The organism is Belnapia sp. F-4-1 (assembly GCF_000802185.1).
GTDB lineage: Bacteria > Pseudomonadota > Alphaproteobacteria > Acetobacterales > Acetobacteraceae > Belnapia.
In genome coordinates this window covers 107,576-163,707 of the sequence record NZ_KN676113.1, presented here as the reverse complement: position 1 = coordinate 163,707, position 56,132 = coordinate 107,576, and the positions used below count along the sequence as shown (strand labels likewise).

50 protein-coding genes (2 of these 50 running past the window's edge) are annotated in these 56,132 nt (G+C 72.7%); 20 read left to right on the top strand and 30 right to left on the bottom strand.

Annotation, left to right across the window (positions count from 1 at the left end):
- From trxA to tsaE, 6 genes are all read right to left on the bottom strand, one after another.
- Positions 1-168, bottom strand: the 5' portion of a protein-coding gene (trxA, locus tag LH62_RS01045; protein ID WP_043358710.1) for a thioredoxin TrxA. It extends 162 nt beyond the left edge of the window; 168 of the gene's 330 nt are visible here — the first part of the coding sequence; it begins with the start codon at positions 166-168; the stop codon falls past the left edge of the window.
- A gap of 99 nt (positions 169-267) precedes the next feature.
- A complete protein-coding gene (gene addA, locus LH62_RS01040) occupies positions 268-3,789 on the bottom strand; it encodes a double-strand break repair helicase AddA (protein WP_043358708.1) in 3,522 nt (1,173 codons plus the stop codon).
- On the bottom strand, positions 3,786-6,869 hold the full coding sequence (addB, locus tag LH62_RS01035; protein ID WP_043358707.1) for a double-strand break repair protein AddB: 3,084 nt from the start codon (positions 6,867-6,869) through the stop codon (positions 3,786-3,788). Before addB ends, addA begins: the two co-directional genes overlap by 4 nt.
- Positions 6,870-6,896: 27 nt before the next feature.
- Positions 6,897-7,625, bottom strand: coding sequence for a nucleotidyltransferase family protein (locus tag LH62_RS01030; RefSeq protein WP_236552433.1), 729 nt, complete (start codon positions 7,623-7,625; stop codon positions 6,897-6,899).
- Positions 7,622-8,602, bottom strand: coding sequence for an aminoglycoside phosphotransferase family protein (locus LH62_RS01025; RefSeq protein WP_043358705.1), 981 nt, complete (start codon positions 8,600-8,602; stop codon positions 7,622-7,624). Before LH62_RS01025 ends, LH62_RS01030 begins: the two co-directional genes overlap by 4 nt.
- Entirely contained in the window at positions 8,599-9,054 is a 456-nt protein-coding gene (gene tsaE / locus LH62_RS01020; RefSeq protein ID WP_201445586.1) for a tRNA (adenosine(37)-N6)-threonylcarbamoyltransferase complex ATPase subunit type 1 TsaE, read from the bottom strand. The genes LH62_RS01025 and tsaE overlap by 4 nt, the downstream gene beginning before the upstream one ends.
- 62 nt (positions 9,055-9,116) lie before the next feature.
- On the opposite strand from tsaE, the gene LH62_RS01015 reads away from it, so the two are divergent.
- The gene (locus LH62_RS01015) at positions 9,117-10,130 is read left to right on the top strand and encodes an NAD(P)/FAD-dependent oxidoreductase (protein WP_043358703.1); all 1,014 of its coding nucleotides are present in this window, start codon (positions 9,117-9,119) and stop codon (positions 10,128-10,130) included.
- Between the two features lie 7 nt (positions 10,131-10,137).
- Here the strand turns inward: LH62_RS01015 and LH62_RS27895 are convergent, their stop codons facing one another.
- The 5 genes from LH62_RS27895 to gtdA all read right to left on the bottom strand — a co-directional run bounded on the left by LH62_RS27895 (position 10,138) and on the right by gtdA (position 14,559).
- Positions 10,138-11,094: a peptidoglycan-binding protein gene (locus LH62_RS27895; RefSeq protein ID WP_052213558.1), complete on the bottom strand. Its 957-nt coding sequence runs from the start codon at positions 11,092-11,094 to the stop codon at positions 10,138-10,140.
- Complete coding sequence (locus tag LH62_RS30035) at positions 11,091-11,618, bottom strand: hypothetical protein (protein ID WP_052213557.1); 528 nt, start codon at positions 11,616-11,618, stop codon at positions 11,091-11,093. The genes LH62_RS27895 and LH62_RS30035 overlap by 4 nt, the downstream gene beginning before the upstream one ends.
- On the bottom strand, positions 11,615-12,925 hold the full coding sequence (locus LH62_RS01000) for a hypothetical protein (protein ID WP_043358701.1): 1,311 nt from the start codon (positions 12,923-12,925) through the stop codon (positions 11,615-11,617). The genes LH62_RS30035 and LH62_RS01000 overlap by 4 nt, the downstream gene beginning before the upstream one ends.
- 66 nt (positions 12,926-12,991) lie before the next feature.
- Complete coding sequence (locus LH62_RS00995; RefSeq protein ID WP_043358699.1) at positions 12,992-13,366, bottom strand: hypothetical protein; 375 nt, start codon at positions 13,364-13,366, stop codon at positions 12,992-12,994.
- Positions 13,367-13,428: 62 nt separating this feature from the next.
- Positions 13,429-14,559: a gentisate 1,2-dioxygenase gene (gtdA, locus tag LH62_RS00990; RefSeq protein WP_236552432.1), complete on the bottom strand. Its 1,131-nt coding sequence runs from the start codon at positions 14,557-14,559 to the stop codon at positions 13,429-13,431.
- A 47-nt stretch (positions 14,560-14,606) separates the two neighbouring features.
- Here gtdA and LH62_RS00985 point away from each other — a divergent pair, with 47 nt between their 5' ends.
- Both LH62_RS00985 and LH62_RS00980 read left to right on the top strand, forming a co-directional pair.
- A complete protein-coding gene (locus LH62_RS00985) occupies positions 14,607-15,734 on the top strand; it encodes a patatin-like phospholipase family protein (protein WP_052213556.1) in 1,128 nt (375 codons plus the stop codon).
- A gap of 81 nt (positions 15,735-15,815) precedes the next feature.
- A complete protein-coding gene (locus LH62_RS00980; protein ID WP_043358697.1) occupies positions 15,816-16,769 on the top strand; it encodes a cyclase family protein in 954 nt (317 codons plus the stop codon).
- Between the two features lie 5 nt (positions 16,770-16,774).
- On the opposite strand, the gene LH62_RS00975 is transcribed toward LH62_RS00980, so the two are convergent.
- Both LH62_RS00975 and LH62_RS00970 read right to left on the bottom strand, forming a co-directional pair.
- Positions 16,775-17,374, bottom strand: a complete 600-nt coding sequence (locus LH62_RS00975; protein ID WP_052213555.1) for a DedA family protein — start codon at positions 17,372-17,374, stop codon at positions 16,775-16,777.
- A complete protein-coding gene (locus LH62_RS00970) occupies positions 17,371-19,059 on the bottom strand; it encodes a glycosyltransferase family 39 protein (RefSeq protein WP_052213554.1) in 1,689 nt (562 codons plus the stop codon). Before LH62_RS00970 ends, LH62_RS00975 begins: the two co-directional genes overlap by 4 nt.
- Before the next feature lie 107 nt (positions 19,060-19,166).
- On the opposite strand from LH62_RS00970, the gene LH62_RS00965 reads away from it, so the two are divergent.
- The 8 genes from LH62_RS00965 (at position 19,167) to LH62_RS00930 (ending at position 26,491) form a co-directional block, all read left to right on the top strand.
- Positions 19,167-20,351, top strand: coding sequence for an RsmB/NOP family class I SAM-dependent RNA methyltransferase (locus tag LH62_RS00965; protein WP_236552431.1), 1,185 nt, complete (start codon positions 19,167-19,169; stop codon positions 20,349-20,351).
- A 120-nt stretch (positions 20,352-20,471) separates the two neighbouring features.
- Complete coding sequence (gene rpe / locus LH62_RS00960) at positions 20,472-21,152, top strand: ribulose-phosphate 3-epimerase (protein WP_043358694.1); 681 nt, start codon at positions 20,472-20,474, stop codon at positions 21,150-21,152.
- On the top strand, positions 21,152-22,813 hold the full coding sequence (locus LH62_RS00955) for a heparinase II/III family protein (RefSeq protein ID WP_201445400.1): 1,662 nt from the start codon (positions 21,152-21,154) through the stop codon (positions 22,811-22,813). Before rpe ends, LH62_RS00955 begins: the two co-directional genes overlap by 1 nt.
- Before the next feature lie 7 nt (positions 22,814-22,820).
- Positions 22,821-23,930, top strand: coding sequence for a glycosyltransferase family 4 protein (locus LH62_RS00950; RefSeq protein WP_043358692.1), 1,110 nt, complete (start codon positions 22,821-22,823; stop codon positions 23,928-23,930).
- 15 nt (positions 23,931-23,945) lie between these two features.
- Entirely contained in the window at positions 23,946-24,434 is a 489-nt protein-coding gene (locus tag LH62_RS00945) for a YcgN family cysteine cluster protein (protein ID WP_043358691.1), read from the top strand.
- A complete protein-coding gene (locus LH62_RS00940) occupies positions 24,431-25,369 on the top strand; it encodes a dihydrodipicolinate synthase family protein (protein WP_043358690.1) in 939 nt (312 codons plus the stop codon). Before LH62_RS00945 ends, LH62_RS00940 begins: the two co-directional genes overlap by 4 nt.
- Positions 25,370-25,439: 70 nt before the next feature.
- Positions 25,440-25,760, top strand: coding sequence for a cupin domain-containing protein (locus LH62_RS00935; RefSeq protein ID WP_052213553.1), 321 nt, complete (start codon positions 25,440-25,442; stop codon positions 25,758-25,760).
- A gap of 71 nt (positions 25,761-25,831) precedes the next feature.
- Complete coding sequence (locus LH62_RS00930; protein WP_201445399.1) at positions 25,832-26,491, top strand: M48 family metallopeptidase; 660 nt, start codon at positions 25,832-25,834, stop codon at positions 26,489-26,491.
- Here LH62_RS00930 and LH62_RS00925 read toward each other — a convergent pair.
- Complete coding sequence (locus LH62_RS00925; RefSeq protein ID WP_043358687.1) at positions 26,488-26,925, bottom strand: CBS domain-containing protein; 438 nt, start codon at positions 26,923-26,925, stop codon at positions 26,488-26,490. The two genes, LH62_RS00930 and LH62_RS00925, sit on opposite strands and share 4 nt — an antisense overlap.
- 86 nt (positions 26,926-27,011) lie before the next feature.
- On the opposite strand from LH62_RS00925, the gene LH62_RS00920 reads away from it, so the two are divergent.
- From LH62_RS00920 to LH62_RS00900, 5 genes are read left to right on the top strand one after another with little or no spacing between them, the layout of a single operon-like run.
- Positions 27,012-28,700, top strand: coding sequence for an acyl-CoA dehydrogenase family protein (locus LH62_RS00920; RefSeq protein ID WP_052213552.1), 1,689 nt, complete (start codon positions 27,012-27,014; stop codon positions 28,698-28,700).
- Entirely contained in the window at positions 28,700-29,323 is a 624-nt protein-coding gene (locus LH62_RS00915; RefSeq protein ID WP_043358686.1) for a TetR family transcriptional regulator, read from the top strand. Before LH62_RS00920 ends, LH62_RS00915 begins: the two co-directional genes overlap by 1 nt.
- Before the next feature lie 48 nt (positions 29,324-29,371).
- On the top strand, positions 29,372-30,526 hold the full coding sequence (locus tag LH62_RS00910) for a Gfo/Idh/MocA family protein (protein WP_043358684.1): 1,155 nt from the start codon (positions 29,372-29,374) through the stop codon (positions 30,524-30,526).
- Positions 30,527-30,529: 3 nt separating this feature from the next.
- Positions 30,530-31,687 (top strand): dihydrodipicolinate synthase family protein, encoded by a 1,158-nt coding sequence (locus LH62_RS00905; protein ID WP_043358675.1) that lies wholly within the window; start codon positions 30,530-30,532, stop codon positions 31,685-31,687.
- Positions 31,687-32,493: a sugar phosphate isomerase/epimerase gene (locus tag LH62_RS00900; RefSeq protein WP_043358673.1), complete on the top strand. Its 807-nt coding sequence runs from the start codon at positions 31,687-31,689 to the stop codon at positions 32,491-32,493. The genes LH62_RS00905 and LH62_RS00900 overlap by 1 nt, the downstream gene beginning before the upstream one ends.
- Before the next feature lie 100 nt (positions 32,494-32,593).
- Here LH62_RS00900 and LH62_RS00895 read toward each other — a convergent pair whose 3' ends face one another.
- The 16 genes from LH62_RS00895 to LH62_RS00820 all read right to left on the bottom strand — a co-directional run bounded on the left by LH62_RS00895 (position 32,594) and on the right by LH62_RS00820 (position 52,255).
- A complete protein-coding gene (locus LH62_RS00895) occupies positions 32,594-33,859 on the bottom strand; it encodes a hypothetical protein (protein WP_043358670.1) in 1,266 nt (421 codons plus the stop codon).
- 23 nt (positions 33,860-33,882) lie between these two features.
- Positions 33,883-35,571 (bottom strand): glucans biosynthesis glucosyltransferase MdoH, encoded by a 1,689-nt coding sequence (gene mdoH, locus LH62_RS00890; RefSeq protein WP_144404321.1) that lies wholly within the window; start codon positions 35,569-35,571, stop codon positions 33,883-33,885.
- Positions 35,523-36,536, bottom strand: coding sequence for a UDP-glucose 4-epimerase GalE (gene galE, locus LH62_RS00885; protein WP_043358668.1), 1,014 nt, complete (start codon positions 36,534-36,536; stop codon positions 35,523-35,525). Before galE ends, mdoH begins: the two co-directional genes overlap by 49 nt.
- Complete coding sequence (locus LH62_RS00880; RefSeq protein WP_043358667.1) at positions 36,533-37,273, bottom strand: PIG-L deacetylase family protein; 741 nt, start codon at positions 37,271-37,273, stop codon at positions 36,533-36,535. The genes galE and LH62_RS00880 overlap by 4 nt, the downstream gene beginning before the upstream one ends.
- Positions 37,273-38,514, bottom strand: coding sequence for a glycosyltransferase family 4 protein (locus LH62_RS00875; RefSeq protein WP_043358666.1), 1,242 nt, complete (start codon positions 38,512-38,514; stop codon positions 37,273-37,275). The genes LH62_RS00880 and LH62_RS00875 overlap by 1 nt, the downstream gene beginning before the upstream one ends.
- Entirely contained in the window at positions 38,511-39,353 is an 843-nt protein-coding gene (locus LH62_RS00870; protein WP_043358665.1) for a sugar phosphate isomerase/epimerase, read from the bottom strand. Before LH62_RS00870 ends, LH62_RS00875 begins: the two co-directional genes overlap by 4 nt.
- A gap of 2 nt (positions 39,354-39,355) precedes the next feature.
- Positions 39,356-40,834: a YcaO-like family protein gene (locus LH62_RS00865; RefSeq protein ID WP_052213550.1), complete on the bottom strand. Its 1,479-nt coding sequence runs from the start codon at positions 40,832-40,834 to the stop codon at positions 39,356-39,358.
- A complete protein-coding gene (locus LH62_RS00860) occupies positions 40,831-41,676 on the bottom strand; it encodes an MBL fold metallo-hydrolase (RefSeq protein ID WP_043358664.1) in 846 nt (281 codons plus the stop codon). The genes LH62_RS00865 and LH62_RS00860 overlap by 4 nt, the downstream gene beginning before the upstream one ends.
- Positions 41,667-42,710: a Gfo/Idh/MocA family protein gene (locus tag LH62_RS00855; protein ID WP_052213549.1), complete on the bottom strand. Its 1,044-nt coding sequence runs from the start codon at positions 42,708-42,710 to the stop codon at positions 41,667-41,669. Before LH62_RS00855 ends, LH62_RS00860 begins: the two co-directional genes overlap by 10 nt.
- Positions 42,711-42,712: 2 nt before the next feature.
- Positions 42,713-43,819: a bifunctional 2-polyprenyl-6-hydroxyphenol methylase/3-demethylubiquinol 3-O-methyltransferase UbiG gene (locus LH62_RS00850; RefSeq protein ID WP_052213548.1), complete on the bottom strand. Its 1,107-nt coding sequence runs from the start codon at positions 43,817-43,819 to the stop codon at positions 42,713-42,715.
- Entirely contained in the window at positions 43,816-44,727 is a 912-nt protein-coding gene (locus LH62_RS00845; protein ID WP_043358662.1) for a hypothetical protein, read from the bottom strand. Before LH62_RS00845 ends, LH62_RS00850 begins: the two co-directional genes overlap by 4 nt.
- Positions 44,724-45,881 (bottom strand): inositol-3-phosphate synthase, encoded by a 1,158-nt coding sequence (locus LH62_RS00840; protein WP_201445397.1) that lies wholly within the window; start codon positions 45,879-45,881, stop codon positions 44,724-44,726. The genes LH62_RS00845 and LH62_RS00840 overlap by 4 nt, the downstream gene beginning before the upstream one ends.
- Positions 45,882-46,040: 159 nt before the next feature.
- A complete protein-coding gene (locus tag LH62_RS00835; RefSeq protein ID WP_052213547.1) occupies positions 46,041-47,324 on the bottom strand; it encodes an MFS transporter in 1,284 nt (427 codons plus the stop codon).
- Positions 47,325-47,403: 79 nt separating this feature from the next.
- Positions 47,404-48,660 (bottom strand): alpha/beta fold hydrolase, encoded by a 1,257-nt coding sequence (locus LH62_RS00830; protein ID WP_201445396.1) that lies wholly within the window; start codon positions 48,658-48,660, stop codon positions 47,404-47,406.
- Between the two features lie 26 nt (positions 48,661-48,686).
- Positions 48,687-50,264 carry a hydantoinase B/oxoprolinase family protein gene (locus LH62_RS00825; RefSeq protein ID WP_043358658.1) on the bottom strand — a complete coding sequence of 526 codons (1,578 nt, stop codon included), beginning with the start codon at positions 50,262-50,264 and terminating at the stop codon, positions 48,687-48,689.
- Positions 50,261-52,255: a hydantoinase/oxoprolinase family protein gene (locus tag LH62_RS00820; protein WP_043358656.1), complete on the bottom strand. Its 1,995-nt coding sequence runs from the start codon at positions 52,253-52,255 to the stop codon at positions 50,261-50,263. Before LH62_RS00820 ends, LH62_RS00825 begins: the two co-directional genes overlap by 4 nt.
- Positions 52,256-52,349: 94 nt before the next feature.
- On the opposite strand from LH62_RS00820, the gene LH62_RS00815 reads away from it, so the two are divergent.
- The 4 genes in view from LH62_RS00815 to LH62_RS00800 are tightly spaced (at most 52 nt apart) and all read left to right on the top strand, a layout consistent with a single transcriptional unit that may run on beyond the window.
- Complete coding sequence (locus LH62_RS00815; protein ID WP_043358653.1) at positions 52,350-53,111, top strand: SDR family oxidoreductase; 762 nt, start codon at positions 52,350-52,352, stop codon at positions 53,109-53,111.
- 52 nt (positions 53,112-53,163) lie between these two features.
- Positions 53,164-54,759, top strand: coding sequence for an ABC transporter substrate-binding protein (locus LH62_RS00810; protein WP_043358651.1), 1,596 nt, complete (start codon positions 53,164-53,166; stop codon positions 54,757-54,759).
- Positions 54,759-55,781, top strand: a complete 1,023-nt coding sequence (locus LH62_RS00805) for an ABC transporter permease (RefSeq protein ID WP_144404320.1) — start codon at positions 54,759-54,761, stop codon at positions 55,779-55,781. Before LH62_RS00810 ends, LH62_RS00805 begins: the two co-directional genes overlap by 1 nt.
- Positions 55,778-56,132, top strand: partial view of an ABC transporter permease gene (locus LH62_RS00800; RefSeq protein ID WP_043358647.1) — the beginning only. It continues 491 nt past the right edge of the window; 355 of the gene's 846 nt are visible here — the first part of the coding sequence; it begins with the start codon at positions 55,778-55,780; the stop codon falls past the right edge of the window. The genes LH62_RS00805 and LH62_RS00800 overlap by 4 nt, the downstream gene beginning before the upstream one ends.

The window sequence follows — 56,132 nt, the reverse complement described above, 5'->3', positions numbered from 1 at the left end:
GATGGTCAGCTTGCCGTCATACTCGCGGGCGATGTCGTCGAGGATCGGGCCGACCATCCGGCAGGGGCCGCACCACTCGGCCCAGAAATCAACCAGCACGGGGCCGGAGGCTTCCAGCACGTCCTGCTTGAAACTGTCATCGGTCACGGCCTTGGTGAGTTCGCTCATCGTTTTGCGCCTCGCTCCTGGAGCCGGAAAGGCCCCATCGTGAGGTGAGAGTTCGTCACACCGAGGGCTGGGGTCAAGTCCGGCACCGGCGCGGGGCCGCTATGCTCCGGGGGCGGGGAGGTGCCCGTCCAGCAATGCCGCCGGCAGCGGCATCAGCCGCGCGCCATAGGTCCAGACCAGGGCGCAATCGACCGCCCGCCCGGGGAAGGCCTGGCGCAGCACCGCACGGTAGGCCGCCATCTGCCGCAGGTAGAGCGGCGCCACCGCCTCCGCCGTGGCGGGAGGCGGGCGGTTGGTCTTGTAGTCGAGCACCAGCACGCGGTCCGGCCCGACCACCAGCCGATCCACCTGCCCGGTCACCAGCTGCCCGCCGATCCGGCCGGCGATCGGCGCCTCGGCGAGACTTCCCGGCCCGAAGGCCGCGGCGATGGCGGGCGCGGCGAGCAGGGCCAGCACCTCCTCCAGCATCTCCGCCTGCTCGGCCGGCTCCAGCCCGTGGCCCGGCCGGGCGAGGAAGCGTGCCGCCGCCTCCCGCTGCTCCGCCGCCGCCCGCTCCGGCAGGTGCTGGAGCAGCGCGTGCATCACCCGCCCGCGGCGGAAGCGCCGCCCGCCGGGGTCGGCCTCTCCATGCGGGGCGGCGGCCGGCGTCTCCTGCTCGCCGGGCAGGGCTGAGGGGCTGAGCGCCGCCTCCACCGCCTCGGCCGGCGCCGGGCGGGTCGCCCAATCCGGCAGCGGCCCCGCCTCGGCGGCGGCGGAATGGAGGCTGTCCGGCACAGCCGCCTCCTGCTGCCCGCACTCAAGCCGCCAGTGGGTGCAATCGCCGAAGTCGCAGGCCGCGGGCGCGCCGAAGCCGAGATGGTCGAAGCGATGCTCGGCCGCGCCCGGCATCCGCCGGAAGCCGGCCGCGACATGCAGGTACCACTCGCCCGGCTCCTTGCCCCAGCCGCAGACCACCAGCCGGTCCTCGGCGCGGGTCAGGGCGACGTAGAGCAGCCGGTTCTCCTCCTCCTGCCGCCTGGCTTCGTCGGCCGCCTTGGCCGCGAGGAAGGCGGGCGCGTGGAAGCTCTTGTTCGGCGCCCAGAGCGGCAGGGTGATCCCATCTCCCTCCAGCCAGCGGATGGCCTCGCTGCCCGTGCCGCTGCCGACATCGGGGAGGATGACGATCGGCGCTTGCAATCCCTTGGCATTGTGGACGGTCATGATGCGGACGGCATCGCCCGCCGCCTCCGCCTCCCGCTTCACCTCGGCGCCGCCCTGGCGCAGCCAGTGGAGGAAGCCCTGCAGGCTCGGCGGGTGGCGCCGCTCATGGGTCAGCGCCGCGTTCAGCAGCTCATCCAGCACATCGGCCGCCTCGGGGCCCAGCCGGGCCAGCAGCCGCGCCCGCCCGCGCGTGCCATCCATGGAAGGCTCGCCCAGCACCTCGGCCAGCAGCGCGTGCGGGGTGACGAGATCCGCCCGCGCCGCGAGCCGCGCCAGCCAGGCCGCCGCCCGTGCCACGGCGCCCTCCGCCGCCTCGCCCCGATGCGCCATCAGCGAGCCCCAGAGCGAGCCATGGCGGCCATGCGCCAGATCGAGCAGCGCCTCCTCGGAGAGGCCGATCAGCGGGCTTTTCAGCAGCGCGGCGAGCTGGAGGTCGTCCTCGGGCAGCAGCAGCACGTCGCAGAGCGCGAGCAGGTCCATCACCGCGATATGCTCGACGAGCTTCACCCGCGTGACGCCCGCGACCGGCACCTGCCGCGCCTTCAGGGCGCGAACCAGCAGCGGCACCAGGGCGACATTGGCCTGCTTCCGGAGCAGCACCAGCACGTCGCCCGCGCGCACGCCGCGGCCGCGGGCCGGCAACTGCTCGGTCTTGATCATGTGGTCGATGCGCGCGGCCAGCGCCTCGGCCATCAGCGCGTCGGCGCTGGCGACGCGCTCCGGCTCCAGCGGCACCTGCCAGGGCTCGGGCGCCGGCGTTTCCGCCGGGCGGAGCAGCGGCCAGAGCTCGACGCATCCCGCATGGCCGAGCCGGTCCGGCAGGTGCAGCAGCGGCGGGCCGTCATCGGCGACGACGCCCTGCCGCGCCGGCCCATCAGCGAAGACGGCATCGACGAGGGCGAGCACCGGCGCTGTCGAGCGGAAGGAGACGTCGAGCTGCACGTGGCGGAACTCGCCGCCGCCGTCGGCGACCTGCCGCCCGTAATGCCCCTGCCAGGTGGCGAAGCCCGCTGCGTCGGCGCCCTGGAAGCCGTAGATCGCCTGCTTGATGTCGCCGACCGCGAAGACCGTGCGGCGCGGCAAGGGCGCCTCCACCGCCGCTGCGGAAAGCGAGCGCGCCCGGCCGCGCTCCACCCCGGCACCCGCGAAGAACTCCGCCGTCAGCGCCGCAGCGATTCCCCATTGCGCCGGGTTGCTGTCCTGCGCCTCGTCGAGCAGGACGTGGTCGAGCCCGCCATCGAGCTTGTAGAGCACCCAGGCGCTGCCCGGGTCCTGCAGGATGCGCCGCACATGATCGATCAGGTCGCCATAGCCGAGCAGCCCGGCCTGGCGCTGCCGCGCCCGACTGCGGTCGAGCACCGGCGCGGCCAGCGCCAGCAGCGCGCCCGTCGCGGCGGCGAGGCGGCAGGCGGCGCGCTGCTCCTCCACCTTCAGCAGGCGCTCGCTTTCGGCGGTGAGCGCTGCCAATACTTCCTCGTAGCGGGTGCCGACGCTCTTGGTCAGCAGGCCGCGCGCAGCGCGGGCCTTGCCCTCCTTGGTAAGGAAAATCTCGCACCAATCGGCAAAGCGCGCCGCGCGCTCCTCCGAGGCCGCGCCTATCCAGGCGGCGAGCAGTTCCGCGCGCCTGCGGTCATTCTCGTTCTTGCTCGCCCCGAGCAGGCTTGCGGCCAGGCGCAGCGGCGCCTCCTCCACTGTGCAGCCGGCGGCCACCACCTCCGCCTCGTCGAGGCTGTCCGGCGCGCCGAGGGTCGAGGCCAGCCGCAGCCGCAGGCCGGCGATGCCGTTGCAGCCGTCGAGGCAGCGCAGCAGACGCTCCCGCGCCGTGTCCTGCAGCAGCGCGCGCGTGACATCGGCGAAGGTGTCGGCCGAGGCGATGCCCGCCAGCAGCGCCAGCTCCTGCGCCACGGCGTCCGCATTCGCCAGGACCGATTCACGTGCCTCGGCCAGCATGGCGGCGGCGTCCTGCTCTTCCAGCACGGCGAATTGCGGCGGCAGGTCGGCCTCGAGCGGGAAGCTGCGCAGCAGGCTCTGGCAGAAGCTGTGGATGGTCGAGATGCGCATGCCGCCCGGCATCTCCAGCACCTCGATCAGCAGCCGCCGCGCCCGCTCGATCCGCCGCGCATCCGGCTCCTGCCCGGTGAGGCGGCGGATCTGCTCCGCAAGCTTCGGCTCCTTCTCGGTCGTCCAGGCGCCGAGGTGCTTCCGGAGGCGGGCTTGCATCTCGGCCGCCGCGGCGCGGGTGAAGGTGAGGCAGAGGATGCGCCCCGGCACCTGCTCCGGGTCGAGCAGCAGCCGCAGCACGCGGTCGATCAGCACCTTGGTCTTGCCCGAGCCGGCCGAGGCGCCCACCCAGGCGGAGACCGCTGGGTCGGAGGCCGCCTGCTGCTGCTGCTCGGCGCGGAGGCGTGCGTTCTCGCTCATGTGCCACCCCGCGCATCCTCGGCGCCGGCCCATTCGGCGAGGCGCGAGAGATGGTCATAGTCGCTGCCCGCCGGCGCCCGCTTCGGATGCGGCCGGGCGGTGAACGGACGGTCGCCGAGCAGGAAGTCGCCGACCAGCTCGATCAGCGCCGTCTGCGCCGCATCGGCGAGCTGGCGCACCAGCAGCTTGTCCTCGACCGCGGCCTTCTCCTCGCCCGGCTTCGGCCCACCGGAAAGACGCCAGTAGAGCAGCGCCTCGGCATCCTCCTGCGGCACGCGCTCGAAGCCGCCCGCCGCGGCGATGGCGGCCTCCAGCGTCAGCTGCGGCTTGCGGCCGTCCCGCACCGCCTCGCCGCTCGGCGGCTCGCCGGTCTTGTAGTCGAGGATGCGCAGGCCCCCCGGAAGGATGTCGATGCGGTCGGCATAGGCGGTGAGCCTGACCTCGCGCCCGCCGAGGCGCAGCGGCAACTCGCCCCGCACTTCCACCTCGCTGCGAATCGGCGCCGTGCCCTCGCGCAGCGCCGCTTCCTGCTGGATGGCGAATTCGCCGATGCGGCCGAGGCGCGGCGCCCAGAAGGCGGCGAGGCCGGGGCGCGGCGAGGCGTCGCCGAGGGCGTCCCGCGCCGCATCCGCCCAATACCGCCGCGCCGTCTCCTCGCCCGGCCAGGGCTGGCCGGAAAGGCGGCGGACGAAGCCGGCCATCGCCGCATGGACGAGGTTGCCGTAGTCGAGCACACCCGCATCCGCCTCCAGCGGGTCGAGCGGGTAGAGCCGCAGGACGTGGCGGGCGTAGAAGGCATAGGGGTCCGCGATCAGCGTCTCCACCTGTGTCACCGAAAGCCGCGCCGGCCGCTGCTCCGGCCGGGGGCGCGGGGCGGGACGAGGGCAGGGCATCGCGCGCTCGGCTCGGTCGAGCCGGGCGGCCCAGGCGATGGCGGGGCTCGGCGGCAGGCGCAACCCGTCCTGCCCAGCGAGGAAGGTCTCGATGCGCGTCAGCCAGCGCGCGGGCAGGGTCGGGGCGCCGCCGCGGCGCTGGGCGCGGGACAGCACGGCCTCGGGTGCCGAGCAGGCCGTCAGCAGGAAGTCCGCGCAAACGCGGCCGATGCGCGCCTCGGGCTCCGGCAGGCCGAACTCACGCCGCATCGGCCGGCTCATCCAGGGGCCGGGATCGGTCGCCAGCGGCCAGACCGTCTCGTCGAGGGCGCCGAGTACGACACGGTCGAAGGTCAGCAGCCGGGCTTCCAGCAGGCCGAGGATCTCGACGCGGGGATGCACCCCGCCATCCCGCCCGCGGCTGCCGCGGAGGCTCGGCGCCGCGGCGCCATCCATCGCGGCGTCGAAGAGCGAGGGCCAGGCCTCGGCGGCGAGCGGCGGCAGCAGCGCCATGGCCGGCGCCAGGGCGGCGAGGTGGGAGGCCAGCGCCTCGCCCTCCTCCCCGGCATAGAGGCGGAGGCCGCCAGGCAAGGTCGGCGTCGCCGCCAGCGCCTCGGCGGCGGCAAGGTGATCGGCGAGCAGGTCGGCGGGCGGGCGCGGCGTGGAGGCAAGGCCGGCGAAGCCGCCGAGGGCCGCGTCCAGCGCATCGAGCAGGGCCGTGATCTCGGCCAGCGCCTCGGCCTCGCTCTCGCGGGCGAGGCCGGCGCGGGCGGCGGCGCGCAGCCCGGCCATCCCCGGCGCCGGGCGCGGGCCGCGCAGCGCCGCGCGCTCCAGGCGGCGGACGGCCGAAACCCAGCGCTCGCGCGGCCATCCGCCGGCGCAGAGCGGGTGCTTGAGGACGGAAAGCAGCGGCACCGGCGCCAGCTCGGCGGCAGCCATGCGGGCGATGAGGCGCAGGAAGCTGCCGGTCGGCGTCTCGCCCAGCGGCTCGCCGGCCGAGTCGTCGGCGGTGACGCCGTGGCGGGCCAGCTCCGCCGAGACGCGGCGGGCGAGGTCGCGGTCGGGGGTGACGAGGGCGGCGCGGGCTGAAGGGTCCTCCAGCGCCTCGCGGAGCGTCAGGGCGATCGCCGCCGCCTCGGCCTGAGCGTCGGGCGCGGTCAGCAAAGTGAGGCCGTCGAGGGCCGGGCGCCATTCCTCTGGCCGGCGGGACTGCCAGGCGGGCAGGCCGGCGGCGGGGCGGAGGGCCATTCCCAGCAGGTCCGGCCGGCGCTGCGGCGCGGCGCGCTCGGCCTCCTCCGCCGGGCAGCCATGCCAGCGCTCGACCTGGTCGGCGCCGAGCTTCAGCGCCGCCAGCAGCCGCCGCTGTCCGCAATAGGGATGCGTCGGCGATTCGGGGATGGCCTCCCAGACGCGGGGCTCGGCCGAGGCGGCGTCGATCCCGTGCAGGACGACGGCGCCCCGGGGCAGGTCGTGGGCGATGACGCGCAGCAGGGCCTCGGCCGCCGGGATGGTGCCGCCGACGCCGATGCCGGCGGCGATCACCGGGTCCTGCGGTGGGTCCTGCTGCCAAGCGAGGGTCTGGGCGCGCAGCGCCTGGGCGCGGCGCATGCCGATGTCGAGCAGCCCCTCGCCCTCCAGCCAGTGCTGCCACTGCGCCATGACGCCGCGGAGGAAGGCGAGGGTGATCTGCCAATGCGCCGCATGCGTCTCCGGCACCAGCGACTCGAGTCGCTCCAGCCATTGCTCGGCCAGCGCAATGGGCGGGGTTTCGGCGAGCAGGTCGAGGTCGCGTTCCTCGAGGGCGATCTCGTCGAGCAGCGTGCCGAGGGCGCCGGCCAGGGCCCAGGCCTGGTCGGGCGTCGCCGGGCCGCCGTGCTTCCGGTCAAGGCGCTGGATGAAGCCGGTCAGCACCGCCTGGCGGCGCAGCGGATCAACGGCGGGTGGCAGGTCGAGCAGGGCGGGCAGGGCCAGCTCGTCGGCATCCTCGGTGGAAAGGCCGGCGAGCGCACGCATGCGCGGCAGCAGCAGCGCCTGGCCGTCGGCCGCGCGAAGGAAGGCGGTGCGGAGCGCGCGGGCCGAGCGCCTTGTCGGCAAGAGGATGGTGACGCGCGACAGCCGCTCCGGCGCGTCGCCGGGCACGGCCTGCAGCACCCCGGCTGCGAGGCAGTCGAGGAAGGGCAGATGCGTCGGGATGTGGAAGACGGTCACCGGGGCAAGGATACCAATAGAACGGCGCTAGAACAGCGCCTTCACCAATCCGGCCGCCATCGAGGCCTCGGCGCGCTCCAGGTCGGCGGGCGTCGAGAGGTGGAACCAGATGCCGTCATGAACAAGGGCGAAGAGCCGGCCGGCTTCGATGGCGCGGTCGTAGAGGCGGTTGAGGCTGAAGCGGCCGGCAGGGGCACCCTCGAACAGCGACGGGGCGAGGATCTGGACGCCGGAGAAGATGTAGGGCGCCAGCTCCAACTCATGCGGGCGGCGGATTCGGCCAAGCGGGTCGAGGTGGAAGTCGCCGCGGCCGACCTCGCCATCCACCTGCGCGGTGCGGACGACGAGCAGCAGCCCGTCCATCTGCGCCGGGTCGAAGCTGGCGGCCATGCGGGCGAGGGCCGGTGTCGGGCCGTCGAGGATCACGCTGTCGCCATTCAGCACGGCGAAGGGGCCGGGGCCGAGCAGGGGCAGGGCGCGGGTGACGCCGCCGCCGGTCTCGAGCAGCTCCTCCTCGCGTTGCAGGGCGATGTGGGGTGTCTCGCGACAGGCGACGGCCGCGGCGACCTGGTCGGCATGCCAGTGGGCATTGACGACCGCCTGCTCAATGCTGGCCGACTCGAGGCGATCGAGCGCGCGGTCGAGCAGGCTGCGGCCCTGCAGGGTCAGCAGCGGCTTGGCGGTGATTTCGGTCAGCGGCCGCATCCGCAGGCCGAGCCCGGCGGCGAGGACCATGCCATGCGTCAGGTGGATCAAGCGGCCTCCGGCGGATTCTTCCGCATCTCATGCGGCACATGGGCGTCGAGGAAGCGGCGGAGCGGGGCGCAGGCCGGCTGCGAGAGCGCGCGGTCTAGCAGCGCCCAGCAGCGGGGGCCGTGTATCAGATAGCCGGGCTTGTTGTCGCGCCTCGCCAGCCGGACCCAGAGTGCTGCGACGCGGAGATGCCGCTGCGCGCCGCAGGCCGCCATGGCGCCGAGGAAGGCGCCGCGGTCGAGGCCGGGGCGGGCTGCCAGATAAGCGGCGAGGGTGGCGCGGCGAACCTCCGGCGTCACGTCGCGGCGGGCATCCTCCACGAGCGAGACGATGTCGTAGGCGGGGTGGCCGATGGCGGCATCCTGGAAGTCGAGGATGCCGGTGCGGCGGATGCCCTCGCGGTCCTCGATCCGCATGAGATTGGCGGGAAAGTAGTCGCGATGGACGAAGCCCCGCGCGCCGGCGAGGGGCGCGAGCATTTCGGCCAGCGCCGCGGCTAGTTCGGCGCGGACGGAATCGGCGGGAGGGGCCCCGAAGGCGGCGGGCCACCACCAGTCGAGAAAGGTCGCGGCGGTCGCGCGGGTCATCGCCTCGGCATCCCAGGCGGGGAGGCCGGGGGGCGGCGGCATCGCGTGCAGGGCGGCGAGCGTCTCCGCCGCCTCGCGGTAGAGGGGGAGGGGGTCGGCGCCGGCATCGAGCAGCGCGGCATGGGTGGCGTCGCCGAAATCCTCGACCAGGAGGAAGCCGGCGGCCTCGTCGGCGGCGACCACCTCCGGCACCGAGAAGCCGGCGGCAAGCAGGTGGCGGGAGAGGGCGTGGAAGGGGCGGACATCCTGCGGCGGTGGGGCGTCCATCAGCAGGGCGGGGCGGGGGCCGCCGGTGAGGCGGGCGTAGCGGCGGAGATCGGCGTCGCCGGCGAGGGGCTGGCGGGCGGCGGCGCCGTAGCCATGGGCGGCGAGGAAGGGTTCAGGGAATCTCATCCGGCCAGCCCATGCAGCCGGCCGGGCCAGCCGTCCAGTGTGGCGATGCGGCTGTCTTCCTTCTCCCCGTGGGCGAGGCGGAGATGCAACGCCCCTTCCGGCGCCAAGGGGCCGAGGCGGTCGGGCCATTCGACGAGGACGAGGCCGCGGCGGGCCTCGTCCCAGCCCAATTCGCGGAGATCGGAGGGGCCGTCGAGGCGGTAGAGGTCGAAGTGGTGGGCCTCCAGCCCGCCGGGGAGGTCGTAGCTTTGCACCAGGGTGAAGCTTGGCGAGGGGACCTCGAGCGCCGGGTCGCCGGCCAAGGCGCGGAGGAAGGCGCGGGCGAAGGCGCTCTTGCCGGCGCCGAGCGGGCCGTCGAGCAAGATGGCATCGCCCGGCCGGGCGCGGGGGGCGAGCAGGGCGGCGAGGCGGGCGGTGGCCTCGGCGTCGGGCAGCGAGAGGGTCAGGGGCATCGAGGGGTTGGTATAGCGTGGCTTCACCCTTAATACGCGGGGCTCTTCGAAGGTCAGGGTTGATGGCGGCGATCGAGACGGATGTGGCGGTCATCGGCGCGGGCCCGGTCGGGCTCTTCGCCGTGTTCCAGTGCGGCATGCTGCGGATGCGGAGCGTCGTGATCGACGCGCTGGATTCGATCGGCGGGCAATGCGTGGCGCTCTACCCGGAGAAACCGATCTACGACATCCCGGCCCACCCCGCGATCGAGGGGGCGGCGCTGATCCACCAGCTGGAGGCGCAGGCGGCGCCCTTCCGGCCAGCCTATCTGCTCGGGCGCCGGGTGGAGCGGCTGGTGCAGGAGGGAGAGACGTATCTGCTCGGCACCAGCGCGGGGGACGAGGTGCGGGCAAAGGCGGTGGTGATCGCGGCCGGCGCCGGGGCATTCGGGCCGAACCGGCCGCCGCTCGAAGGGCTGGCCGGCTACGAGGCCTCGGGCGCGGTGCGCTATGCGGTGGCGCGGCGCGAGGAATTCCGTGGCAAGCGCGTCGTCATCGCGGGTGGGGGCGATTCGGCGGTGGACTGGGCGCTGTCGCTGAAGGACGTGGCCGAGCGGGTCGTCGTCGTGCACCGCCGGGCGAAGTTCCGGGCGGCACCGGAGAGCGCGGCCAGGCTCGATGCGGCGGCGGCGAAGGGGGAGGTGGAGATGGCCATCCCTTACCAGCTGCACGGGCTGTCCGGAGACGGGGCGAGGCTGTCCGAAGTGGTGCTGGCGACCCTGAAGGGCGAGGAGAAGCGGGTGCCGGCGGATCATCTGCTGGCCTTCTTCGGCCTGTCGATGGAGCTGGGGCCGATCGCGGAATGGGGGCTGGGGCTGAGCCACAGCCACGTTTCCGTAGAGCCGGCGACCTGCATGACGAGCCTGCCCGGCGTGCATGCCATCGGCGACATCGCCACCTATCCAGGAAAGCTGAAGCTGATCCTCCAGGGCTTTTCCGAGGCGGCGATGGCGGCGCATGCCATCCATCCCCGCGTCTTCCCCGGGGAGGCGCTGCATTTCGAGTACAGCACCACCAAGGGGGTTCAATCCGCTTGAAATGATTTCAGGCCGCTTGAGGGCGCGAGAGGTCTTCTCTTGCCGCATCAACGGGTTGCAGTGGAAATTTGAGGAATTGAGCGGATAAGGCAGGCTCGCGCTGGAACAGGCGGATGGCGGCGTTGAAGAAGCCGCAGAAGCGGTCGGCATGGGCGCCGGTGCCGGCCGGGTATTGCACCATGCGCCAGCGGTTGCCGGGCGACGGGTCGTGGCGGACCGAGCCGGCATTGTAGGCGCAGGCGACGACCGGCGGGTCGAGCAGGGTGCGGGGGGCGGCCTCGGCGATGAAGGCGGCGCCGGCGGCGATGCTGACTTCCGGGCGGCGCAGCTCCTCCGGCGCGACGGGGCGGCGGAGGACCGCTGCCGCAGTCGAGATCAGCGTCTGCATGCAGCCGATGGAGACGCGGTGGGGCGTCGAGGCATAGTCGCGGAAGCCGGGCTCGTGGCGCTCGGCCAGGGGGTCGCCGCCGGATTCGGTGGCAATACAGGCGGCGAGCAGCTCCACGGGCAGGCGGTGGCGGCGGGACTCGGCCCCGAGCGGGGCGGCGAAATTCGTGAGGATGCGGCGGATCATCGCCTCCTGCGCCGGGGTCGTGGGCAGGTCGCCGGTCTCGAGGACGATCCCTGAGTGGGTTAGCGACCAGCGGGTGCCGCCGCCGAAGCGGGCATGCAGCCGGGCGAGGGCGGCCAGCGCCTCGGGCGAGAGCGGGTCCGGGGGCGGCGGGGTGCTGGGCATCAGGCGGGACCAGAGGGGGGCGTCCACCATGCCGTCGGGGGGGAGGCCCATCAGCGTCTGGAGGGCGGCGACGGCGGCGGCGGTCGCTGGGCCGAAGAGGCCGTCGGCGCTGCGGACCAGGCCAGCGACCGGGGCGGGCCAGCCGCCGGATTGCAGACGACGCTGGAGCAGCAGCACGTCCTCGCCGCGCATCATCGGCTGGGTGAGGCGGAGGGTGCGCGGGGTCATGGGCAGCTCCGGTGGAGGGCGGCGGCGAGGGGGCGCGGGAGGACGGGGCGGCAGGCGGTGGGGAGGGGGGCGAGCAGGGCGCAGCGCGCGGGGCCGGGCGGGGCGAGCAGGGCCAGCGTCAGGCGGGCGGAGGCAGCGTGGGCGCAGCCTTCCGGGTCGGCGGGGTTGTCGGCGCGGAGGGCTTCGGCAGTCGTCAATTCGACGGCGGCGTTGGCGGCCGGGTCGCCGGCGCCGGTGCTGATGGCGTCCTGCGCCGCGGCGGCGAGGTTCAGCGGGATGCGGCGGGGGCTGTCGGGGGCGAGGGCGGCCTGCCAGGCCGCGATGGCGCAGGGAAGGTCGCCCTGACGGCGGCAGGCCTCGGCGCGGATCTCCTGGGCCTGGCGGCATTCCGAGCGGGCATCGGCGCAGGGCGGGGGCTGGGTGGCGAGGCGGGCGACATCGCCCCGCGCCAGCAGGTCCTTGTCGGCCGCGAGGCGCTCTGTGGCGCAGGCGGCGAGGAGGAGGAGGGGCAGGAGCGCCTTCATGCGGCAGCGGCCAGCTGGCGGCGGAGCAGGTCGGCGGCCTGGGCGCGGGTGAGGTCGGGGCTGGCCGCCATGCCGGTCAGCAGCAGGACCAAGCGGTCGAGGTCTCGGCCGGCGGGGTCCGCGCGGAGGATGGCGAGGGTGTCGCGCAGCGCCTGCTGCGGGATGGGCGGGGCGGCGAGACCGGCGGGGGCGAGGTCGATCGGGCGGCCGTCCACGGCGTCGAGGCTGCCGTCGAGCAGGTGGCCGCGGAATTCCTGGAGGCCGGCGGCGAATTCGTCGGCGCTGGCGAAGCGGCCGGGGGTGTCGAGGGCGATGCGGGCGGGCTCGGTCTCGCCCGCGGCCAGGGTGGCGAGGCGGGTGGCGGTGGCGAAGCGCTCGGCAGGGGCGAGGTCCGGCGTGAGGAAGGCTCGGGCGAAGATCGGCGAGGCTTCGAGGGCGGACAGGGCGACGGCGCCATCGACCGGCCCGGGGGGGAAGAGGTTGGCAGTATAGGGGCGGTCGAGAATGCGGGCCTTCCAGCGCTCGAAATGCTCCGCGCCCTGGCCGATGGCCTGGAGGGCGCCGAGGCCGATGGCGGCGACGAGGCCGGCGGGGCCGCCGAGGCCGAGCAGGGCCGGGCTGGCGCGCAGGGCGCCGAGCGTGTCGGCAATCAGCGAGGTGGCCGGGTTGGTTGGGCCGAGGGCGGCGGCGATGGTCGCCTCGGCAGCGCTGGCGGCCGCTGCGATGCCGGCAGGGGTGGGAGTGCGGAGGGCCTCGGCCGCGGCGTCGATGGTGGTGCGGGCGGCGCTGGCCGTGGCGGCGGCGCGCTGGGCGAGGCTGTTGTCGGGGGCGAGCCGGGCGGCCGTCGCGGCGGCGTCGAGCACGCTGCGGGCGGTGGCAAGTGCCGTGTTGGCGGGGGTGGGGTCGGCCGTGGGGGTGGCGGCGCGCGACTGCTCGGACTGGCGGGTGGCGAAATAGAAGCTGATGACGGCGCCGATGAAGCCGGTCAGCGCCTCGGCGCTGGCGAGGCCGAGCGGCTTCTGCAGGCCGATCAGCAGGAAGCCGAAGATGACGATGAAGCAGGAGATGAGGGCGCGGATGGTGCCGTCGGGCACGCCGCAGGGGAGTTCGGTCAGCCGGGCGAAGGCGGCGGGGCCGGCCCCCTGCGCGGCGGCCTGGAGGCGGCGGGCGAGGCCGGTCAGCAGCCAGGCCATGCCGGCGACGAAGAGGGCCAGCGCGGCGATGACGAGGGCGACGGACCAGGCGGCGGGCGGGGCCTGTGTGGCGATCTCGGTGAGATAGGCGGCGGCGTCGGGGGGTTGGGGCATCGTTCCCTCCTGCAGGATGCAGGAAGGAACGTATTAGCAACAAAAAGCCTTGTAAAGCTTATTTTCCTAAGTGGCGGAGGGGCCGCTCGCTAACATCGACTTCAGCCGGGCGATATCCGCCTCCGGGGCCGAGATCCGCAGCGTCGTCTGGCCGCCCTCCTGGGTGATCTCGGCGCAGCGGCGGTCGACCGGGCCTTCGCGCACCAGGGTCTCAAGGGCGAGCTTGGCACCTTCCTGGCTGGGGAAGGGGACGGTGAAGCTTGCGAGGCCGGCGGTCTGGGCGGAAACCTGGCTAGGCATCATGTCCTCGGCAGGGACGGCGCGGGTCCCATGCTCGGCGGTGTTGCCGACCGGGTCGCTGGCGGGGAAGGTGTCTTCGACGGCGGCCTCGACATTGGCGTCGCGGGTCTCGTCGGGGCGGTCCTGGGTATGGCTGGGCATCGCGGGGTCCTGATCCGTGGTTGGGATCGAAACGCCTAGGGATGGTTCGGGTTCGGGGGTGGCTAAAGCCGTTCCTCCCGCCACAGGCCGAGCTTCTCCTGCGCGGCGCGATCGGAATAGGCGAAGAGGGTGAGCGGCGTCTCGGCGCGAAGTTCGAGGGCGCGCCAGGAGGGGACGACCAGGAGATCGCGCTCGGCCAGCGGTTGTTCCGTGCCCTCGACGCGGGCGGTGCCACGGCCTTCGACGACGACCATCACCGTGCCCTCGGTGCTGCGGCGGGGCCGCGTCTCGAAGCCGGCGGGAAGGTGGCGGACATGGGCGGCGATGGTCGGCATGACCGGGCCGCCATCGGCGGGGTTCACGAATTCCAGGGCGTGGGCGAGATGGGGATCGGGCGCCTCCGCGGCGGCGAGGGCGAGGTGGCTCTCGCGCCATTCCGCGTAGGGGTAGTGGAAGAGGGGCTGGCGGGCGGGGCGGCGGTCGGCGGAGGTGCCGCGCAGCGGGCGGAGGTTGCGGCCATAGCGGCGGGCGCTGTCGCCGGGGGGGACGGTTTCCGGGTGGCTGGCCTCGGGGAGGCGTTCGGCGAAGCTCGCCTCGTAGAAGCGGACGGTCGGGATATCGAGGCCGTCCAGCCAGATCATCGGTCGGTCGCTGCTGTTGCCGTGGTCGTGCCATTGCCAGTTGGGCGTAAGCACGAGGTCGAAGGGGCGCATCACCGCGCGCTCGCCATCGACTGCGGTGAAGGCGCCGTCGCCCTCCATGACGAAGCGCAGTGCGCATTGGGCGTGGCGGTGGCAGGGGGCGACCTCGCCGGGGAGGATCAGCTGCAGGCCGGCATAGAGGCTCGGGACGATGGCGGAGGTGCCGGGGAGGCCGGGATTCTCCAGGATGAGGACACGGCGCTCGGCCTGCTCGGCGCTGATGAGGTCGCCGGCGCGCAGCAGGTAGTCCCGCGCCGGGGCGTAGGGCCAGTGATGCGGCCGGGCGGCGGAGCGGGGGGTGGGGGTGACGAGCGCCGAGAGGACCTCCCAGAGGGGGTAGAGGCTTTGCGGCCGCATCTCGGCGTAGAGGGCTTCGAGCTGCCTTTGCTGGTCGTTGGGGCGGGGCGCGGCAGTGCCGTCCATGATCTGGTCCTCCCTGGTGCGGCGACGATAGGCCAGCATGGTGTGATGCGGGAGGGTGTTGCGCCGCACCCGCTTCCGGTGCAGCAACCGCTGCCGCTTGCCGTAAGGAGACGACCATGGAGCCCATCGACTGCCCCTTCGGACGCGTCGCCCTGGTGTTGCAGGGGGGTGGGGCGCTCGGCTCCTACCAGGCCGGGGTCTATCAGGCGCTGCATGAGGCGGAGCTGGAGCCGGACTGGCTGGCCGGCGTCTCGATCGGTGCGATCAATGCGGCGATCATCGCTGGCAACCGGCGGGAGGACCGGCTGGAGCGGCTGCGGGCCTTCTGGCACCGCATCACCGAGCGGCCGGTCTGGCCCTTCGCGCCGGATGGCGACACGCTGCGGCGGGCGCGGAACGGGGCGAGCGCGCTCGAGACGATCCTGTTCGGGACGCCGGGCTTCTTCGCGCCGAACAGCGTCAACCCCTGGTTCGCGCCGCGCGGGGCCGGCGGGGCGACGGCCTTCTACGACACGGCGCCGTTGCGGCGGACGCTGGAGGATCTCGTCAATTGGGAGCTGCTGGCGGCGCCGGGCGGGCATCCGCGGCTGGCAGTCGGCGCGGTCAACGTGGCGACGGGGAATTTCCGCTATTTCGACAGCGCGCAGCAGCACCTGGCGCCGGAGCATGTCATGGCCTCGGGCGCGCTGCCGCCGGGGTTGCCGATGGTGAAGGTGGACGGCGCCTATTACTGGGATGGCGGGCTCGTCTCCAACACGCCGCTGCAATACCTGCTGGAGGACGAGATCGACAGCCGCGATGCGCTGGTCTTCCAGGTGGACCTGTTCCCGGCGCGCGGGGCGCTGCCGCGCGACATGGAGGAGGTGCTGGGGCGGGAGAAGGATATCCGCTACTCCTCGCGGACGCGGATGAACACGGATGCCTTCCGCACCCGGCGCGAGTGGCAGGTGCGGCTGCGGCAGATCCTCGCCAAGGTGCCGGAGGAGGCGTTGAGCGAGGAGGAGCGCCGCCTGCGCGAGGGGCTGGCGCGGCTGCCGCGGCTGGCGATCCTGCAGATGGTCTATCAGGCGCGGGCCTATGAAGGGCAGTCGAAGGACTACGAGTTCGGCCCCGACACGATGCGGGAGCACTGGGCCAGCGGCTACGAGGACACGGTGCGGACGCTGAAGCGGCGCGAGTGGCTGGAACTGCCGCCGGAGGTGCCGGGGATCAGCATCCACGATCTGCACCGCGAGAGCGAATAGGCCATGATCGCGCTGGCGTGACCGCTGGCGGAGGTATCGCTGCCGCTATCCTCCCGAAGGCTTGTGTTACGGGAGAAAACAATGCTGAAACAAATCGGCAAGGCCGTGCTGGCGGCGGCGATGCTGGCGCCGCTCGCGGCGTCGGGGCAGCAATCGGCGGGCAACTGGTTCCCTTCGCGCTACGGGGCGGATGACCAGATCGGTGCGATGAACCTGCTCAACGCGCAGAAGGTGCTGGAGGCGGCGCGGCTGGTGCAGCGTGGGCAGGTCTACCGGCTCGGCGTGCCGGTGGGGCGGGAGACGCCGGCCTTCCCACCGCGCAGCGCCTCGGTCACGGTGATGATGCCCGACCAGTTCGAGGGGGCGACGGTGCCCTCCGAGAACCGCATGTCCTATGCGGACGACATGTTCACCGGCTGGCTCGGCGTCGGCAGCCAGATCGACAGCTTCGCGCATCTCGGCATCGACAACGTCTTCTACAACGGCAACCACGCGCGCGACTTCATGCGCACGACGGGCGTCACGCGGCTCGGCATCGAGGGCATCCCGCCGATGGTGACGCGGGGCGTGCTGGTCGACATGACGCGGGCGCGCGGCAAGCCGATGCTGGAAGAGGGCGAGATCATCACCGCCGACGACCTGCGGGCGGCGATGCGCGACCAGGGCGTCGAGGTTCGGCAGGGCGACGTGATCCTCATCCATACCGGCTGGGTCGAGTTGCTGGAGCGGGACCCGGCGCGGTTCGGCAAGGGCGAGCCGGGGATCGACAACGGCGCGGCGGAGTACCTCGCCTCGCTCGGCGTGGTCGCGGTGGGGGCGGACACCTGGGGGGTGGAGGCGGTGCCCTTCAAGAACCCGAACCGCGTCTGGGAAGGGCATCAGACGCTGCTGGCGAAGAACGGCGTCCATATCCTCGAGGTGATGGACACGCGGGCGCTGGCGCGGGACCAGGCGAAGGAGTTCCTGTTCGTGCTGGGGCAGCCGCTGCTGCGCGGGGCGGTGCAGGCGATCATCAATCCGATCGCCATCCGGTAGGGCCGCTACCCCGCCCGCCGCGCCCGGCGGATGCGCAGGCCGACGACGAGGAGGATCAGCGCCGTCAGCGCCAGCCCGGCGGTACCGGCCCAGTCCTCGATCAGGTGGAACTGGTCCTCGAGCAGGTAGCCGGCCATCGCGAGCCCGCCGGTCCAGATCGAGGTGCCGAGGGCGCTGAAGCCGTAGAAGACCGGGCGCGGCAGGGCGACGAGGCCGGCGGGGACGGAGATGCCGGTGCGGAGGCCGGGCATCATCCGCGCGAGGCAGACGGCGGCGGCGCCGTTGCGGCGGAGCGCGGCCTCGGCGCGGTCGAGGGTCTCGGCGGTGAGGCCGACATAGCGGCCGAAGCGGTCGGCGAGGCGGCGGATGCGGGCGGCGCCGAAGGCCCGTGCCGCCTCGTACCAGAAGGCGTTGCCGGCGAGCGAGCCGGTGATGCCGGCGGCGATCACCCCCTCGATCGAGAGCTGGCCGCGGGCGGCGGCGAAGCCAGCGAGCGGCATGATCACCTCCGACGGGATCGGCGGGAACAGGTTCTCGGCGACCATCAGCAGGAAGACGCCGACGAGGCCGGCGGAGACGACGAGGTCGGAGGCCCAGGCGATCATGCCGGCAGCCTGTAGAGCAGCAGCGTCACCCATCGGCCGCGGGAGTAGTTGAAGCCGGTGACGCTGGCGACCTCCTGCGGTGCCAGGGCGAGGGCCGTGGCCCGCCTGCGGAAATCGGCCTCGGCGCGGTCGCCGACGGCGACGACCCGGCCGGGACCGGCGGCGAGAAAGTCGGCGGCGTCCGTGCCGGTACGAAGGAGGCGGACATCCTGGCCGAGGGCGAAGAGCACCGAGGGCTCGGAATGGCCGGTGATGCCGAAACGGTCGGCGGGCAGGCCGGGGGCGCGGGCCTCCACCGCCTCGGCGAGGCGGGGGGCGATCCAGAGCGGGGCGAGGTGGGGGGCGACGCCTTCCAGCACCGCGGCATAAAGCGGCACGGCGAGCAGGGCGCCGAGCAGCCCGGCGCGGCCCCAGGCGCGCAGGCGGGCGGCGCGCAGCAGCAGATAGGCGAGGGCACCGGCGGCCGGGATCGCCAGCAGCCCGGCGAGGAGGATGCGGCGCTCCAGGTACCAGGGCGCGGCGAGCGCGCCAGCGGCCAGCGCCGTGGCGACGAGGACGAGGCCGGCGATGCCGACCCAGCGCAGCCAGCGGCCGGGCGGGTTGCGCATCGGATTGATCGCCCAGGCGGCGCCGAGCAGCATCAGGGCCGGGTAGAGCGGCAAGGTGTAGTGCGGCAGCTTGGTCTGCACCGCCTCGAAGACCAGCCAGGAGGGGACGACCCAGGCGAGCAGGAAGCGGGTCGGCGGGTTCAGCCGGTCGCGCCAGGCATTGGGCAGGGCGGCGAGCACGATCCAGGCGCCGGGGAAGGCGGCGATGGCGAAGGTCAGCAGGTAGTAGCCGGGCGGGCCCCAGTGCTTCTCCTCGCCGGAGCCGATCTTGGACAGCATGTCGCCGCCGACCGCCTGCTGGAAGAAGCGGCCCTCAGTCGCCACGCCGATGGCGATGAACCAGGGGGCGGCGGCGGCGATCATCAGGGGCAGGCCCCAGCCCGGGCGGAGCGCGCGGAGCCAGGGAGCCTCGCGGTCGCTGACCGCCAGGGTGATGCCGGCGAGCAGCGGGACCATCGGCCCGATCGGGCCCTTCAGCAGGATGCTCAAGCCCAGCAGCAGCCAGAAGCCGGCGGCCTGGCGGGCGGTGAAGGCGTCGGGGCGGAGATAGGCCTGGCCGAACAGGCCCATGGCGCCGGCGATGGTCGCCAGCAGCGCGGCATCGGTCTTGGCGATGTGCGTTTCGGCGACCAGCACCAGGGAGGAGGCGAGCATCGCCGAGCCGAGCAGGGCGGCGCGGCGGCCGACCAGGGCGCGGCCCCAGTGGAAGGTGGCCAGCACGGCGAGCAGGGCGCCCGCGAGGCTCGGCAGGCGGTAGGGCCAGATCATGTCCCGGGTGCCGAGATGCGTCGCCTCCACCAGGTGCACCGAGGCGGCCTGCAGCCAGTGGATGCCGGCGGGCTTCTTGTTGCGCTCCTCCTCGCCGAAGCGGATGCGGACATAGTCGCCGCTCTCGACCATCTGCCGGCTGGCCTGGGCGAAGCGGGCCTCGTCGCGGTCCGTGGCCGGCAGGGTGAAGAAGCCCGGCAGCCAGAGCAGCAGGCAGAGCAGGACCAGGAAGAGCTTCGGCCGGCGTTGCAGCGCATCGGGCAGGAGGCCGAGCGACGGGTCCGGGCTGGAGAGGGCCGAGAGATGCATGGCGCGCGGACTAGCATGGGGCGGGGTCGGGGGCCATAAACCGCCGCATGTCGTCCCATCTCGGTTCCCCGACCCGCCGTGCCGCCCTTGCCCTGCTGGAGGCGGTGATGACCCGCCATCGTCCGCTGGAGGAGGCGCTCGATGCGTTGCCGAAGGGCATCGCGCCCCGCGACAAGGCGGCGGCGCACCGGATCGCGGGCGCAGTGCTGCGCCGGGCGGGAAGCCTGGATGCGGTGCTGGAGCTCTATCTCAGGCGGGAGCCGCCTTCCGAGGTGCGGCAGGCGCTGCGGATGGGGGCGGCCGAGTTGCTGCTGCTCGGGACGCCGGCGCATGCGGCCGTCGCCAGCTGCGTGACGCTGGTGCCGAAGCCCTTCACCGGCCTCGCCAATGCCGTGCTGCGGCGGGTGGCGGAGGCGGGGGCAGCGGCGCTCGACGGGCTGGAGGCGGAGCGGCTGGATACGCCGCCCTGGCTGTGGTCGGCCTGGCATGCGGCCTATGGGCCTGGGGTACGGGCGATCGCCGCGGCGCATCGCGGGGAGGCGCCGCTCGACCTGTCGCTGGCGCCGGGCATGGCCGCGCCGGAGGGGGGTGAGCCGTTGCCGACAGGGAGCTGGCGCTATCCACCGGGGACGCGCGTGGCGGAGATGGCGGGTTTCGCCGAGGGCGGGTTCTGGGTGCAGGACGCTGCCGCTGCCCTGCCGGCGCGGGTGCTCGGGGTTCGGACGGGGGAGCGGGTGCTCGACCTTTGCGCGGCGCCGGGGGGAAAGACGGCACAGCTGGTGGCTGCCGGGGGGCAGGTCGTCGCGGTGGAGCGGGAGGCGCGGCGGGCGGCGCGGCTGCGGGAGAACCTGGAGCGGCTGCGGTTGCAGGCGGAGGTCGTCGAGGCGGATGCGGTGCAATGGGATGCGGGCGGGGCGGTGTTCGACGCGGTGCTGCTCGATGCGCCCTGCACGGCGACGGGGACCATCCGCCGGCACCCGGACGTGCCCTATCTGAAGCGGGTGCGGGACGTGCCGGCGATGGCGGAGGTGCAGCGGGCGCTGCTCGCCGCGGCGGCGCGGCGGGTGGCGCCGGGCGGGCGGCTGGTCTTCGCCACCTGCTCCCTGCAGCCGGAGGAGGGGGAAGGGCATGCGGTGCCGGAGGGGTTCGTGGCCGATCCGGTGCGGCCGGAGGAGGTGCCGGGGCTGGAAGGGGTGGTCACCGCGGCCGGGACGCTCAGGACGCGGCCGGATCTCTGGGCGGAGCGGGGCGGGATGGACGGGTTCTTCGTCGCGCGGTGGCGGCGCGGATGACAATTCGCGCGATAAATGAGGCGGATAAGCAACTTAAGGGTGATTTCGGTATCGCGTTGTGGAATCCGCCGTCGGACGGCGCCTTGCCCCCGCCCTCCCGCCGCCGCTAGAACCGCCGGGATGTCGAAGCCTCCCGTCCGGATCGCGCCTTCCCTGCTCGCCGCCGATTTCGCCCGTCTCGGCGAGGAGGCGCGGGCCGTGGCCGATGCCGGGGCAGACTGGCTGCATCTCGACGTCATGGATGGGCATTTCGTGCCAAATATCAGCTTCGGCCCGGTGGTGGTGAAGGCGCTGCGGCGGCACCTCGCCCTCCCCTTCGACGTGCACCTGATGATCGCGCCGGCCGATCCCTATCTCGCCGCCTTCGCCGAGGCGGGGGCGGACACCATCAGCCTGCATGCGGAGGCGGGGCCGCACCTGCACCGGAGCCTGCAGGCCATCCGCGCGCTGGGGAAGCGGGCGGGGGTGGTGCTCAACCCGGCAACGCCGGTGAGCGCGGTCGAGAACGTACTCGACCTCTGCGACCTCGTCCTCGTCATGTCGGTCAATCCCGGTTTCGGCGGGCAGGGCTTCATCGACAGCCAGCTCGGCAAGATCGCGGCGCTGCGGCGGATGATCGACGCGCATGAGGCGGCCGGCGGGCAGCCGATCGACCTCGAGGTGGATGGCGGGGTGACGGCGGAGACGGCGCCGCGCTGCATCGCCGCCGGTGCCGATGTGCTGGTGGCCGGGACGGCGGTGTTCGGCAAGCCGGATTACAGGGAGGCCATCCAGGCGCTCCGACCCAAGGTTATGGCCTGATGCGCGACATCATCCGCGGGACGCGGCGTTTCATCTCCGGCTTGCGGCCGGTGAAGGTGCCGGAGGCGCCGGCGCGGGCCTTCCGCGACCTTTGGCCGGGGGATGCGAACCGGGGCGCGCGCCTGCTGCGCGGCGAGTTCGAGCATCTCGGCACCACGCACCGGCTCGACCCGGAAAGCGGCGTGGGCTGGGAGGCGGCGGCGGGGCCGGTGGCATGGCGGGCGGCGGCACATGGCTTCGCCTGGATGCGCGACCTGCGCGCGCTCGGGACGGATGCGGCGCGGACGCGGGCGCGGGACCTGGCCGAGGACTGGCTCGGTCGCGGGGCGGAGGAGACACTGGCCCAGGCGCCGAGCGTCGCCGCGGCACGGGTCTCGGCCTGGCTCGGGCATTGGGACTTCCTGGCCGCCACCGCGGAGGATGGCTTCCGCAAGCGGCTGCTGGTGCGGCTGGCGCAGGATGCGCGGGGGGTCGTCGGCTCCCTCCCGGCAGAGGCCATGCATCGCGGGGCGCTCGTCACCCTGAAGGGAGCGATCGCGGCCGCTGTCGCCCTGGAGGAGGAGGCCTGGATGACGCGGGCGCTCCGCTTCCTCCCCGGCGAGCTGGAGCGGCAATTCCATCCGGATGGCGGGCATGTGGAGCGCTCGCCGGCACAGCAGCTCTTCGCCATGCAGGACCTGATCGAGATCCGCAATCTGCTGCACGGGGCGGGGATCAACCCGCCGGCCTTGCTGCCGACGGTGCTGGAGCGGGCGGGGCAGGCGCTGAGGCTGTTCCGCCATGGGGATGGTGGGCTGGCGCAGTTCAACGGCACGCGGGAGGAAGGGGCGGGGCTCGTCGACCTCGTCCTCACCCAGGGGCAGGCGCGGGGCCGGGCGCCGATGCTGCTGGAGGAGACGGGTTTCCACCGGTTGCAGGCGGGGCGGACGCTCGTCATCGCCGATGCCGCGGCGCCGCCGCCGGCGCGCGCGCGGGATGCCGAGACGGGGCTGCCGCGCGGGGCCGACCGCTATGCCCATGCCGGGACGCTGTCCTTCGAGATGTCGGTCGGGCGGGACCGGCTGGTCGTCAATTGTGGCGCGGCACCGGGGGCGGAGGGCGCCTGGCGCGATGCGGTGCGGGCGACGGCGGCGCATTCGACGCTGATCCTCGCCGATACCAACAGCAGCGAGCTGAAGGATGAAGGGCTCGGGCGACGGCCGGAGCGTGTCGAGCAGGAGCGGCACGAGGCCAATGGGGCGCAGTGGCTGGAAGCGAGCCATGACGGCTGGCGGCGGCCCTTCGGCGCGGTGCATCGGCGGCGGCTCTACCTGGCCGAGTCCGGGGATGACCTGCGCGGCGAGGACATCGTCGAGATGCTGGAGCAGGGGGCCAAGCCGCCGGGCTTCGTGGTGAGGTTCCACCTGCATCCGGGCGTGACGGCGAGCCTCGTCGAGGACGAGCAGGCGGTTCTGCTGCGGCTGCCCTCCGGCCAAGGCTGGCGGCTGCGCGCCAAGGGAGCGGCGGTGAGCCTGGAGGAAAGCCTCTATCTCGGCGGCGAGCAGCGGCAGAACGGCCAGATCGTGCTTTCGGCCGAGGCGGGGCAGGATACGGTGCAATGGGCGCTCGGCCGGGTGACGGCGGCGGCGCCGCCGCCGCCGGGCGAGGGGGCGGAAGCCTGACCATCCGCTGAAGATCGCTGAGGTCACCAATGTCGATTTCTCGCTGCGGCACTTCCTGCTGCCGCTGATGCGGGGCGCGCGCGCCCGGGGGCATGAGGTGGTGGGGCTCTGCGCCGAGGGGCCGCTGCTCGACCTGCCGCGGGCGGAGGGGTTCCGCGTCATCCCGGTGCCGATGGCGCGCAGCCTCAACCCGGCGGCGCAGGCGAGGTGCCTCAGGGAGCTGCACCAGGTGTTCCGTGCGGAGCGGTTCGACCTGGTGCATGCGCATATGCCGATCAGCGGCTTGCTGGCGCGGGCGGCGGCGCGGGCGGCTGGGGTGCCGAGGGTCGCCTATACCTGCCATGGCTTTCTGTTCAACCAGCCGGGGCCGGCCTGGCGGCGGGGGCTGGCGCTGGCGCTGGAGCGGGCGGCCGGGCGGATCACCAATACCTACCTCACCGTCAGCGAGGAGGAGGCGGGGGATGCGCGGCGGCTCGGCATCCATCCCGGGGCCGTGCCGGTGCTGAACGGGCGCGACCCGGCGCTGTTCCTGCCGGATGCGGAGGCGCGGGCCCAGGTCAGGGCGGAGCTCGGCGCCGCGGAGGGGCAGTGCGTGGTGCTCGCCGTCTCCAGGCTCGTCCGGCACAAGGGCTATCCGGAGCTGCTGCGGGCGATGGAGGCGGTGCCGGGCGCCGTCCTCTGGGTCGTCGGCGAGCGGCTGGCGACGGATCATGGCGAGGATCTGGAGCCGCATTTCGCCCGGGCGGAGGCGGCGATGCCGGGACGGGTGCGGCGGCTCGGCTACCGGCACGACGTGGCGCGGGTGATGGCGGCGGCGGATATCTTCACCCTGCCGAGCCATTTCGAGGGGCTGCCGATGTCGATCATCGAGGCGATGCTCTGCGGCCTGCCGGTGGTGGCGACGGATATCCGCGGCTCGCGGGAGATGGTGGTGGGGGGGGAGACGGGGTTCCTCGTGCCGCCGGCCACGGTCGAGCCGCTGGCGGCGGCGCTGGGGCGGCTGGCGGGCGATGCCGGGCTGCGGGCGCGGATGGGGGTGGCGGGGCGCGAAAGGGCCGCGGAGCGCTTCGACGAGGCGAAGGTGGTGGGGCGGACCCTCGATCTGCTGGGGCTGTAGGTCTAAGGTGGGGCGGTGAACAATATCCTGCCCTTCTGGAAGACCAAGCCGCTCCAGGCGATGAATCGCACCGAGTGGGAGAGCCTCTGCGACGGCTGCGGGCGGTGCTGCCTGCACAAGCTGCGCGACGAGGACACCGAGGAGGTGGTCTTCACCGAGGTCGCCTGCCGGCTGCTCGATACGGAAAGCTGCCGCTGCCGCGACTACCCGAAGCGCCGCCAGCATGTGCCGGACTGCGTGAAGCTGACGCCGGCGCGCATCGCCGCGATCGACTGGCTGCCGCCGACCTGCGCCTACCGGCTGGTGGCGGAGGGGCGCGACCTGTTCTGGTGGCATCCGCTGATCTCGGGTACGCCGGAGACGGTGCACGAGGCCGGGGTTTCGGTGCGCGGGCGCGCGGTGACGGAGCGCGAGGCGGGTGCCCTCGAGGATCATGTGGTGGAATGGCCGGGACAGCTGCCGCGCAAGGCGCGGCCGCCGGCGAAGCGAGGAGAGAGATCATGAAGGATGCCCTGTTCGGTGGCGTGAATGCCGCGGTACTGACGGCGATGAAGCCCGATCTCTCGCCCGATCCGGCGCGGATGGCGGGGCATGCGAAGTGGCTGCTGGCGAATGGCTGCAACGGGCTCGGCGTGCTCGGCACCACCGGCGAGGCGAACAGCTTCGGCCTGCATGAGCGAAAGCAGATCCTGGAAGGCCTGATCGCCAATGGCGTGCCGGCGGCGACGATGATGCCGGGCACCGGCACCGCCTCGCTCGCCGATACGGTGGAGCTGACGCTGCATGCCAAGGCGCAGGGCTGCCGCGGCGTGCTGGTGCTGCCGCCCTTCTACTACAAGAACCCGAGCGATGACGGGCTCTTCGCCTGGTTCTCCGAGGTGATCAATCGCGTCGGCGGCGGGATCGCGCTCTATCTCTACAACTTCCCACAGCAATCGGCGGTGCCCTTCAGCCTCGACCTGATCGGGCGGCTGCTGAAGGCGTATCCCGGCGTGGTCAAGGGCGTGAAGGACAGCAGCGGCGACTACGCCAACATGAAGGCGATGATCGACGCCTTCGCGGAGGATGGGTTCGAGGTCTATTCGGGCTCCGATGAGTATGTGCAGAAGATCCTCGCCGAGGGCGGTGCGGGCTGCATCACCGCGGCGAGCAATGCGAACAGCCATTGGGGCGGCATCGTCTATGCGAAGCGCAGCGGCCCGGAGGCGGATGCGGCGCAGGCGGTGCTGACGGCGACGCGCAAGGCGGCGACGAGCGTGGCGCTGATCTCCGGCCTGCGCGAGATCATCGCGCGCAGCACGGGCGACGATGGCTGGCGCACGATCCGGCCGCCGCACCTGAAGCTGTTGCAGGCGCAGGCGGATGCGGTGTGGAAGGCCTGGGAGGCGGCGGGGGCGCTGCCGCTGCCGGGGCTGGGCGTGAAGGCCGCCGCCGAGTGAACCCGCCCGATCGCCGGAAGGCGCAAGCGAAGCCGGGCACCGGCGGCGTGGTTCGGCCGGGAGGCGAGGCATGAGCTTCACCGAGCCCATGAGGTGCCGGGAGCCCGCCACCGGCACCGTGCAGATCGATGACGAGAACATCCGCGTCACGCGCTGGGACTTCAATCCCGGCGCGGAGACGGGCTGGCACCGGCATGGCTGGCTCTATGTCGTCGTGCCGGTGACGGATGGCACGCTGCTCGTCGAGCTGCCCGGCGGCGAGATGATGACGGCGGAGCTGAAGGCGGGCGTCTCCTACACGCGGGTGGCAGGCGTGGAGCACAACGTCGTCAATGGCGGCAGCGCGCCGCTCTCCTTCGTCGAGACGGAGCTGAAGGCGCTGCCGGGTTGAACCGCGGGCCATTGGATGTGCAGGGTCGCCAGGGGGACGGCAGCGACGACCCCCTCGGGCCGGAGGCCGCCTTGCCGGGACCCGTGCAATGGCGGCGCTCGGCGCGGGCGCGGCGCGTCAGCCTGCGCATCGATATCCGCAGCGGCTCCGTGGTGGTGACCTTGCCGCCGCGGGCCGGGCGGCCGGCGGGCGTCGCGCTGCTGAAGACCCATGCGGCCTGGGTGCGGGAGAGGCTGGCGGCGCTGGCGCCGCCCGTCGCCTTCGTCCCGGGGGCGGAGGTCGCGGTCGGCGGCGTGGCGCATGTGGTGCGCGTCACCGGGGCGCGCATCGGCGAGGCCTGGCTGGAGCCGGGGGCGATCCTGCTCGGCGGCGATGGGGATGTGGCGGGGCGTGTCGCGGCGCTGCTGCGCGAGGAGGCACGGGAGCGCATCACCGGGCTGGTGGCGCGGCATGCGGCGGTGCTTGGCCACGCGGCGCGGGGGGTGCGGCTGAAGGACACGCGGAGCCGCTGGGGGAGCTGTGCGCCGGATGGCACGCTCGCCTTCTCCTGGCGGCTGGTGATGGCGCCGGGCTGGGTGCTCGACTACGTGGTCGCGCATGAGGTGGCGCATCTCGGGGCGATGAACCATTCGCCAACATTCTGGGCGCTGGTCGAGCGGCTGACGCCGCACCGGCATGCGGCGGTCGCCTGGTTGAAGGAGAATGGGCCGGGGTTGTTAAGGGCGGGCTAGCCGCTCCGCTGCTGCACGGCGGCCTTCAGCGCCTCGAGGTCGCGCTGGTGGAGCGTGATGCGGTGCTTCACCAGGTCGCGGATGCTGACGATGCCGGCGAGCGCGCCATCCTCCATCACCGGCAGGTGGCGGAAATAGCCGGCATCCATGATCTCCACCGCCTGGTCGATGGAGGTGCCCATGGTGACGGTGGTGACCTGGCGGGTCATCAGGTCGCTGGCCGTCAATTCGAGGACGCGGGCGCCGTGCTTCGCCAGCGCCTTCACCACGTCGCGCTCGGAGACGATGCCGACCAGGCCGCCATGATCGGCGAGCACCACCAGGGCGCCGATGCGGCGCGAGGCGATGATCGCGGCGATCTCGGCGATGGGCGCCTCGGGCGAGACGGAGACGACGTTGCGCCCCTTCTCGCGGATGACGGCGGCGATGGTCATGGCATCGTTCTCCCTGCGTTGCGGCTTTTGCCTGCCCTTGGCCGAGAGCCTAGCATGGCGGAAACGGGAGGGGGCATGGTGACGTGATGGACAGCCTGCCGATCATGCCGGCGCCGATCGGCGCCGAGGCGGTGCCGGACGCCCAGGGGATCAACCTCTGGCGGGCCGATCCGTGGCTGCGGCCGCTATTGGGGCTTTATCTGCCTGAGGGACTGCTGGCGCATCTGCTGCCGCATCTCGACCGGATGGGGGCGCTGGCGGGTGGGCGGCTGGATGAGCTGGCGGGCGTCGCCGACCGCAATCCGCCGGTGCTCAAGCCGCGGACGCGGCGGGGCGAGGATGCGGCGACGATCGAGGTTCACCCGGCCTACCGGGAGATGGAGCGGGTTGCCTTCAGCGAGTTCGGGCTGGCGGCGATGTCGCATCGCGGCGGCGTGCTGGGCTGGCCGGAGGCGATGCCGCCGGCGGCGAAATATGCGCTCACCTACCTCTTCGTGCAGGCGGAGTTCGGGCTGTGCTGCCCGCTCTCCATGACCGATGCGCTGGCAAGGACCTTGCGGCGGTTCGGGGATGCGGGGCTGGTGGCGCGGTATCTGCCGGGGCTGACATCGACCGACCTCGATGCGCTGCGGCAGGGCGCGATGTTCATGACGGAGCAGGGGGCGGGGTCGGATATCGCCGCGACCGCCGTCATGGCCGAGGAGCGGGCGGACGGGAGCTGGGCGCTCACCGGCGACAAGTGGTTCTGCAGCAATCCGGATGCCGGGGTGGCGCTGGTGCTGGCGCGGCGCGTCGGCGGGCCGGCGGGGCTCCGGGGCGTGTCGCTCTTCCTGCTGCTGCGGGAGCGGCCGGACGGGTCGCGCAACGCCTACCGGATCGTGCGGCTGAAGGAGAAGCTTGGGACGCGGTCCATGGCCTCGGGCGAGATCCGGCTGGAGGGGGCGACAGCTTTCCTCGTCGGCGAGCCGGAGGCGGGGTTCCGGCAGATGGCCGACATGGTCAACGCCTCGCGCCTGTCGAACGGGATGCGGGCGGCGGGGCTGATGCGGCGGGCGGTGACGGAGGCGGCCTTCGTCGCGCGGCACCGCATCGCCTTCGGGCGGCGGCTGGTCGAGATGCCGCTGATGCGGCGGCAGCTGATGAAGCTCGTCCTGCCGATGGAGCAGGCGCGGAGCATGGTGTTCCAGGCCGCCGAGGCCATGCGGCGGAGCGATGCGGGCGAGGATGGGGCCTATGCGCTGCTGCGCATCCTGACGCCGCTGCTGAAGTTCCGGGCGTGCCGGGATGCGCGGCGGGTGACGGGCGATGCGATGGAGGTGCGCGGGGGCTGCGGCTATATCGAGGAATGGGCCGATCCGCGCCTGGTGCGGGATGCGCATCTCGGCAGCATCTGGGAGGGGACGAGCAACATCGTCGCCCTCGACGTGCTGCGGGCAGCGCAGCGCGAAGGGTCGCTGCCGGTGCTGAGGGCGCATGTGCAGGGGCTGCTCGGCAACGGCGATGCGCTGCCGGGGGCGATGCCCGCCTTCGAGCGGGCGGCGGCGCTCGCCGAGCGGGCGCAGGGGGAGCCGGCGCTGGCGCGGCAGGCGGCGAGCGCGCTCTATCACCTGACCAGCGCAGCGGCGATGGCCTGGGAGGCGGGGCGGCTGCAGGACGCGGAGCGGCTGGAGTTGGCGCGGCTGGTGCTGCGGCATCGGGTGCTGCCGAGGGATCCGCTGGACGCCGAGGATGAGCCGGTTTCCGAGGCGTTGCTGGCCAAGGTCCTGACGGGGTGATGGACGGGCTCTCGCCACGGGCGGCGGCGACGCGGCAGCGTATCCTCGATGCGGCGTTGGTGGAGTTCGCCGAGAAGGGGCTGGCAGGGGCGCGCGTCGATGAAATCGCGCTGCGGGCGGGCGCCAACAAGCGGATGCTCTACGCCTATTTCGGCAGCAAGGAGGAACTCTGGCTCATCGTGCTGGAGGGCGCCTATGCAGCCAAGCGGGCGGCGGAGCGAGGCTTGCACGTCGAGGCGCTGCCGCCGGCGGAGGCGATGCGACGGCTGGTCGAGTTCAACCTGCGCTACACTGCGGCGCATCCGGAATTCGTGGCGCTGCTCAATCAGGAGAACATCCACCGGGCGGCCTATCTCAAAAAGTCCGAAGGCGTGCCTGCGCTCTATTCGCCGCTGCTCGGGCAGATCGGCGCGGTGTTGGCGCGGGGGGCGGAGGCGGGCGTGTTCCGGCGCGATGTCGACCCGATGCAGATCTACATCACCATCGTGGGGCTCGGGCATTTCTTCGTGGCCAACCGGTACACGCTCGCCACGGCGCTCCAGGCGGATTTCGGCAGCGAGGCGGCGCTGGCAGAGCGGGAGCGGCATGCGGTGGAGGTGGTGCTGGGCTATCTGCGGCCTTGACTCCGAATATAGGTAACCGGATGGTTACCTATGCGAGGGAGAGTGGCCATGGCGGAACGTCGCATCGGCATCATCATGAACGGCGTCACCGGCCGGATGGGGACGAACCAGCACCTCATCCGCTCGATCGCCGCCATCCGCGCCGATGGCGGCATCCGGCTGGCGAATGGGGACCGGGTGATGCCGGACCCGGTGCTCGTCGGGCGCAACCGGGAGAAGCTGGAGGCGCTGGCGCGGGCGCATGGGGTGGAGCGGGTTTCGACCGACCTTGATGCCTGCTTAGCCGATGCGCGGGACGAGCTGTTCTTCGACGCGGCGACGACGCAGCTGCGCGCCGGGCTGATCGAGCGGGCGATCGCGGCAGGCAAGCACATCTATGTCGAGAAGCCGACGGCGGACCGGCTGGAGGATGCGCTGCGGGTCGCGCGGCTGGCGCAGCGCGCGGGCATCAAGCACGGCGTGGTGCAGGACAAGCTGTTCCTGCCCGGGCTGCGCAAGCTGTCGATGGTGATCGACAGCGGCTTCCTCGGGCGCATCTGCGCGGTGAAGGGGGAGTTCGGCTATTGGGTCTTCGAGGGCGACTTGCAGCCGGCGCAGCGGCCCTCCTGGAACTACAAGGCGGCGGAGGGCGGGGGGATCATCCTCGATATGCTCTGCCATTGGCGCTACGTGCTCGACAACCTGTTCGGCGAGGTGGAGGCGGTGTCCTGCCTTGGGGCGACGCATATCCCGGAGCGGATCGGCGAGGATGGCAGGCCGTACGAGGCGGATGTGGACGATGCGGCCTATGCGACCTTCCAGCTCAGGGGCGGCATCGTCGCGCATATCAATTCGAGCTGGGTAACGCGGGTCAGGCGGGACGATCTTGCGACCTTCCAGGTGGATGGGACGCATGGCAGCGCCGTCGCCGGGTTGCAGCGGTGCTGGACGCAGAGCCGCGTCAATACTCCGAAGCCGGTGTGGAATCCCGACATCCCGCAGGCGATCGACTTCTTCGGCGGCTGGCAGGAGGTGCCGAACACGCAGGATTATCCGAACGGCTTCCGCGTGCAGTGGGAGATGTTCCTGCGCTACCTCGCCGGCGAGAGTGAGGGCTTCCAATGGGATCTCTTCGCCGGGGCGAAGGGGGTGCAGCTCGCCGAGGCGGGGCTGCGGAGCTGGCGCGAGCGCCGCTGGATCGACATCCCGGCGCTGGAGGGCTGAGACATGGCGAGCATCGATCTGCCGAAGGGCGCGGGTGTCGAGCGGTTCACGTTGAGTGAGCCAAGGGTGTTTCCGAAGGCACATCCGCCCTTTCCGCGCATCGCCCTCGCCGCGGCGCATGTGGTGGCCGATCCGCGCGCCGAGCAGGACCCCTGGCTCGACATCAAGGTGGACTGGGACAGGACCATCGCCTTCCGGCAGCATCTGTGGTCGCTCGGGCTCGGCGTCGCCGAGGCAATGGATACGGCGCAGCGGGGGATGGGGCTCGACTGGACGGGGGCGCAGGAGCTGGTGCGGCGCAGCCTGGAGGCGATGCGCGACGTGCCGGGGGCGGTGATGGCGAGCGGCGCGGGGACGGACCACCTCGCGCCGGGGCCGGATGTCACTGTGGACGACGTGATCCGTGCTTATGAGGAGCAGTGCGAGGCCATCGAGCAGATGGGCGGGCGCATCATCCTGATGGCGTCGCGGGCGCTGGCGAAGGCGGCGAAGGGACCGGCGGATTATGAGCGGGTCTATGCGCGCATCCTCGGTCAGGTGCGGGAGCCGGTGATCATCCACTGGCTCGGCGAGATGTTCGATCCGGCGCTCGAGGGGTACTGGGGCAACGCCGAACACTACCGGGCGATGGAGACGGCGCTGGCCGTCATCGCCGGGCATGCCGCGAAGGTGGATGGGGTGAAGATCAGCCTTCTCGACAAGGAGAAGGAGATCGCCATGCGGCGGCGGCTGCCGGCCGGCGTGCGGATGTATACGGGGGATGACTTCAATTATGCCGAGCTGATCGCTGGGGATGCCGAGGGGCACTCCGATGCGCTGCTCGGCATCTTCGACCCGATCGCGCCGGCGGTGGGCGGGGCGCTGGCGGCATTGCAGGCGGGCGACCTCGCCGGCTTCCATGGCATCCTGGCGCCAACGGTGCCGCTGAGCCGGCATATCTTCCGGGCGCCGACGCGCTTCTACAAGACGGGCGTGGTGTTCATGGCCTGGCTCAGCGGGCACCAGGACCACTTCACCATGCTCGGCGGGCAGCAATCGGCGCGCAGCATCGGGCATCTGGCCGAGCTGTTTCGGCTGGCGGATGCGGCGAGGCTGCTGGGGGACCCGGAGATGGCGGTGGCGCGCATGCGGGCGCTTCTCGCGGTGCATGGCGTCGCGTGATGGAGGAGCTGTCGCTCAACACCGTCACCGTGCGGGACCGGTGGACGCTCGCGCAGTGCATCGAGGGCTGCGCGCGGCACGGCATTCCAGGCATCTCGCCCTGGCGGGACAAGCTGGCGGAGATGGGCGTGGCGGCCGCGGCGCGGCGCATCCGGGAGGCAGGGCTGGTCGTCTCGGGGCTCTGCCGCGGCGGGATGTTCCCGGCGGCGGATGCGGCGGGGCGCAGGGCCGCCATCGAGGACAATCTGCGGGCGATCGAGGAGGCGGCGGCGATCGGGGCGCGGTGCCTCGTCGTGCTGGGGGGCGGGTTGCCGCCGGGCTCGAAGGACCTGCCGGGAGCGCGGGCGATGTTCCGCGACGGGCTCGCCGAGGTGCTGCCGGCGGCGCGGGCGGCGGGCGTCACCATCGCGCTGGAGCCGCTGCACCCGATGACCTGCGCGGACCGGAGCGTGCTGAGCACGCTGGGGCAGGCGCTCGACCTCGCCGAGGAATTTGGCGAGGGCGTCGGGATTGCGCTCGATGTCTACCATGTCTGGTGGGACCCGGAGCTGGAGCGGCAGGTGGCGCGGGCAAGGGGGCGGATCGCCGCCTTCCATGTCTGCGACTGGCTGGTGCCGACGCAGGATCTCGTCTTCGACCGGGGGATGATGGGGGAGGGGGTCATCGACATCCCCCGCATCCGCGCGTTGGCGGAGGCGGCGGGCTATGACGGCCCTTCCGAGGTCGAGATCCTGTCGCGCCGCTGGTGGGCGGAGGAGCCGGACCGGGTGCTGGAAAGGATCGTCGCCTGGGGGCAGGGCGCCTAAAGCAAACTCCGATCAAACGGAATCGTCTGATCGGAGTAATTCGCTCGCTAAAACAACAGGCTAGAGCGGGTTCCGTGAGCCAGTGCGAACAGAAACCGCTTTAGTCGATCCAGCCGAGGGCGCGCAGGCGGTCGCCCTCGCCCTGCAGGAAGCGCTCGCCGATATCCGCCCGCCAGCGAAGTTCCGGCGCGATGACGTTGCGGGCGCGGGCGCGGGCCGCCTCCTGCGCCTCCGGCACCGTGGCGCCGGTGCCGGTGACGATCATGGCATGGCCCGAGCGGCGGCGGATCAGGAACTGGCCCGCCGTGTCGCGGCGGAGGTCGACGGGGTGGTAGTGGCTTAGCTCCGCCCCGGTGGGCGGGTCGCGGTAGAAGAACGGCACATCGTCGGCCGGCGTCGCCGCATGGTCCACCGCCGGGAAGGGCGGTACGGTCAGCACCACGGCCACCGACCAGCCTTGCGTCGTGGCGAAGCCCTCGGCGCCTCCATCGGCCATGCGGCGGAACAGGTCGCCCCAGCCGTCGCGCTGCATCGCCGCCAGCACGGCGAAGCCTGGGTTGCCGAAGCGGCAGGTGAATTCCAGCGGCAGCGGCCCGCGCTCGTCCACCATCAGGTTGAGGTTGACGTAGCCGACATGGCCGGCCTCGGCGAGGCGTGGCGCAATGCGGCCGAGCGTCGCCTCGAACAGCCGCTCGCCGCCCTCGTAGCTGGCGAGCGTGCCCATCTCGCCGGTCATCTCGCCCATCTCGCCGGGGAAGAAGCGTTTGTGCTCGAAGTCGATGCAGGCGGGGCGGAGGAAGCGTTGGCCGTCGAAATAGGCGCCGACGCCGACCTCGACGCCCTCCAGCCGCTCCTGCAGCAACACCCGGCCGGGGCCGGCGCGGCGCAGCATGTAGGCGAGGTCGAGCCCGTCCGGGTGCTCGCCGACGAAGGTCGGCAGGCGGCTGTCGTCGAATTTCAGCACGTGGCGGCCGGGGGCCTCGGCGAGCCAGGCGAGAGCCTCGGCGGGGCCGTCAAAGGCCTGGCTGCCGGCCATCGGCAGTCCGTGCTGGCGCAGCACCTCCTGGCCGAAGGCGCGGTCGTTCTCCAGCCGGTCGCCGAAGGCGCTGCCGCCGATGACCCGGTAGCCGTCGCGCCGGAGCGCATCGGCGACCTCGCCGCGATCGGCCCGCTCGAACAGGACCATGCCGTCGCGGCCGACCCAGGGGAGTTCCTGCCGCCAATCGGGGACGGTGCCGATCAAGCCGTCGAAGGCGCGTTCCTCCGGGCGGTCCTCCGCATGCACCCGCACCTCGTGGCCCTCGCGCATGAGGGCGAGGTAGATGTCGCCGAGATAGACGCGCGGTCCGATGGCCAGGATCCGCATTGGCCTTTGTCTCCTGTAGACGGTTAGCGGGGCGGTTCGGGTGGCGGCGGGGCCTCCGCCATCCGTACCACGATGGGCATGGCGAGGAGCAGGGGTAGCCAGACCGGGGCTGCGACGAGGACCGGGAAGGGGCCGGCGGCGGCGAGCAGGGCGAGGCTGGCGAGGCCCGTCGCCATGCTGGCCCGCAGCCGCCAGGCCGTCGCGGCGGGGCGCAGGCGACGGCCGTCGCGTTGCTGCGAGGCCCATCCGGCGGATGGCCGTATGGCGCTGGTCAGGATGAGCGCCGTCCGCTCGGCGGCCATGATCGCATCGGCGGCGAGTGCGGTGGCGACCTCGCGTAGGATGGGTCCGAGGCGGCGGATGCGCGGGCCGGGGTGCAGCAGGGCCTCGGCATGGCCGGCGAGCTTCGGCAGATTCAGCATCACGAAGCCGGCGGCAAGCAGCAGGAGCAGGCCGGCACGTGGCGTGCCCTCGCCGCCGCCGGTGGCGGCATTGAGCGCAGCGAGCGGCAGCAGGGCGAACCAGAAGGGCGTCAGCACATAGTGCAGGATGGCCTGCACCATCTGCAGCCGGCCCAGCCGGCCGAGATCGGGGCGGCGCAGCAGGTGGCGGAATTGGAGGTTGCCGCGCGCCCAGCGGATGTCGCGGTCGAGGCAGGCGAGCAGGTCGGGCGGGTGCCGCTCGAAGCTGCCGGCATCGTCCGGCAGGACGCGCACGGCCCAGCCGGCGGCGTGCAGCAGGGCGGCCTCGACGAGGTCATGGCTGAGGATCGCCTCGCCGCCCGGCAGCAGGGGGAGGCGCGCATGGGCGCGGAAGGGGGCGATGCGGATCAGCGCATTGTGGCCCCAGAAGGCCCCCTCCGGCCCCTGCCACCAAGCCTGACCCGTCGCCCAGATCCGCATGCCGTGGCGCTGGCCGAGGCCGAAGGCGTGGGCGAAGCGGGTGGCCGCGCCATGGCCCTGGATCGTGGGCTGGAGAATGGCGAGGCGGCGGTCGGCCTGCATCAGCCGCACGAGGCGCCTGACCGCCGCGGCGGACATGGCGGAATCCGCGTCGAGCAGCAGCAGGAACTCCCCAGCCGCGTCGTGGTCGAGGAAGTCCATCAGGTTGCCGGCCTTGTAGCCGGTGTTGCAGGCCCGGCGCCGGTAGTGGACCGCGCCAGGCGGGAAGCGGGCGGCGAGGCGGGCGACGGCCTCCGCTTCAGCCTGCGCGGCGGCGCCGTCCGGCGTGTCGGACAGAATGGCAAGGCGGAAGCAGCCGGACTCGGCGGGCGGGCGGCGCAACTCCGCCAGCAGGGCGCCGAGCGGCGGCAGGACGGCCGCCATGTCCTCGAGCCGGACGCAGACGGCGAGGACGGTGCGCGCGGTGATCGCCGTTTCCCCCCAACCGGGCTGGCGCAGGGCGGGCAGCACGGCGGCAAGCGGGTCGCGGGCGCGCAGGCGGGTGGTGATGCCGGCCAGCCCCGTCGCCGCGGCGAGGCCGAGCCAGGGTGCGTTAACGGCGAGGCAAGCGAGGATCAGCGCCTCCCACACCGTCCAGCCGCCGGCGGCGAGGACGTGCCAGCCGAGCGCGACGAGGCCGGCGGCGAGGCCCGCCACCAGCGCCGCCATCAGGCGGCGGCGCGGGCGCAGCGCATGCCGCTCCCCCGCCAGGGTGGCGGCGCTCAGCTCCAGAGGTGCCGCCGATCCTGGCCCGCCATGTGCCGCTCCCAACGGACGGCGTCGGCGATGATGGCATCGAGGTTGTCGAAGGCCGGGCGCCAGGCCAGCAGGCCCTGGATGCGCTGCGCCGCCGCGACGACGGCGGGCGGGTCCCCCGGGCGGCGCGGCGCGATGCGGACCCTGATCCTCGCCCCCGTCGCGCGCTCGACGGCGCCGAGAACGGCGCGGACGGAATGGCCGCGGCCGTAACCGCAGTTCAGCACCACGCTGCCGCCGCCCATGGCGAGATGCCGCAGCGCCTCGACATGGGCGCGGGCGAGGTCGGTGACGTGGATGTAGTCGCGGATGCCGGTGCCGTCCGGCGTGTCGTAATCCTCGCCGTAGATGGCGACCTCCGCCCGCTGGCCGAGCGCCGCCTCGCAGGCCACCTTGATCAGGTGCGTGGCACCGGGCATGCGCAGCCCGGCGCGGCCGGCCGGGTCGGCGCCGGCCACGTTGAAGTAGCGCAGCGCGACGACGTCGAGCCGGTGCGCCGCCGAGACGGCCAGCAGCATCTGCTCCGCCGCGTGCTTCGAGGCGCCGTAGGGGTTGATCGGGCGGCACGGCGCGTCCTCGTCGACCGGCAGGCGGTCGGGGATGCCGTAGACCGCGGCGGTCGAGGAGAAGACGAGGCGGGTAACGCCCTCGGCGATGCAGGCCTCGGCCAGGACGAGGGTGTTGGCGAGGTTGTTCCGCCAGTAGCGGGCGGGGTCGGTGACGCTCTCGGGAGCGATCAGCGAGCCCGCCATGTGGACGACGGCGCCGATGCCGTGGCTGCGCAGCGCCGCGCGGACCGCCGATGCGTCGCCGGTGCCCGCGCGGACCAGCGGCACGCCGGGCGGGACGGCCTCGGCGCAGCCGGTCGAGAGGTCGTCGAGCACCACGACGCGGAGGCCGGCATCGAGCAGGGCGAGGACGACATGGCTGCCGATATAGCCGGCGCCGCCGGTGACGAGGATGGCATGCCCTTCCGTCATGCCGCGCGCATCCCGATCGGCACCCGGCCCGCCTCGCGGAAGCGCTCGACCGGCCCGGCGGCGTCGAGCGCCTGGCGGAGCCCTGCCGGCCCGCCGAACTGGAAGCCGAGCTGCGTCGCATAGGCGGCGCAGGCGGCGAGGCGGGACGCCGCATCGCCATGCAGGACGCGCTCCGGCCAGGCGTCCATCAGCGCGGCGAAGGGGCGTGCTGCCTTTTGCCGCGGCCGGGCCGCATAGGGGAAGTCGGTCCACCACAGCACCGGCAGCCCGGCGGGCAGCACCGCCCGGATCGCCGCGACGAGCTGGACGTGATCGACATGCCCGCCCACTGCCTGAGGCGCCAGCAGCAGGTCCGGCGGCTCCGCCAGCAGCGCCGTCAGGGCGTGGGAAAGGGGCGCCTGGATGGCATCCGCTTCATGCGGCGGGCCGAACAGGGCGGCAGCATCCGCATAGCCGCGATGCGGCGCTTCCGGGAAGTCGAGCCAGAGCGGCGCGGCGCCGAGCCGGGCGCAGGCTTCGGCATCCTCGGCGCGGCGGATGGCCATGTAGTCGGCCTCCGGCGGCAGCCCCTTGTCGAGCTGGCAGGCCAGCGCGAAGCCCTTGGGGTCCGGCACCGAGCGGGTGAAGGCGGTGACGACGGTGACGCTCCAGCCAGCTTGGGCGAGGTTCGCCAGGGTGCCGCCGCAGGAAAAGGCCGCGTCGTCGAGATGCGGGGAGAGGGCGAGGGCGCGCGGCATCAGAGCAGGTGCGGCGCGGCGCGGAACCGGCAGTCAGGGTCGCGCGGCAGGACGGGATCGAAGCCGGTATCGGGCGTCCGGCCGGCGACCTCGGCATAGACCCCCATGATCTGGCGGCCGACCGCCTCCCAGGAATAGGTGCGCCGGCATTCCTCCAGCGCGGTCGCGGCGAGGCGGCGGCGCAGCGGCGCGTCCTCGATGATCCGGCGCAGCGCCCCGGCCAGGGCGGGGATGTCGCCCGGCTGCACCAGGAGGCCGTTCTCGCCGTCGCGCAGGCAGTCCACCACGCCGACGGCATAGCAGGAGACGCTCGGCAGCCCGTTCGCCATCGCCTCGAGGATCGTGTTGCTGAAGCCCTCGGCATAAGTCGGGCTGACGAAGACATCGGCCTCGCGGTAGAGCGCCGGCGCCGCGTCGTAATCGGCATAGCCGGTGAAGCGGATGGGCACGCCGCGTTCGGCGGCGAGGGCCTGCGAGCTGTCGTGGTCGGGGCCGATGCCGGAGATGGTGGCGGCGAAGCGCACGCCCTCGGCCTGGAGGAGGGCCAGCGCCTCGATCATGTCGAGCGCGCCTTTCCGCCGGTCGACGCGGCCGTGGTAGAGCAGGCGCACCGGGTCCGCCGCCTCGCCGGGGACGAAGCCCGCAGCCGGGTGGAAGCGCTCCGTGTCGACGGCGCCGGGGACGATGGTGAAGCGCTCCCGTGCCACGCCGAGGCGCTCGACCACCTCCTGCGCGAAGCTCTCGCAGCCGATCAGCAGCGCGTTGGCGTGGTTCAGCACGTTCAGCATGCCGAGCCGATGCGTCTCGCAGCAGGAGCCGACCCAGTGGCCGTCGCCGCCCTGGATGGAGACGACGGTCGGGATGCCGAGCTCGCGCGCGGCGAGCAGCACGGCCCAGCCATTCGGGTAGCCGTACTGCGCGTGCAGGATATCGAATGGCTTCTTCCGGTGCTCGGCGAGGATGACGGAGACCATGTCGTCCACGTCGCGCTCGAAATCGGCGCCGCCCGGCTCGGCGAAGGCCTCCTCGCCAAGCGACTGGCGGCCGATGACGGTGACGCCGGGAACCTCGGGCGGTGGGCCGCCGCCATAGACGCGGGTGCCGGCGGCATCGCCGCGGTACTGGCTGACCATGGTCACGTCGTGCCCGGCGGCGACCAGCTGGCGCAGCAGGTTGACGGCGTAGACGCTCATGCCGCTGATCGCCGGGAAGAAGCGGCGGCTGCAGAACAGGATCCTCATCGGGCATCTCCTTCCCGGCAGCGGCGCAGCCAGTCGAGCGATTGCGGGATCATCCGGTCGGCGCGGTGGCTCTCGCGCGACAGCTCGACGCAGACAAGGCGGGCGAAGCCGACCGCCTCCAGCGCGTCGAGGCAGGCGGGGATGTCCATGTCGCCCTCGCCGAAGGGCAGGTGGGTGTGGTCGCCGCGGCGCATGTCCTCGATGGCGACGGTGCCGATCTGCGCGGCGAACTCGCGCACCGCAGCCGGCGGCTCGCGCTCCTGCGTCACCAGGCAATGGCCGAGATCGAGGGCGAGGGTGAGGCCGGGCAAGTGCGGGTGGAGCCTGGCCCAGTCGTCCAGCGTCTCGACCAGCATCCCGGGCTCCGGCTCCAGCGCCGGGGTGACGCCGTGGCGGGTGGCGTAGTCCGTGACCTGGGCCAGGCCCTCAAGCAGCCATTCGCCGGCCTCGCCGCGATCGACGCCCGGCTGCGGCACGCCGGCCCAGAAGGACACCGCCTCGGCCTGGAGGATGTTGCCGATGTCGATGGCGCGCTGGAGGAAGGCGACGCGCCGCGCGCGGCCCTCGGGGTTCGGCGTCAGCAGGGTCGGCTCGTGCTTCTGGCGCGGGTCGAGCAGGAAGCGCGCGCCGGTCTCGATGACGCAGCCGAGGCGGCGGCTACGCAGCTCGCGCGCGAGCGCCTCCGTCCGCGCCACCCAGCCCTCCTCCAGCGGGTCGAGGTGCTGGAAGTCGAGGGTGAGGGCGATGCCGTCGTAGCCGGCCTCGGCGATCAGCGCGATGGCATCGGCGAGACGGTGGTTGGCGGCGCCGTTGGTGTTGTAGGCAAAGCGCAGCGCCATGGTCAGGCCGCCTGCCGCCGGCGGTAAAGCTGGGCGGAGAAGGTGCCGCATTCGCGGTAGAGCGGATAGAGTCGGCCGACCGTCTCGTCCGCCAGGCGCGCGTCGAACCAGGCGGGGCCGCCGGCCCGTGCCTCATCCTCCGGCCGCAGCAGGATGCGGACGGCGCCCTCGCGCGGCGCGTCGAGCAGCAGCGGGTCGGCGCGCTCGCGCAGGCGGCGGACGCCGCGCCAGCCGATGCGGTGGTAGCTCATCGTCTCGCTCTCGAGGCCGGGGACGATGGTCTTCACCGCCTTCACCGGGCCTTCGGCCGGCGAGCAGTCGATCACCAGCGGCTCCAGACCCTCGGTCGCCAGGCGGTCGAGCAGCAGCCGTAGCCGGGCGTCCGGGTCTGCGACCGCTGCCGCCGGCACGGTCGGCAGGTCGGAGAGCCGGACGCGGCGGCGATCCGAGAAGACGCTGCCGGCGAGGCGGCGGCGCAGCTCGCCTGCATCCTGGCCGACCCATTCGGCCATGGCCTGCAGGGCGCGGCCCTCCTCCTCCTCCAGCATGGCGACGCCGATCTGGCGGTCCACGTAGTCGCGCGGCAGCGCTGCCTGGACCAGCTCGATCGGGCCATGCGTCGCGGCCTTGCGCGAGCGGGAGCCGCAGAATTCCAGCAGCGCCTTGCGCAGCGCGCGCGAGCGGTCGGGGTGCGAGGCCTCGCCGCAGGAGGTCACCTGCACCGGCACGGTGGGCTGGCCGCGGTCGTTGCCGACGACGTAGAGGTTTGGGATGCCGAAATCCGTGCAGGCCAGCTTGACGGTGACGTCGATGCCGAGGGAGCGGAGATGGTCCATCAGCCTGGCGACGTCCGGCTCCTCCTCCGTGTCGATGTCGACGACGACGCCCTGGTCGAGCGCGCGGTAGGTGACGGCGTTGCCGTCGCGCTGGAGCAGCTCCATCAGCCCGTGCGCCACGGCATGCGGCAGGTCGAAGCCAGCGCCGAGGCCGTTGGTGATGGGCGTGATCAGCTGCGGCTTCTCGCCGAGTTGGTAGGGATAGGCGGCGACCCAGTCGCGGGGCACCAGCACCGGCTCGCCGGTGGACCAGCGCCGGGCCTCGACCCAGGAGAGCGGCATCTCGGGCGTGTAGGGGTTGCCGGCGGGCAGGCAAAGCGTCAGCGGATCGGCCACATGGGCCGCGCCGCGCTGCCGCACCATATCCGCGTAGGAGCCCTCGAAGCGTTCGGCCTGCTTCACCCAGGCGCCGACATGCACCTCCTCGCAGAGCTCGCCGAGCGCGCCGACCTCCGCCTCGATCGGCTCGAAGCCGTAGCCATAGCCGGTGGTGGCGGGGTCCTTCGCCACGATCAGGTTGGCCTGGACGACGGGGATGCCGATGCGGTCCAGCATGTCGATGCGGAAGACCGTGACGTGGCCATCCTCCGGCATGGAGGCGCGGAAGGCGCGGGCGACCTCGTGCAGGTCGGTGGTCTGGCTCATCGCGTCGCGCTCCTGCGCAGCTCGTCCACGGGGATGTGCCGCACGCCCGGCGGGCCGCGGAGCTGGTCGTCGAGCACCGCGAGGGCGATGTCACGGCCGATGCCGGGCGCATGCTCGAAGGGGGTGCAGACGGTGTCGAAGTCGAGGCCCGCGATCACCTCGCGGTAGCGGCGGATCTCGCCCGGCGTCAGCGGGATCGACTTGTGGAAGGCCTTGTGGGTGGAAACGGCGGTGCTGTTGCCGGCCTCGTCCTGGTCCACCTTGAAGGCGTCGCCGCAGAAGAGAATGCGGCGCCCGGCATCGTGCAGCACGGCCTGGCCCTCGTAATGGCCGCCGACATGGTGCAGCACCTGGCCGGGCCGAAGCTCCAGCGCGTCGTCATAGGGCCAGGTGACACGGAAGGCCTTGGTGAGCCGGAGGTCTTCCTTCTGGATCGCCATGACCTCCGGCTTGAACACGTCCTGCAGCTGCCAGAGCGCGCCGTAGCCATGCACATGCGAGGCGGCGAGGATGCGGATGCCGCCCAGCCGCTCGATCTCGGCCAGCATCTCGTCGGTGTAGAAGGGCGCCGCCTCGAAGGCGATGTTGCCCTCCGGGTGGAGCAGAAGCCAACCGGTGCCGTTCAGCCCGAGCGGCGGCGAGACGGAGAAGGCGACGAGGTCCCGCTCCAGCCGGCGCCAGTGGCCGCGCAGCATCGGCCGTACCTCCTCCACGGTGAGGAAGCGCCAGCCATCCTCGGGCAGGTCGTTGCGCGTGTCGGTGCAGACGGGGCAGTCCGGCGGCGGGGCGAAGTAGCGCTGCCAGTGACCGCAATTGGCGCAGGCATAGGGCTTCAGCGGCATCGGCGCTCTCCGGCGGCAGCATAGGCGCGCGCGATCAGGCGCATGGTGTGGAGGTCCCGTGCCAGCGAGAAGGCATCAGGCTCGGCCTTGCCCCGCAGCCAGCGGGCGAAGGTGTCCATCTGCCGCAGGAAGGGCGAGGCTTCCGCCTCCGGCACCGGCAGCGGCGCACGCAGGCCGAGCCGGCCGTCGATGCGCCAGACCTTGCCGCCGGGCGCCTGGCCCATGGTGCGCTCGGCGAGGAGTTGGCCGGTGGTGCCGAGGATCTCGAGCTGGCGGCGCGGCAATCCCTCCGGGCAGTTGTAGGCGACGTGGAGCTGCACCAGCACGCCAGAGGCGGTGCGGCCGACCAGCATGGCGCCGTCATCGACGGCGTAGCGCTGCACGCGCTGCTGCGTCAGCGCGGCGATATCCTCGACCGGCTCGCCCAGCAGGTAATCCACCAAATCGAGCCCGTGGGGGGCGAGGTCGATGAGCGCGCCGCCACCGGCGCGGGAGGCATCGGCGCGCCAGTTGTCGGAGGCCCAGCCGGCATCGACCCAGCAGGCATAGGCGATGCGGATGGCGGTGACACGGCCAATGGCACCCTCGGCCACGGCGGAGCGGATGGCGGCATGGGCGGGATGGTGGCGCTGATCGAAGGCCGTGCCGTAGCGGATGCCGGCGGCGCGGATGGTGGCGGCCATGGCTTCGGCCTCGGCGAGGCTGGCCGCCATCGGCTTCTCGCAAAGCACCGGCTTGCCGGCGGCGGCGGCGCGCTCGACGGCGGCGCGGTGCAGGTGGTTGGGCGTGGCGACGTAGATGGCCTGCACCGCCGGGTCGGCCAGCAGGCGATCGGCATCGGCATGGGCTTCCGCGCCGAGGGCCTGGGCCTGGCGCCGCGCGCCCGAGTCCGGGTCGGCTACCGCGACGAGCCGCCCGCCGGCGCCCAGGAGGCCGGGCACGGCGTAGTCCCTTGCCACCCAGCCGAAGCCGATCACGCCCCAGCCCAGGCCTGCGGACGCATCGCTGGCGGTGTGCAGCGCGGCGTCGAGCATGGTCACCAGCCCTCCGGCAAGTCGACCAGCTCGCGCCGCCGGGCTGCTTCGGCAGTGGCAGGCGAGAGGGGCGCGGAGGAGGGCTGGGTGGTGGAGGGCGGGTATGTGGCGAGCGGGCCGTATTCGCGGCCGTAACGCTCGGAGGGCCATGCGATGCGCCCCGCCTCGTCATAGAGCGGATTGCGGCGGAGCAGCGCGCCCGACGGCGGAAGGGCGACCAAGCCGGTCACCGGCTGCGGCGCCCGCAAGCCGGGCCCGGCGGCGGCGGCGAAGGCTTCGGCGCCGCGCAAGGCCTCGGCAGGGGCCGATTGCGGCGCGCGGCCGGCGGCGAGGGCGCGGGTCAGTTCGGCATCCTCGTAGAGCCGGGCATCCGGAAGCAGCCCGGCCATCTCCGTGGCTGAAAGGGCGGCGCCGGCCGAAAGGTTGGGCCAGTCGCGGTTGTGGACATGGCCGATGAGCAGCATGCCTCGCGCCGGGTCGAGCAACCCGCGCAGCGCATCAAGGATCGGCCGCTTCGGCTCGAGGAAGTAGAAGGCGTCGTGACAGGCGACGAGGTCGAAGGGCCCCTCGACCGGCCAGGGCTGAGCGGCGTCGAGGCAAAGCAGCCGTGCCTCCGGCACCACCCAGTGCCGCGCCACCCAGAGCTTGGCGAAGACGACGTCGGCCCCGGTCGCCGCGACGCCGCGCCGCGCCAGTTCGCGCAGGTGGTGGCCGATGCCGCAGGCCAGCTCGAAGGCGGTACGCGGGGCGTTCCAATGCGCCTCGGTCAGCGCCAGCCCGGCCAGGAAGGTCGGGTCCGACCAGCGATGCGCGAAGTAGTCGGCGACCGGCCCCCAGGCGAGTAGGCGCATCGCCTCGCGCAGGGAGAGCGACGCGCGCTCGCGCACGAGGCGGCGCAGCGATGCCGGATCGGCGGTGGGGCCGCGCCACCAGTCGTCCTGATCGGCGAGGAGCAGCACCAGCGCCGCCTCGGTATCGCCGGCATCGAGCCGGGCCAACGCCGCTTCCGCCAGCGCCCGCCGTCCGGCGCGGAGGAAGGGGATGCCGTCCGGAGCGGGCCAGCGCAGCCCTTCCGCATCCCGCACCGAGTGGGCGGTGTCGGCGATCATGCGGCAAGGCCCATCCGGGCGAGCACCGCATCCTGGAAAGGCTTCACCGGGCCGGCATGCACCAGCTCCATCTCGCGCAGCACGAAGTCCATGCTGGTGCCGGCGGCGCGCAGTTGGGTCTCGACCTGCAGCACGCGGTCGAGCGTGTCGGCGGCGTGGAAGGCACGGCCCTCCGGCGTGGTCGCGTCGGGCAGGATGCGGCAGGCGGCCTCGGTCGCGGCGCGGAGGCCGGAGGGCAGCTCGTCGAGAGCCAGCGCGGTCGCGCGGGCCATGACGGGCGCCAGCCACTCGCCGAGCCCCATTTCGCCCGCGAAACCGGAATCGGGCAGCAGCGCGTTGTGCAAGTGGTGCGCGAGGGCGGCGAGGAAGACGGTCTCAGGCTGCGCGCCCCAGCTCGGGGCCAGGAGGACGCCGAAGACGGCGACCAGGGCGCAGTGCTCGGCATGGCTCTCCGGCGGGTCGAGGATCAGCCGGCCGCGGCCTGGAGCCGTGGCGCCAGCGCGGGGCTGGGCGGCCAGGCGGGCGACGAAGGGCGGCGGATCGGCGACCGGTAGCGAAGCGGTCGTGTCGAGCAGCCAGGCACGCAGGTCGGGCGCGAGCGGCGCCGAGGCGGCCTCGACAGTGGACTGCACGATGGCGCGCGCCGGCTCGTCCGGCACGCCGGCGGTGCGCAGCACGCCGGCATCGAGATCGCCGAGCACCGTCGCCGCCAGCGCCTGGCGGATCGTGTGGCGGGCGACATCGGCCGGATGCGCGCCGGCCATGAGGGCTGACCAGGCGGCGGCGAAGAGGCGTTCCGCGATGGAGCCGGCGAGGTGCGCCGACCGGATGCGCTTCAGGTCCTCGAGGCCGCGCAGCAGGGGCATCAGGGCGGGCGGGGCCAGCCCGCCCTCCTGCTCCGGCCTCATCGGCCGGCTTTGCCCTCGAGCCAGTCGGCGAGCATGCGTTCCTGCCGGTGGAAGGCATGTTCCGGCGCCCGGCGGCCGGCCGTCATCGGTGCCTTGAAAAAGAGCGAAAGCTGCTCCTGCGGCCCCTTCTCGCCACGCTGGCGCGCGAGGTCGAGCACGCGGGCGATCTCCAGCACCAGCGGCGCGGCGAGCACGCTGTCCTTGCAGAGGAAGTTGACCTTGATCTGCATCTTGTGGCCGAGGAAGCCGCTGACGTCGATGTTGTCCCAGGCTTCCTTGTCGTCGCCACGCGGACGGTAGTAGCGGATGTCGACGATGTGGTCCTCGACCTTGTAGCCGAGGATGCTGTCGAGCACGTTGCCCTTGGTGCCGAGCTTCGACTTAAGGCTGTCCGGATCCTCGAGCGCCTGGCCGTCGCGGTTGCCGAGGATGTTGGTGGAGAACCAGCCATCGACATGCAGCGCGCGGGCCCGAAGCGCCGGGGCGAGCACGGTCTTCATCAAGGTCTGGCCGGTCTTGCCGTCCTTGCCGGCGACGGGCACGCCGCGCCGCTCGGCGAGCTCGGTGAGGCCGGGGATGTCGGCCGCGACGGAGGGGGTGAAATTGCCGTAGCCGATGCCGGCCTCGATCGCAGCGGCGGCGTAGAGCATGGCCGGGCCGATATCGGGGTCGTCCTGGTCGAGGGCACGCTGGAAGCCGTCTGCCGTGCGCAGCGCTTCGCCCTCGACCGGCGTGCGCTCGGTGGAGGCGAGGTTGATCATGACGACATCGTCAAGGTCGTTTGCCACCTTGAACTGCTGGATGTCGCCGATGATGGCGTCGATCGCGGCGCGGTGGCCACGCATCTCGCGCATGTTGCCGCCACCGATCCGGCGGCAGAAGGCGCTGCTCGCCACCGCCTTCCAGGGCGTGACGCGGGCGAGCGCATCCTCGGTTTCGGCGAGCTGGTTGTCGTTGAGGACATGATGCTCGGCAGCGGCAGCGGCGAGGCTCTGCCCGTTCACGTCCCAACCGCCGAAGACGAGATCCTCATAACCGGCAAGGCCGGGCACGGCGACATCGGCAAGCGGCAGCCCGCTCATGTTGTTGGCGCCACGGCGCATCAGCTCAACCCCGGCGACGGCGGTGGTCGCCACGGCGCCCCCCAGACCCACCACCGCCACTCCGACGCGACGGCGCCTCGACGCATTCACCATTCCGCTCCGCCCTTGTCTGTCGCGGACGAAGATCGGGCCGGTGCGAAGATGTTCCAGGCAAAGGTGCGATCACGTATACCGGAGGCGAGATGGTGGACCCCAAGCGAACCGTGCCGGTTAGTCACCGGCCGAGCGTGGTTGCGTCGTGCCGAAGAGCCTTTCCGGCTTCGCCGCCGCCAGGGTGCAGAGCGCGAAGAGGCCCGCGCCGCCCAGCGCCACCAGCCAGGACGGGAGCAGGGCGCCAAGGTGGCCGGATACCGCCGAGCCCAGCACGCCGCCGCCGTTCAGTGCCGCCATCACGAGGGCGAACTGGGTCGCGGCGCCGCTGCCGCGGATGATCTGCATCACGGTCGGCGCGAGCGAGACGAAGACGAGCGCCGGCACGACGCTGGACAGCGCCATGGCGCAGGCCTCAAGCGCGTAGCTGCGTGGCCCGAGCAGCAGCAGCGCGGTCGCCACATAGGCCGCGACGCAGCTGCCGAGCAGCAGGCTGAGCGCGTGCCGTGGTCCCACCCGGTCCAGCCAGAGGCCGATCGACAGCGCGCCGACCGTGCCGCTGGCCAGTGTCAGCCCACCCTGGAGTTGCGAGAGCGAGGCCGCATCCCAGCGGCCCGTCGCCACGAGGTCGAGGCCGAAATGAACGCCAAAGGCGGCGGTGGCGAATTCCTCGACGACGCAGACCGCCAGCAGGGCGAGGATATCCCGCCTGCGGCCGAATTCGGCGAGTTCCTTCAGCACGGCGAGGTAGGACGCGGTGCCGCGCCCCTCCTGCCTGCGCCGCCCCAGGGAGACCAGGGCGTCGCCCCGCTCCTCGCGGACGAGAAGGGGGATCGCGGCGGCGAGCGCGCCGAGCAGCAGGAGCACGTGCTCCGCAAGGGGCAGGCCATGGGCCGCGGCGAGCGCCGAGAAGGCCGCCGCGCCGAGGGCCGAGCCGCCGACGAAGCCGGCCCGCGTCAGCGCCGTCGTCTCGCCCAGGCGGTCGGCGGGGACGCAGTCGATGATCATCGCATCGGCCGCGGTGTCGAGCAGCGACGCGCAGGCATTGTGCAGCAGCAGCAGCAAGCCGATGCGGCTCAGCGCACCGGCGCCGTCGCCGGCGATGGGCAGGGCGGCAAGGCAGGCGAGGGCGCCCGTCAGGCCGAGCACGATCCAGGCCCGGCGGCGGCCCATGCGGGCATCGCCGAAGCGGTCGATCAGCGGGCCCCAGAGGGGTTGCAGGACCCAGGGCAGGCCGATGAGCGCCAGCATCGCCCCGATGGCCTCGGGTGCCGCGCCGAGGCCAGCCAGGTGGTTCGGCAGCGCCGTGACCGCGAAGCCGGCGGCCAGCCCCTGGTAGCCGTAGAGGGCGAGGATGGTCAGCCGTCGCCAGCCGGGATGGGTGAAGAGGGGCGGGCCCGTCATGCGCGTGGTCCTGATCGCATCCCGGACCGCCTCGCCGCCCTGCTATCCTGCCGGGCAGATGGCGTGGGACCGGGTGGTCTCAAGGGGAGGGGCGGGCTGCTTGGCGCATGCGCTCCAGCACCGGCAGGAGGTGGGGCTTCAGCGCGTGCCAGTTCTCGCTCATCGGGAAGTGGCCGAGGCCGGGCATGATGGTGAGCGTGGCGCCGGGGATGGCGGCAGCGGTGGCGCGGCTGTCCTCCGGGCGGCAGGAATAGTCGTATTCTCCGGTGAGCAGGGCGACGGGGCATCGTGACGTGTCGATGCGGGCGAGTTTGGGGCGGAGATCGCCTTCCTCGGCGTAGAAATGCAGGTCGCCGCGGAAGATGCCGGGGCCGCCCTGGGCATAGTGCCAGAGGGTTTCCCATTTCGCGGCCTCGGGCGAGGCGGGGCCGACCAGGCCGGAGACCATGGCGGCGCAGGCCTCGCCGCCATGGATGTGCGGGTGGTGCAGCGCATCCAGCTCGTAGTAGCGGCCGGTGTGGGCGCTGCCCTGCAGGCCGATGACGCCGCCGAGGGCATCGGCGTGCTCCGCCGCTAGGTCGAGCACGATGCGGCCGCCGATGGAGCAGCCCATGACCACCGGCCGCTCCAGGCGGAGGGCGGCGGCGACGGTCATCACCAGGCCGGTATAGGCGGCGGTGGTGAGGCGGTAGTCCTCGTGCTCCCAGCCGGGCGGGGGGCTCGACTTGCCGTGGCGGGGCATGTCGAAGGCGATGCAGCGGAAGCGGCTGGTGATGTCGGCGTCGTTGAGAAGGTCGCGCCACTGGCGGCCGTCGCTGCCGGCGGTGTGGAGCAGCAGGAGGGGCGGGCCGGAGCCGGCCTCCTCGACATAGAGGCGGTGGGGGCGGCCGGCGATATCCATCCGCAGGTAACGGCCGGTGATGGGCTCGACCTCAACGCTGCCGAAGGCAGGGGCTTCGGCGGGGGTGGGGGTGGGGTGGCCAGCGAGGACGGCGAGCAGGGCCTTGAACCAGAAAAGATGGGCGAAGAAGAGGTTGGTGTCGCCCTCGACCATGAGCGCGCCCTGGCGGCGCAGCGCCAGCAGATCGTGCCAGCCGGGCTCGGAGCGCGGCGCGGCGAAGCGGGCGAAGCCTTCGGCGGTGATGCGAAGCGCGAGGGTAGAGCGGGGCATCAGGAAGGGGCCGGCCTTCAGGGCGGCGAGGCGGCCGTCATGCAGGGAGAGCAGCCAGGCGGACTCGCCGATTGCGAGCAGCAGATCGGCCGTCAGGTGGCGGCCGTGGCGGGCGAGGGCGGGGTCCGCCAGGTGCGCGGCGAGGTCGTCCAGCTTGGGCTGCATTCTTGTTGTCCTCCCTTGTGGCTCGGTCAGTCCGGTGGGCCGTAGCCGCCGCCGCCGCTGGTCTGGAGGATGACGCGGTCGCCCTCGCGCACCAGGAGGTTGGCCTTGCCGCGCAGTTCTTCCTCCGTGCCCTCGCGGCGGAGGAGGCAGCGGAAGGGGGCGCCCGCCGCGCCGCCGGCGAGGCCCCAGGGTGGGATGACGCGGCGCTCGAACATCGTCGTCAGCGACATCTCGGGGGCGAGGACGTGGTACTCGCGCTCGGTCCCGGCGCCGCCCGCATGGTGGCCGGTGCCGCCGGAGCCGGGGCGAAGGGTGTGGCGCTCGATGCGGATGGGGAATTCGGCCTCGATGATCTCGGCCGGGGTGTTGTTGGTGTTGGTGAGGTGGACGCGCGTCGCGGCAGCGCCGGGGCGGTCGTGGCGGGCGCCCTCGCCGCCGCCATGGGGCTCGTAGAGCGTCTTCCAGGCGCCGTCGCGGCCGGCGCCGCCGAAGATCAGGAGGCCCGCGGTGGTGGAGCCGCCGGCGGCGAGGCGCTCGGGGATCGCCTCGGCGAAGGCGCGGAAGATGGCGTCGACCAGGCGCTGCGAGGTTTCGTGGTTGCCGCCGACCAGGGGCTTTTCCTTCGGCGGGTCGAGGAGGGAGCCGGGGCGAGTGACGACGGTCAGCGGGCGGTAGCAGCCGCCGTTGGGCTGGATCTCGGGCCCGGCGATGGCCTTCATCGCGTAGTAGACGGCGGCGGCGGTGACATAGGGCGTGGTGTTGAGGGGGCCCGCCAAGGCGTCGTCGGTCGCCGAGAAGTCGAACTCGGCCGTCTCGCCGGTGATGGCGATGCGGACTCGGAGGGCGGCGGGGGCGCCGCCGGGGCCGTCATCGTCGAGGAAGTCCTCGCCTTCGAAGACGCCCTGCGGGAGCGAGGCGATGGCGGCGCGCATGGCGGCCTCGGAGCGGTCGTGCAGCGCGGCCATGGCCTGCTCCACCACCGTCGCGCCATGGGTGGCGCAGAGATCGAGCAGGCGGCGCTCCGCCGTCGCCGTGGCGGCGAGCTGGGCGAGCATGTCGCCCTCGCGCTCGGCCGGGCCGCGGGTGTTGTTGAGGATGACGGCGATCTTCTCCTCGTCGGGGCCCTCGGCTGTGAAGAGGCGGAGGGGCGGGAGGCGAAGGCCTTCCTGCACCGCCTCGGTCGCCGAGGCGACGTAGGAGCCGGGCCAGGCGCCGCCGATATCGGCCCAATGGGCGAGGCTGACGGCGAAGCCGAGCAGGCGGCCCTCGGCGAAGATGGGGCGGATGGCCTTCACGTCCGGCAGGTGGTTGCCGCCGAGCTCGGGCAGGTTGGTGAACCAGACATCGCCGGGGCGCAGGCGCTCGGCCGGGACGCGCCGGAGGAAGGCGCCGACGGTGAAGCTCATCACCCCGAGATGGACGGGGATGTCGCGGCCTTGGGCGACGAGCTGGCCGGTGGCGTCGGTCAGCGCCGAGGAGAGGTCGCCGGCCTCGCGCAGCAGCGGCGAGCGGGCCGAGCGCATGACGACGAAGGACATCTCCTCGGCGATGCCGGTGAGGGCGTGGCGGAGAACTTCCAGGCGGAAGGGGTCGGGCGTGGTCATGCGTCCTCCCGGGTCAGCAGGATGTGGCCGCCGGGCTGCGCTGTCGCCGACCAGCCGGGTGGGACGAGGATTGTGGACCAGTCGTCCTCGATGATGGCGGGGCCGGCGATGCGGAGGGGCGGGGCGAGGCCGCTGCGCTCGTAGCGGGGGGTGGGCAGCGGCGCCCCCGGGGTGAACCAGCAGGGGCCGGTGGCGAAGGGCTCGGGCGGGGCGCTGGCGGGGGCGGGTGGGGCGAGGTCGAGCGCGCGGGGGGCGGAGAGGCGGAGGCGGAGGCCGAGCATCTCCCAGGCCTCGCCGGAGGCGAAGCCGAACAGCGCGCGGTGGCGGGCCTCGAAGGCGGCGCCGAGGGTGGGGCCGTCTGCCGGGCCGGAGAGGGGGACATCGACGGCGTAGGACTGGCCGCGGTAGCGGATGAGGCCGGTCTCCTCGGCGGCGATGGCCTCCCCGGACACGCCCTGGGCGAGGAGAGGGGCGGCGAGCTCCTCCATCAGCGCGGCGCGGGCGGCGGCGAGGCGGGCGGCGTCGAAATCCTCGCCGGGGAGGCGGAGGGTGCGCTGGCGGGTGTAGCTCATCTCGGCGGCGACGCAGCCGAGGGCGGAGAAGGCGGAGGAGGCGTGCGGCACCAGCACACGGGTGATGCCGTAGGTGGCGGCGAGGCCGGTCGCATGCATCGGGCCCATGCCGCCGAAGGCGAGCAGCGTGGCGCCACGGCCGTCAACGCCGCGCTCGACGGTGATCTTGTTCAGCGCGCGGGCCATGGTGGCGTCGGCGACGCGGAGGACGCCGAGGGCGAGTTCCACGACGGGAAGGCCGAGCTGCTCCGCGAGCGGGGTGAAGGCGGCGGTGGCGCGGTCCACGTCGAGGGTGATGGTGCCGCCGAGGCGGCGGCGGGGGTTCAGGTAGCCGAGGATGGCGTTGGCGTCGCAGACGGTGGGTTCGGTGCCGCCGCGGCCGTAGCAGGCGGGGCCGGGCTCGGCACCGGCGCTGCGCGGGCCGACCGAGAGGCCGCCGGGGCCGTGCTGCACGATGGAGCCGCCGCCGGCGCCGATCGACTCGATCGCGACCATGGGCTGGCGCAGCGGCTGGTCAGCGAGGCGGGCATCGACGGTGATCTCGGCGCGGCCGTCGAGGATCAGCGCGACGTCGGTGGTGGTGCCGCCCATGTCGAAGGAGAGCAAGGCGGGCTCGCCGGTCTCGCGCGCCGCGGCGGCGGCGGCGGCGACACCGGCGGCGGGACCGGAGAGGGCCATCAGCAGCGGACGCTCGGCCGCCGCCTCGGGCGAGGCCATGCCGCCGGCGGAGTGCATGACGTGAAGGCGGGCCTCGGCGGGGAGTTCGGCGCGGAGGCGGGCGAGGTATTCGGCGGCCAGCGGCATGACGGCGGCGTTCAGCACGGTCGCCACGCAGCGTTCGTATTCGCGCGCCTCCGGGTTCACCTGATGGGAGAGGGAGAGATAGGGGACGCGACCACGGAGGCGATCGGCGAGGGCCAGCTCATGCTCGGGGTTGACGTAGCTGTGCAGCAGCATCACCGCCATGGAGCGGGTGCCGGTGGCGAGTGCGGCGTCGATGGTCGTGTCGAGGTCGGCGAGTGGGCGGAGGGTGGTGCCGTCATGCGCCATGCGCTCGGCGACGGGGACGCGGCGGGCGGCGGGGATGAGCGGGGCGGGCTTCGGCGGGACGTCGAGGCGGTAGAGGTCGCGGCGGCTCTGGCGGCCGATCTCGATGATGTCCTCGAAGCCTGCGGTCGCCAGCAGGGTGACGGGCTCCAGCTTGTTCTCGACGATGGCGTTGGTGACGCGGGTGGTGCCGTGGACCAGGTCGGCGATTTCGCCGGGGGCGACGCCGATGGCCTCGAGCGCAGCGAAGATGCTGCCGACCGGGTCGGCGGGGCGGGAGGGGACCTCGGCGGTGCGGAACTCCGCGCCGCGCGCGCCGACGATGTCGGTGAAGGTGCCGCCGATATCGATGCCGACCTGCCAGCCCGTCATGCGTCGCCCCAGCCTCGTTGTGCGGTGCATCCTGACGGCGGCGTTGCGGGATGGCTAGCCCTGGGCGAAGCTCGCGCGACGGTGGAGGCAGGCGATGCGGCTCACGGACAAGGTTGCGGTCATCACGGGCGGCGGCTCCGGCCTAGGGCGGGCGAGTGCCGTGCTCTTCGCGCGCGAGGGGGCGCGGATCGCCATCGTCGACCGCGATGCCGAGGGTGCGGCGGAGAGCGTGCGGCTGGTGGAGGCAGCGGGAGGCGAGGCGATGACGCTCGCCTCCGATGTCGGCGAGCCGGGCAGCGCGGACCGTGACGCGGCGGCGGTGCTGGCGCGCTTCGGGCGGATCGACGTGCTGTGCTGCTTCGCCGGCTATTCCTGCGGCGGGACGGTGCTGACGACCGACCCGTCGGATTGGGATGCGGTGTTTCGCGCCAATGTCGGCGGGACCTGGCTCTGGGCGCGGGCGGTGATCCCGGCGATGCAGCGGCAGGGCGGGGGTGCGATCGTCACCACGGCGTCGCAGCTCGCCTTGGCTGGGGGGCGGGGGAACACGGCCTATATCGCGGCGAAGGGGGCGATCCTCTCGCTGACGCGGACCATGGCGCTGGATTTCGTCGGCGATGGCATCCGGGTGAATGCGCTGGTGCCGGGGGCGATCGACACGCCGCTGCTGCGGCGGAGCTTCGCCCGGCACCAGGAGCCGGAGCCGGTGATGGCAGCCTCACGCGCGCGGCATGCGATGGGGCGGTTCGGTAGGCCAGAGGAGGTGGCGGAGGCTGCCTTGTTCCTGGCCAGCGATGCCGCGGCTTTCACCACGGGGACGACGCTGGCCGTCGATGGCGGGTGGCTTGCCGCCTGACGGGCGGTGGTACGCGGATTGCTGAGACCGGCGGGATGGCAGGAGGGTCGGCATGAGGATCGGGCGTCGGGAGATACTGGCAGGCGCGGCGGCTTTGGCGGTGCCGGGCGGGCCGGCGCTGGCGCAGAGCCGGGCGGAGACGCTGCGGCAGGTGACGGGCAACACCGTCAACACGCTCGACCCGACCATGCCGGGCTCGACGCGGGAGGCCTTCGGCATCAGCGTCAATGTCTATGACCGGCTGGTGGGGTTCGGGCGGCGGCAGGCGGGGGCGGGATGGGTCTTCGCCCCGGATGTCATCCGCGGCGAGTTGGCGGAGCGGGTCGAGACCAGCGCGGATGGGACGACCTTCACCTTCCACTTGCGGCGCGACGCCAAGTTCCATGACGGGACGCCGGTGACGGCGGAGGACGTGAAATGGTCCTTCGACCGGCATGTGACGGCGCGCTCGCTGGCGGCGGTGCAGATCCAGACCGGCTCCTGGACCAAGGCCGAGCAGTTCCGCGTCGTCGATGCGCATACCTTCGAGGCGAAGGTGGAGCGGCCGGACCGGCTGGCGCTGCCCAATCTCTGCACGCTCTACTGCATGATCATCAACAGCAAGGTGGCGAAGGCGCATGCGACCGCGGATGATCCCTGGGCGCAGGCCTGGCTGAAGGACAATGCGGCGGGGTCGGGCGCCTATCGCGTCGAGAGTTTCAAGCCGGGCGAGCAGGTGATCCTGCGGCGCAACGACGACTGGAAGGGCGGGGCGCTGCCCTTTTTCCGGCGCATCATCAACCAGACGATCCCGGAGGCGGCGACGCGCGCCAACCTGATCGAGCGGGGGGATGCGGACCTTTCCATCGACCTGCAGGCGAGCGACGTGCCGAGCCTGGCGCAGCGGCCGCGGGTGAAGGTGGTGTCCACGCCGCAGTTCAACGCCTTCACCATGGTCGCCTTCAATACGCGGATGACGCCCTTCGACAACGTCAAGCTGCGGCAGGCGGTGGCGGCGGCGCTGCCCTATCAGGACATCTTCAAGGCGGCGCTGTTCGAGCGTGGGGCGGCGCTTTTCGGCGGGGATTGGAGCGAGACGCCGCCGACGGCGCGCTTCCCGCAGCCGATGCCGATGAAGACCGACCTCGCGCGCGCGAGGGCGTTGATGGCGGAGGCGGGCTTCCCTAATGGGTTGGACACCACCTTCTCCTTCAATGTCGGCTCGGCGGCGACGAGCGAGCCGATGGCGGCGCTGGTGAAGGAGTCGCTGGCGCGCATCGGAATCCGCGTCGAGATCCAGAAGCTGCCGGATGCGCAGATCTCGACGATGGTGACGGAGAAGAAGCTGCCCTTCCTCACCGAGACCTCGATCGCCTGGCTGCCATCGACCGACTACTTCTTCCGCAACTTCTTCACCGGCGAGCAGCGGTGGAACTACAGCAGCTGGAACAATGCGGAGATCAACGACCTCACCGCCAAGGCACGGTTCGAGCGTGATCCGGCGGAGTATGAGCGGCTCTGCAAGCGGATGATCGCGGTGCTGGCGGAGGAGGTGCCGCTGATCCTGCTCTGGCAACCGAACCAGGATGCGGTGATGACCCAGGCCATCGATGGCTATACCTATCAGTATCATCGGCAGGTGGATTACCGCGACCTGCGGCGGGCCTGATGCGCGGCGTCGCGGGGCGGGCGGGGCGGCGGTTCGTCTCCTCGCTGCCGGCATTGTTCGGCGTGCTGGTCTTCACCTTCCTGCTGATGCGGGTGCTGCCGGGCGATCCGGCGGTGTTCTTCGCCTCCGGGCCGAATGCGGGGCAGGCGGAGATCGAGGATATCCGGCGGCGAATGGGCCTCGACAAGCCGGTGCCGGAGCAGCTTCTGCTCTACCTGCGTGACATCGGCACGGGGAATCTCGGGCGGTCGATGACCACCGGGCAGCCGGTGCTGAACGACCTGCGCAACCGGCTGCCGGCCTCGCTGGAGCTGACCTTCTGCGCGCTGCTGATCGCGCTGGTGCTGGCGGTGCCGTTGGGGATTCTGGCGGCGCTGAGGCCGGGGTCGGTGGTGGATCATGCGGTAAGGTTGCTGTGTACGTTGGGCGTCTGCGTGCCGACCTTCGTCTCGGGGCTGCTGCTGATCTATGTGCTCTATTACCTGCTCGGGATCGCGCCCGATCCGACGGGGCGGATCGACATCTTCGCCTCGCAGCCGCCGGAGGTGACGGGGTTCCTGCTCGTCGATGCCGCGCTCGCGGGCGACGGGGAGGCGTGGTGGGCGGCGGCGAGGCAGCTCGTGCTGCCGGCCTGCACCATGGCACTCTTCGTACTGGCGCCGCTGGCCAGGATGACCAGGGCGTCGATGCTCGCGGTGCTGACCAGCGACTTCATCCGGACGGGGGAGGCGCTGGGGCTGTCGCGGCGTCGGGTGATCCTCGTCTATGCGCTGCGGAATGCGCTGCTGCCGGTAATCACCATCATGGGGATTGTCTTCTCGACCATGCTGGGGGCGAATGTGCTGGTGGAGAAGGTGTTCTCCTGGCCGGGCGTCGCTTCCTACGCGCTGGATGCGCTGCTTTCCTCCGACTATGCGCCGGTGCAGGGCTTCGTGCTGCTGATGGCCTCCATCTTCGTGCTGGTGAACCTGGTGGTCGATCTGCTCTACGGCATTGCCGATCCGCGGGTGTCGATCGGATGAGCGCGACCTTGCGGCATGTAGGGTGGGTGCTGCGGGGGAATCCCGTGACGCTGCTCGCGGGGTGCGGCTGCGGGCTGCTGGTGCTGGCGGCGCTGCTGGGGCCGTGGATCGTGCCTTACGACCCGATCGCCTCCGATGTGCCGAATGCCTTGCAGGCGCCGGGTGCGGCTCATTGGTTCGGGACGGATCAGCTCGGCCGGGATGTGTTCAGCCGGGTGCTGGTGGCGGCGCGGCTCGACCTGGCGATTGCGGCGTCGGCCGTCAGCCTGTCCTTCATCCTGGGCGCGACGGTCGGCAGCTTCTGCGGCTATGCGGGTGGCAGGCTGGATGCCTGGGTCGGGCGCTTCGTCG

Coding starts and splice junctions, on each gene's coding strand:
- LH62_RS01025 (WP_043358705.1), bottom strand. CDS start 8,602: ATGAGATTCCCTGAACCCTTCCTCGCCGCCCATGGCTACGGCGCCGCC.
- LH62_RS00860 (WP_043358664.1), bottom strand. CDS start 41,676: ATGCCGCTGAAGCCCTATGCCTGCGCCAATTGCGGTCACTGGCAGCGC.
- LH62_RS00825 (WP_043358658.1), bottom strand. CDS start 50,264: ATGACCACGCCCGACCCCTTCCGCCTGGAAGTTCTCCGCCACGCCCTC.
- LH62_RS00920 (WP_052213552.1), top strand. CDS start 27,012: ATGGACAGCCTGCCGATCATGCCGGCGCCGATCGGCGCCGAGGCGGTG.
- LH62_RS00850 (WP_052213548.1), bottom strand. CDS start 43,819: ATGATCGCCGACACCGCCCACTCGGTGCGGGATGCGGAAGGGCTGCGC.
- LH62_RS00985 (WP_052213556.1), top strand. CDS start 14,607: ATGGAGCCCATCGACTGCCCCTTCGGACGCGTCGCCCTGGTGTTGCAG.
- tsaE (WP_201445586.1), bottom strand. CDS start 9,054: ATGCCCCTGACCCTCTCGCTGCCCGACGCCGAGGCCACCGCCCGCCTC.
- LH62_RS00910 (WP_043358684.1), top strand. CDS start 29,372: ATGGCGGAACGTCGCATCGGCATCATCATGAACGGCGTCACCGGCCGG.
- LH62_RS00810 (WP_043358651.1), top strand. CDS start 53,164: ATGAGGATCGGGCGTCGGGAGATACTGGCAGGCGCGGCGGCTTTGGCG.
- LH62_RS00970 (WP_052213554.1), bottom strand. CDS start 19,059: ATGCATCTCTCGGCCCTCTCCAGCCCGGACCCGTCGCTCGGCCTCCTG.
- rpe (WP_043358694.1), top strand. CDS start 20,472: ATGTCGAAGCCTCCCGTCCGGATCGCGCCTTCCCTGCTCGCCGCCGAT.
- LH62_RS30035 (WP_052213557.1), bottom strand. CDS start 11,618: ATGAAGGCGCTCCTGCCCCTCCTCCTCCTCGCCGCCTGCGCCACAGAG.
- addA (WP_043358708.1), bottom strand. CDS start 3,789: ATGAGCGAGAACGCACGCCTCCGCGCCGAGCAGCAGCAGCAGGCGGCC.
- LH62_RS00875 (WP_043358666.1), bottom strand. CDS start 38,514: ATGAGGATCCTGTTCTGCAGCCGCCGCTTCTTCCCGGCGATCAGCGGC.
- LH62_RS00995 (WP_043358699.1), bottom strand. CDS start 13,366: ATGCCCAGCCATACCCAGGACCGCCCCGACGAGACCCGCGACGCCAAT.
- LH62_RS00880 (WP_043358667.1), bottom strand. CDS start 37,273: ATGCCGCGCGCCCTCGCCCTCTCCCCGCATCTCGACGACGCGGCCTTT.
- LH62_RS00980 (WP_043358697.1), top strand. CDS start 15,816: ATGCTGAAACAAATCGGCAAGGCCGTGCTGGCGGCGGCGATGCTGGCG.
- LH62_RS27895 (WP_052213558.1), bottom strand. CDS start 11,094: ATGACCCCGCGCACCCTCCGCCTCACCCAGCCGATGATGCGCGGCGAG.
- LH62_RS00955 (WP_201445400.1), top strand. CDS start 21,152: ATGCGCGACATCATCCGCGGGACGCGGCGTTTCATCTCCGGCTTGCGG.
- LH62_RS00835 (WP_052213547.1), bottom strand. CDS start 47,324: ATGACGGGCCCGCCCCTCTTCACCCATCCCGGCTGGCGACGGCTGACC.
- LH62_RS00805 (WP_144404320.1), top strand. CDS start 54,759: ATGCGCGGCGTCGCGGGGCGGGCGGGGCGGCGGTTCGTCTCCTCGCTG.
- LH62_RS00855 (WP_052213549.1), bottom strand. CDS start 42,710: ATGCTCGACGCCGCGCTGCACACCGCCAGCGATGCGTCCGCAGGCCTG.
- LH62_RS00820 (WP_043358656.1), bottom strand. CDS start 52,255: ATGACGGGCTGGCAGGTCGGCATCGATATCGGCGGCACCTTCACCGAC.
- LH62_RS00905 (WP_043358675.1), top strand. CDS start 30,530: ATGGCGAGCATCGATCTGCCGAAGGGCGCGGGTGTCGAGCGGTTCACG.
- LH62_RS00845 (WP_043358662.1), bottom strand. CDS start 44,727: ATGAGGCCGGAGCAGGAGGGCGGGCTGGCCCCGCCCGCCCTGATGCCC.
- LH62_RS00975 (WP_052213555.1), bottom strand. CDS start 17,374: ATGATCGCCTGGGCCTCCGACCTCGTCGTCTCCGCCGGCCTCGTCGGC.
- LH62_RS00965 (WP_236552431.1), top strand. CDS start 19,167: ATGACCCGCCATCGTCCGCTGGAGGAGGCGCTCGATGCGTTGCCGAAG.
- LH62_RS00940 (WP_043358690.1), top strand. CDS start 24,431: ATGAAGGATGCCCTGTTCGGTGGCGTGAATGCCGCGGTACTGACGGCG.
- LH62_RS00870 (WP_043358665.1), bottom strand. CDS start 39,353: ATGGCGCTGCGCTTTGCCTACAACACCAACGGCGCCGCCAACCACCGT.
- LH62_RS00865 (WP_052213550.1), bottom strand. CDS start 40,834: ATGAGCCAGACCACCGACCTGCACGAGGTCGCCCGCGCCTTCCGCGCC.
- LH62_RS00935 (WP_052213553.1), top strand. CDS start 25,440: ATGAGCTTCACCGAGCCCATGAGGTGCCGGGAGCCCGCCACCGGCACC.
- LH62_RS00925 (WP_043358687.1), bottom strand. CDS start 26,925: ATGACCATCGCCGCCGTCATCCGCGAGAAGGGGCGCAACGTCGTCTCC.
- galE (WP_043358668.1), bottom strand. CDS start 36,536: ATGACGGAAGGGCATGCCATCCTCGTCACCGGCGGCGCCGGCTATATC.
- LH62_RS01000 (WP_043358701.1), bottom strand. CDS start 12,925: ATGCCCCAACCCCCCGACGCCGCCGCCTATCTCACCGAGATCGCCACA.
- LH62_RS00915 (WP_043358686.1), top strand. CDS start 28,700: ATGGACGGGCTCTCGCCACGGGCGGCGGCGACGCGGCAGCGTATCCTC.
- LH62_RS01015 (WP_043358703.1), top strand. CDS start 9,117: ATGGCGGCGATCGAGACGGATGTGGCGGTCATCGGCGCGGGCCCGGTC.
- LH62_RS00830 (WP_201445396.1), bottom strand. CDS start 48,660: ATGCAGCCCAAGCTGGACGACCTCGCCGCGCACCTGGCGGACCCCGCC.
- LH62_RS00900 (WP_043358673.1), top strand. CDS start 31,687: ATGGAGGAGCTGTCGCTCAACACCGTCACCGTGCGGGACCGGTGGACG.
- LH62_RS00815 (WP_043358653.1), top strand. CDS start 52,350: ATGCGGCTCACGGACAAGGTTGCGGTCATCACGGGCGGCGGCTCCGGC.
- LH62_RS00895 (WP_043358670.1), bottom strand. CDS start 33,859: ATGCGGATCCTGGCCATCGGACCGCGCGTCTATCTCGGCGACATCTAC.